We start from the raw sequence: 57,671 nt of genomic DNA, 5'->3' as shown, positions 1-57,671 counted from the left end.
TGTGTTTGGTTTCGTCCTCAAGCACTCACAGTTGAAGAATCCTGCAGACCCGAAACCCAGTGTAATGACGAATGTCCGCATATTGGCAATGAGCGGTCTTGCCTGGTTTCTAATCAGCGGACACGCCTTCAGCACTTTGAAACGCTTTGTTCCATTTTGAACGGAAAAGCATGAGGAGGAATACGCCTGTCGGAAAGCAACGCCGACCTGTTAGGCGCTTTAGCAGGCCGGTGAATGTCGCTAGAAGTCCAATCCCCGTTCAGCGCCTCCCGACAAGTAGAAAGCGGGCAGTGGCTGTATCATGTGCCAATCACAGATTTCTCGACCCGCAGTCTAGCGGGTTGCCCGCACCTCGTTATAAGTTTTCGCGAGACGGAACGCACCGTCTTGGGGCGTTAGAACCCCTGAACACAGTGGCTGATGTCGGCCGAAACGACATCGGATCCTCTGGCTTTTTGCCGGGGGCCTGCGATGTATGTCCAGGCGCTCCGGTGCTAAAGGTCGCAGGGCCCGACTGTGTTCGGTGTTCTAAACCCCGGGCTGGGGTCAAAGGATTATTGCCAGCGGCGTTAGCGGGCCGCGGCTCTTTTTTGAAAGTACAGCAGGATGGATGATGATCATTTGCCGTTTGACGGAGAGGTGGAACTGAGGCCAGTCATTGGTCTGACGAGGGTGTTGGGAATGGAAGACCTCGAATCGCTTACGGTCGACGCGCTTGTCGAACATCGGAAACTGGCTGCAAAGGCTGAAGCGCTCTTCGGCGATCTGCCGGAAGAACAACGGAACGGCAGTTCCCCGGACGGCCCCGCCTATCTCGGATACGTCAAGGCGATGATTGCCATGCACGCACAAATGACTGCGCTTTCGAGCCTGCTTGGTGTCCTGGGCTATGTTCCAGCCGTCCCCGAACCTTGAGCGGTCCTATTCTTATATGAGGCGGCGACGTACCGCCAGGGCAGTCAATTGAGCGATATTATAGACACCAAACCTCTTTTTCGCTTTCTCCAGACTTATCCGCACCGTATTGTATTTCACGCCCTCGATTGCAGCGATCTCGGGCATAGTTTTCCCCGCTTCAATCCATCGAAGATAGCGCGCCTCTTTGGGAGTGAATGTTGTCGATCCCTCTGCGGTCGGCTGCGTATTTGTAAACACTATTCGAGCGTGGAGCTGCCCCACCGCGGCGGCGGCTGCAACCGCATCTATATCGATGTCGACCGAAACGCGAGGTTTGTCGCAAGCCAACGTGAACATCGACATTGAGCCGTTTGGCGTGCGCACTGGTACCGAAATTCCGGAACGGATTCCAAAATCAGATGATGCGGCGTACATTTGGGACTGCGCTTTCGTGAGTGATGCCCGATCATCCTCCCAAGACCAGGTGAATGCACGCCGTAGCGATTTAGCTTTGTGAACGACAGGATCAATCGTTTTGTAATTGTTATCGAAGTAGGTTCGCTGCCACTGGATATCATAATTTGAAAGAGCGTAGGTATGTCCAGCACCTGCGTGAAAGAATGCGAACAGGCCATACCCAAATTCCTCCGAAAGCGCCTCCAGTACTTCGGTCAGGCTGCTTTTGGTTAACCCGATAGCGGTAATATCTGTCAGTTTATCCAGCCAGTAATTCATTTGCCCTCTCCCCATCGCAAGTCACAGCCTGTTAATTTCAGGCCTCCAGCTACTGCCTCCCTCGGCTTGAACCGCGCCAGATTGCCAAAGCTGGAAAATATCCCGCCGATGGACGTACAAGCAAGCACTTTTGAAGACTAACGACGATGGAAAAGAGTCTAATCGCCCGAGAAACCCAATAGTGTTTCCAGGCGATATGATAGTGCAAGCAAGGATTCGGCAGAGGTGTCAGTTCCGGTATAGCGCTGTTCTTCCTCCCGGTTCGCGCTATCTTTACGTTCTCTGCTTCTCCTTGTTAGCGATACACTCCGGGAAAGATAATATCCTGATCGACCAGAACATTGAACTTGTAGCCCGGGCGGATTGCAAGAGTCGGCTGCACATCCATATTGCGCTGGATTGTCCGGTCGGCCAGCCGACCGAACGTTTCAGCGAAGCTTCTTCGCGCTGCATCCTCGGCGCTGCTGGCCGATCCGAAGGCATTGCGATCATGCGGAATTGCCATATCGGTTCCGGCCCCAATGACTGCTGTCAGGATCGCGGAGCCGAAGATCTGAAGCCACTTGCGGTCAATCTTGTCGTTGAAGCCGCTATAGCCTTCCGCGTCGGTCCCGGCCATGCCCCCAATTTGCAACGTGGATCCATTCGGAAAAATGAGATCGGTCCACACGACGAGGACGCGGGACTGGCCAAAAGAGACCTTACTGTCATATCGGCCGAGCAGCCGGGTTCCCTGCGGGATGAGCAGGTGATGACCGGTCGCGCTGTCGAAGACGTGCTGGCTGACCTGTGCGGTGATGCGGCCGGGAAGGTCCGAGTTAATACCGGTGATCAGTGTGGCGGGAATGACCGAGCCGCGTTTCAGCTCGTAGGGCGATTGCGGAGGAACCACGCCGTTCGGCAGATAGCCGAGCTTCCTGATGTCGGAATTGAAGAACTCCTCCTTCGCCATCTGGGCATTCGGATCGGCGTTTTGGCTACTGAGCCCCGCGCGAAGGGCGGCCGCATAAAGTTCAGACGTCGCGCCTGTCGATGAGCTGACCGTGTTCAAGCCTTCTCCCTTTCGGAACGGGTCACCGCTTTCCCCTGCCCGCGATTCCAGTTTACTTCGATCAATGGCCAAAGGCGCATCGCGAGCTGCATTGTCTGCCTGCAGGCGTGCCATCTGCTGGCGATGACGTTCCCGAATATATTGTTCCCGATACTCGCGTTCAAGGCGGGCTCGCCAGACTTCTTCCGACTCTGGATCCGACTGCACCTCCTGGTAAGGTATGGGCTGCGGCGTGAACGGATTGGCGACCGTCTCCTCCTTCATTTCGATCGGGGACGGCTGGGAGGTCTGCGTTTGCTGCGGCTCACCGATGATCCCGTCCGAAACGCCACGCTTGATCTGGTCGGCGAAGGTCGAGGCGGAGTTGCCGGGGCTGGAGTCCGGTACGGGATCGCTCAGGAACAGCGCCCTCCGGCTCATCAACCCGAAGAATACGATAGCAAGCACAATGACCGCACCTACGATCGCAGCGATGATTGGCAGACGGTTGATCCGCCTGATGCCGGAGCCCGCTTCCCCGTTTACGGCTCCGCCGAGCTTGAGCGATTGCACCATTGCCTGCGTCCTCTCCTAGCTGCGCTGCATGACGGACAGGGCGCTTGCCGGCTGCGCCCCGGACGCGGTCACGATAAATGCGCGCCCGAGTTCAAAACGGTTTGTTTAAAGCCGAGCGAGCACTTGTCCCTCGAACGCGATCACCGCATAGGCCAGTTGCACGATGGCCGCTTCGTCCGTCTTCTGGTCAGTTACGACTGCATAACCCTTGCCCTTGAGCGCGTCCTCGAGCGCCTGGCCGAAAGGCGAAATGTCCTGCTTCAGGGAAACGGTCGCCGTTCCGGGACCGATCTGCTCGGCAAGGCGGCTTACCAGGTCGCCGGCGATAGCGCTCGCGGCCTGCTCCGGGATTCCCGACGGCGCTTTGCTCGTGGCAAGCCCCTCGTTACTCACCGTCTGGCATCCGGAAAGCACGAAGGCGACGGCCGACGATACGGCCAGGCCTTGTAGGGAGCGAAAGGGAAAGCCTCGCATCACCGTCCTCCCCTTTTGATCGTCACCTTCTCCTGCTTCCAGCCGACGCCCGAGACGAGCACCGCGCGATCAATCTGATAGTCGACTACCATCATGTCGCCCTTCGTACGATAGTTGACGATCCGGTTTTGCCCGCCGGAGGTGATGAAGAGCACCGGCGCATCCTGTCCGGAAACCGAGCGCGGAAACTGGATGTAGGTTTTCAGTCCGTCGGAATATACCCGTGTCGGCCGCCAGCCGGCTCTGCCTGACACCGAATAGGAAAAGTCCAATTGCTCGGCTGGCACCCCGGCTCCGGGGATGGCGCTTGCCTCGAGCCGGGCATTGATGTCAGCGAGTCTGGCCGACACGTCCTCCGGATAATCGAATCCCACGCGAGCCATATATTGGCTTGCGTGGGACTTGAGCTGTATATGATAGGTGCGCCGCGATGTGGTCACCACCATCGAGGTTACCAGGCCCGGCTCCGACGGCTTGACGATCAGGTGGATCGCCTGGCCACCGGCCGCCCCCGATGTCGCCGGCTCCACCTTCCACCGGACTGTGTCACCGACGAGCACGTCACGAACGACCTCGCCTCCCTGAAGCTCAATGTCGCAGACCTGCAGAGGTGAGCAGACGACCGACGGCTGCACCTCGCCAAAAAGAAAGTTCACCTTGCCGTCGGCTCCCTTGGTCACGAGACCACGCGATCCGCGCCACTGGCCGGAGATGCCCATGCCCTTTGCCTCATTGGCGGTGACGCCGTCGGCCGCAACGGCATCGAGGGGTGCAAGGACGAAGAACGCCAGCGCCGCTGATATGATGGCACCGGCAGTCAGCATGGCCGAATAATACTCAAGTCGGATATTCATGTTCGGGCCATGCCTTTCAAAGCTGCGCTGTCCAGTCGAAATCGCGGAGATAAAGACCGATGGGATTGAGACGGATGACACCCTCGTCCTGCGGCGGCGTGAGGGTTACGGTGGCGATGCCGCGGAAACGGCGGACGGCGGTCTCCTTGCCGCGGCGGTCGCGCTCGAATTCGGTCCAGTCGACCTGATAGGACTGGTTCGACAGAGCAACGATGTTGTTGACCTCGACGGCAACCGTTGCAGTCTTCGCCTTCTCGAAGGGAGAATTGGAACGGAACCAAGCGTTGACCTTCTCGGTCGCGGGATCCGCGGTCCTGAGCAGGCCGTAGGTCCGGTCGATATATTGCTTCTGGACGACGGCGTCCGGCGTCACGCTTCGGAAATTCGAGACGAAGCTGGCGATCGTGGCGCGCACCACACGCGGGTCCGCATATTCGATCTGTTGTGGGAAGCCGGCACTGGAGGCCGTGCCGAGCTTGTCGACCTCGACGATATAAGGAACGAGCTTCACCTGCGTGCTTTGATAAAGCGCATAGCCGAAGCCGATTACCGCCATGACCATGCCGGTGACGCCGACGATGCGCCAGGCTGCGGCGGCTTTCACATAAGAGCCATAGCGCTCGTTCCACTCGTTGCGCGCCGCGAGATAGGGATTGACGACAGGGGGACCATCCGGCGAGTTGCGTCCGGCCATGGGCGATCATCCTCCAGCTATTTGTTTTCGTTGATGGGCGGTGGTGGCTGTGGCGGCGCCGGTCGGTCCGGCTGACGCTTCTGGTCGAGCTTGGCATTGGCAAGTCCGAGCAGCGATCCGGCGTAAGCTCCGGGGGAGGCGATCGCCTTCTCCTTTGCCGCCGATCCGGCAGCCCACCCTGCACTACCAATCCCCGATGCCATGCCTCGCAAAGCGGCTCCGGCCATGGAGGATCCCCCTGCCCTTGCCGAGCTTGCCGTCTGGGCGCCTTTCATCGCGGCACCCGCACCGAGGAAAGCGCCGCCGGTCGCGAATGTTGCTGCCTGGTCGCCATGACGGATCGCTTCCATACCTCCGGCAATCGAAGCGCCCTGTACCACCCCTTGGAGGATCGGTGGAACATACATGGCTATCACGAAGATCACGACCGAAACGCCGGCGATTGCGAGGGTGGTTATGAACTGCTCGCGGGTGGCCGTAGGCGCCTCCGCCAGGCCTAACAGGATGTCTGAGCCTATCCTGGCAATCATCACCAGCGCCATCAGCTTCATGCCGACGGAGAAGGCATAGACCAGATATCTGATCGCGAAATCCTTGGTGAAAGACGAGCCGCCAAGACCGAGCATGATCATCCCGGCGAGCAGGCCAACATACATCTCCACCATAACGGCGACGAAAATCGCGGCAACCAGCGAAAAGGAGATGACGACCACGACCATTGCGAAGACCGCGGCGATCGCCAGTGAATTGTCTTCCCACAGTCCGAACTTCGCCTGTTCGGACATCGTGGCCGCGACGCGAATGCCGGCGTCGAAGATGTTGGCGGGCGATGCCGAACCGTCGCCAGCTCCGATCCGATAGAGGCTGTCGACCACGGCCCTGGCGAAGGACGGTCCCTGGTCGAGGATGAAGGCGAAGAGGCCGATGAACATGATGCGCCGGACAAGTTCGGCGAACCAGCTATCGAGCGAGGCGGCGTTGATCGCCAGCCACACGGCGGCAATCCCGATTTCGATACCGGCAAGAATCCAGAACAGCGACCGCGCCGCATTCATCACCGTTGTCTCCCAGCCTTTTGCAGCCGTGACGACGGAGTTTTCCAGTGTGGTCAAGACTGAACCCTGTTGGGCAAGTGCCGGTGCTGTTGCCAACAAGATGAGGGCGATAGAAATGAACGCGAGCTCCAGCTTCCGGGAGGGACGGACGACTACCATCGCGGTTTCATCTCCTGCCCGCCACGGATGTCGCGGTCCGGATCGCCACTGAAAAACTTTTCGCGGTAATCGCGCACTTCGGTTTCGGAAGCGGGCCGCCTGGCGGCCACGCCTGAACCAGCCACGGAGCCCGGACCCGAGTGAACCACGTTCGAGGTGGCGATGCCGGCACTGAGCGCCACCATCCCTGCAAACACGAGCACGATAATCAGATGAGGACTCACCAGCGGGGCTCCATGGTCTGGCCGCCGCGAATGTCACGCTCAGTTGCACTGAAGAACTGTTCGCGTCGCGCCTGTGCGAGATCCTTTTGCGCCTGCTCGGACTGGAACCACGTGCCCATCATGGTCATCTGCTGCGAGACGAGACCCCGCAGTTTCTGCATTTGAGCGACTTGCTGGGCGGCGATCTGATGCCCAACCTGCAGCGCCTTCATTTGTCCGTCGGCGGATTCCGACATCGAGCGCAGCGACGCCATCGTGCTCTCCTCGCTGGAGAACTGGTCAGCGGTTAGGTTTGCGGCTTTCAGCGTGCCGGCGATCGTGTCGCGATTGGTATCCGACCAGGTTTGATATGTCGTGGAAAAACTGGTTCCATCAGGCAGATTGCTCTTCATTTCGGAAAAGCTCTGGAAGCGTTGCCTGAGCACGTCATCGACATTGCCCATCGAGAAGGCAACGCCCTGTCCCTGCGCGACCACGTTCTGAAGGATCTTCAGGTCGTTTTCGACCTGGCCCCAGATATGACCGGGCAACCGTGCTGTGTTCTGCAGCATGTTCTTGTAGATATTCAATTGGTTCTGGATCTGCTCGGCCAGCTGGGATATCTGGGTGATCTGGTTGTTCACCTGCTCCGCGGATTTGCCAACCAGTGAGATGAGCTCGGCATTGTTGGCAAGCTGCGTCCACTCGGTTGCCTGGCCGGTAACGCCGCCGGCATTGGCAGGAACCGATAGTTTGGCAGAGAGCATAGCGGCCATGATAACGGTGGCTCGCGCCACCTTAACTGGCCGGGAAAAGCTTTTCGGCATGGGCGATCCCCCTTTGTTGCAACCAGTGTAGGGGCCAGGCGCCCCCATGTTCGGAATACAGGGCGCGAATGCGCTTCAAATCTTCCTTGCCGGACGCCCCGACGAAGGAGAGCGCGACGGGACCGAGCGCCATGTCGAAGAGTCTTCGACCCATCGCCGACACAACGTAGTAGTCTCGTTTGGGCATTGCGGTCGCGACGATCTCGATCTGCCGCTCATTGAAGCCTATGCGCTCATAGAACTCCCTCGTTCCCGGCTCCCGCGCAGCACCATTGGGCAGGCAGATTTTCGTCGGGCAGGATTCCTTCAGCACATCGATGATGCCTGAGCGTTCGGCGTCCGAGATCGACTGGGTAGCAAGCACAACGGCGCAATTGGCCTTACGCAACACCTTCAGCCATTCGCGGATCTTGTCGCGAAATACCGGGTGGCCGAGCATCAGCCAGGCCTCGTCGAGAATGATCAGGCTGGGTGCGCCGGTCAGGCGCTTTTCGATGCGACGGAAGAGGTAGGTGAGGACGGGCACGAGATTGCGCTCGCCCATGTTCATCAGTTCCTCGATCTCGAAGCACTGAAAGGCGCTGAGCGCTAGACCGTCCTCCTCGGCATCGAGCAGTTGCCCCATTGGACCGTCGACGGTGTAGTGGTGCAGCGCATCCTTGATCTCGCGCATCTGCACACCTGAGACAAAGTCTGAAAGCGAGCGGCCGCGCGAGGCACCCAACAGTGCGATCTGGCGGGAAATGGCGTTGCGGTGATCGGGTGTGACCGTGACGCCTTGCAGAACCATCAGCATCTCGATCCATTCCGATGCCCATGCCCGGTCGCCCTCGCTGGCAAGCTCCGCCAGCGGGCAGAAGGCGAGCCACCTTCCCTTTTCTGCTTCAGACCCGTCGCCTCCGATTTCGTAATGGTCCCCGCCAATGGCAAGCGTCAGCGGTTGCATCGAGCGCCCTTTGTCAAAGGCGAATACCTGTGCCTTCGCATAGCGTCTGAATTGTGCGGCGATCAGTGCAAGCAGCGTCGACTTGCCTGAACCGGTCGGGCCGAAGACGAGTGTGTGACCAACATCGTCGACATGAAGGTTCAAGCGAAATGGCGTCGAACCGCTCGCCACTTGCATCAGCGGTGGCGATCCGGCGGGATAGAATGGACAGGGTGCCACCGCATTTCCCGACCAGACCGAGTTGAGCGGAATGAGATCCGCGAGATTGCGCGTATTGATAAGTGGCTCACGGATATTGGCATAGGAGACGCCCGGCAGACTGCCGAGGAAGGCGTCGGTCGCATTCAGCGTCTCGATGCGCGCGCCAAACCCCTCCGCCTGGATTATCCGGCGCACCGCCTCGCATTTTTCCCGAAGGCGAGCCTGCTGCGCGTCGAAAATCACGATGACAGGCGTGTAGTAGCCATAGGCAACGAGTTGCGACGACGCTTCTGCGATCGCGTCCTCGGTCTCGGCAACCATCATCATGGCGTCCTGGTCGACTGAGCGGCTTTGCGTCTGGAAGAGCTGATCGAAGAAGGGCCTGACTTTCTGCTGCCATTTCTTGCGGGTGCGTTCCAGCTTTGCCCTCGCCTCCTCGGCATCGAGGAAGACGAAACGCGATGACCAGCGATAGGTGAGCGGCATGAGGTCGAGCGCGTTTAGGATCCCTGGCCAGCTTTCCGCCGGCAGGCCGTCGATCGCCACGACGCCCAGGAAGCGGTTCTCGACCAGCGGCGTCAACCCGTGCTGTAGCTCGGCCGTCACCAGCCAGTCGAGATACATCGGGATATCGGGAAGACGGACCGGGTGGTTTTCGCCGGTGATGCAGAAGCGGATGAACTGGAACAGTTCGTCATAGCGGGCGATGCGGAAGCCGCCGCGCTCTTGCGCCTCGCGTGTCATCATCCGGCGGATCGACACAACGTTCGCGAGATATTGCTCGACCTCGCGGACCGAGGTCAGGAAGCTTTCGAGCGCCTTGTCGGCGTAAGTGGCCGAACGACTGGCCGTGTCCGAATAGAGATAGCGGGTCAGTCCCGAGCGCCGCGGCTCCGGCGGCCGCCATGTCAGGATCAGTGCGTGCCGGCTCTCGAAATGGCCCTTCTCCTCCTGGAAATGCGCTCGCCGTTCGGCATCGATCGCTCGTGTGACTGCATCGGGGAAGTGGCAATCGTTCTCGGCTGGATAATCGCCGGTCGGAATCCGGACGGCCTCGACCTGGATCATCCAGCCCGTGCCGAGCCGGGACAGGATCGCGTTGATCTGCCGCGACACCTCGTTGCGCTCGGCGTCGGTCGAGCTCTCGCTGTCCGGTCCAGCGAAATACCAGCCGGCCATCAGCGAGCCGTCCTTGAGCAGGACCACGCCGTTATCGACCAGGCCAGCATAGGGCACCAGATCGGCAAACGACGGTCCTGAATGGCGGAAAGATTTGAGGGCGACCATCCCGAACGCTCAGAACCTGCGCCAAGGCGACGATGTCGCCCGATAGAATGTCTTGTAAGAGATGTGCCGGATATAGACCCGGCGCATGAAAGGATCGGCCTTTGCCATCATGCGCAATGCTCCGACCGCGATCAGCCAGATCGCGATACCGAAGAGTGCCGCGTACCAGGTCAGCACTACGAAGATGAGGATTACGGCGGCAAGCGCGGTCAACAAAACGAGCTCGCGGTCGGCGCCCATCAGCAGGTTCGGCCGGGACAGAGCCCTATGGACGCGCGAACGGGACAACCTTGAATCGGCTTCAGCCATGATGCCCCTCCTGTTTCGTATGAAGCGGCGCCGTTGGCTCAAAAATATCAGGAGCCGATTGCAATTCCGGTTCGCCGATGCTGGCGCCAGTCGCACCGAAGAGGGCGACGATCTGCGTGGCACCGAGCAAAACCCCACCGACGAGCGCGACGTAACAAAGCCTTCTTGCGAAATCATTGAGCTCGCCGCCGAAGATCAGCATGGCGCCGGCAATTGCGACGGCTGCCAGCGCGATGAACCCAGCCACTGGACCGGTAATGGATTGCTGGATTTGCTGAAGTGGGGTTTCCCACGGCAGTCCCCCACCTCCGGACGAAGCAAATGTGGGTTCTGCAAGGGCAATCGTAAAAAGAAGGGTCAGGGCGCTGGCAGTCAGAACCGGGTATCGTTCAATGGGCATGGTTTTCCCCCTCGTGTTGCGCGCAATGTTGCGTCTGGTAGTGAGAACCGTTGTGTCCTTCCACGTGTATGATTTCACGGACGCGTCTTCCGCGGTTGGTCCGTTCTATCGACACAACAAGATCCACTGACTCACCGATGACCTCTCGCATGGGCTGTTGACTGACCTCTCCAACAAGCTGCTCTAACCGACGTAGCGCTGATTTGGCGGTGTTTGAATGAACCGTTGTTACACCGCCCGGATGGCCGGTGTTCCAGCTCTTCAGGAGCGTCAGCGCGGCCCCGTCGCGTACCTCGCCGACGATAATCCGGTCGGGGCGCAAACGCATGGTGCTCTTGAGCAGGCGAGCCATATCCACGTTGTCGCTCGTACGAAGGAAAAGCGCGTTTTCGGCAGCGCATTGAATCTCGGCTGTGTCCTCAAGGACCACAATCCGATCACGTGGAGCGGTCTCGATAATCTCGGCGATAACAGCGTTGGCAAGAGTTGTCTTGCCCGATCCGGTTCCCCCCGAGACAACGATGTTGAGTCTATCACGGGCCGCATTCCTCAAGAGACCGGCTTGTGTCGACGTCATTACATTCGTTCGAACGTAGTCCTCGAGCCTGATAAGTCGCGATGCACGACGCCGGACCGTAAAGGCTGGCGCAACGACAACCGGCGGCAACAATCCCTCGAAACGATGTCCGCCAATCGGTAGTTCGCCCGATATGATAGGCCTATCCCTATCGGCTTCAGACCGCAGGGCATGGGCAACGCTTCCGATAATGATCTCTGCCGAAAGGGCGGACATTGTGCCCGCTGGCGCGACGCCATGTCCGAGACGTTCGATGAATAACCGGCCGTCCGGATTACACATAATCTCGACAACGGCAGGATCATCCAATGCAGCGCAAATTGTGTGGCCCAAAGCCTCCTGCAGCTTGCGGATCAGCCGGACCTGAGAATGCAGCTGGCTCATTAGCGATATCCGAAGACAGAGGTTTTCCCAGGGCATACAAGTCTCGTCGCACAATGGATGGTGACAGCTATGGTCGGCGTTGCGGCTTCACAATTCATGGATAGTTTTCCTCCCCGGATAATCCTGAAGTAGAAAGCGCAGTGCCGTGTCTGGCTAGGTGCAGATTTGCACCTGTCTTGATATCAAGTTGAATCTAGCCTCCTCCTGGCGTCGAAAGCAGAAATGGCTTTCCAGGAAACGTGACGATAAACGTCGACGTGAGGGGCCCGGCTGATTTTCAGCTCTCGGGGCTTGCTATAAGAGCAAGGGCAAATAGCGCTTCAAAGCGTATGCAAGTCTGGTTGAGCCGGGGTCAATTCCATCGCTTCCCGCCCTTTCGAAATTGAAGAGCAGAGCCAGCGGTCGATTCATAATATGGAAAATGTGGCCATGAAGGGCCATTGGTTGTTGCGGGTCGAAAGCCCTTATTGGACTGTCGCTTTTGGCAGTTTCTGCAATCTGGAATGTTGCCGGGCATTATTTATCGAGGCGCGGTGCTTGGAACCGCGTTGCGAAATAATTCCTTTCGATCCGGACCAACTGATATGCTTGGCTGTTCCGGGATTCCCTCGAGCCAGATTGGCGCAGACGGGCCAAACGGTAATCTCAGTTTCCTGAATCCTCCTGTTTGGCACTCAGCCTGTCGTGGAGAAGAAGCTTTAGTCGAGTATTTTCTGCTTCCAACTCGGCGAGTTCCTCGGGGGTCACCTGTTCCTCCACAGTTTGTTGCTTTCTGCGAGGAGAGCGCTTGTGAGGGGATGCCGGAAGAACGGAGATTGCAGCATTTTCGTCCATTGCTCCCGGTTTGCGGAAACTGACCATGAGTGGATGGTTCCTGAAAAGCTGTGGTTTCCGGAACCGCAACCGGCGGCGGTGAATTTTTGCGACCGGTCGGGACAAGAGCCTTGTTACCGGTTCTACGAGAACTCTTCGTCAAAACCTTACCGGTAACTCGTTTTTTCAGCTCTTGGTCGGCTCGGCCGATGCCGCTTCTTGCAAGGCCTTCTCCGTTAGAAGTTTCATCAACCCGGGCTCGCGCCTGTTCTGCCGGTTTCCTGGCTTTCGTCGGTTGGCCCGCGGTTTTTGATATTCTCGCTCTGGATTGCTTTGGAAGTTTTGGGAACGTGGATGTTAAGGTCGAAGGCTCATTGATCTCCTGATCGGTCTGTTCCTCTCGACCTGACGACGTCTCAAGCGTTTTCGGTTCGTCGCTGTGGTCCGCCTTTTGCACATCTGCATATTGCGGATTTCCCCTGGAGGCTTTTTCATTAAAGCCTGTCGACCTGACTTCGATCGATTCTGTTGGCACTTGATCGGGCTGCTCTGCGTGCCCGGAATCCGGTATTGCATCTGGCACCGCATCTTCCTTGCGTGTTCGCCAGTTCTTCAATCCCGCGACGAGACGCACACCCCATGATTTCATCGTCTGTCCTCCTCTCCCTACCGAGTCCAACAGGACCTAAAACTGGATCGCGTTGTCGAGGATAAACTGATCATGCCTGTGTGGCCAGAATGCAAGACTATCCTCGGTGAGTGGTCATGGAAGCAGGCATCCAGATGGATGCTGGCCTCGCTAAAGCCGATTCAACCTTTACTTAAAATCGAGCGCTGCTCGGCCCGTTTGAGCATCGCATTCAGATTTTCGTTCTCAGCGCGGAGTTTTGCCATCAGTTCGCGCTTGAGAGAAACGTTTTCGTGTTCAAGGATCGATAGTTCAGCAATAATATCCGTTGTCTCAATGAGACGTGTTGCCGTTTTCCCATTCTGCGGCATACGCTTTTTCACGCCCCGCCGATTAGTAGTAATTTTCTGCCCGACGACAGATTCTTCGGTGATTTTCGACTTTGGTGTCGGATCAGGTTTGATCATTACCCGTTCTGCGTCCAAAGCATTGATGGCAAAATCCCTCGGGCGTCCTTCAGCGCCTCTTTTGTCACAATTTGCGGTACAATTTGTGGCTCTTCGAGCGCAACCTTATTGTCATCTGGTCCAGGCAGACCAGCGTCAGCTCGCATATGCACGGGAGTTTGCATTGCACCTGCTTCGACTTCCCGCGCAATAGACTTCAAATCAAGGTTGCCCCACAGGGAGACACTCCCCTTGCGGGCACGTTTGTTTCTATATTCAACGACGACGTTGCGGATTGGGTTCTTCATCCGAGAATAACTATCTCTGGAAAATGACAAAAGGACGTGCAGTAAATCTATACCGCTACGTATAGATTTCGCTTCGGGATTTCAACGTCCGGCACAGCGGATTATTGTTACAACGTTTTCCAGAGATGCCTTTCATCGCTCAAATGAAGTTCCGGATCTTATTTCCACATTAAACAATGATCTATATAGTCTGCGGCCGAGCCAATCCCGATTAGCAAAACAGGAGAAACTCCACGTGGCTGATGAACTAAATACAGAAACAAATCCAGCTGTAGCGGAAACCAAAGCGGCTGAACCTGTCAGCGAAAAACCAAAGACGCGCGCACCGCGAAAGAAAGGGGCGGAAAAATCAAAAAGAACCGAGACGGCCTCTGCTTCAATGGAAACCAAATCTGGTACGAGATCCACCAGGACTGCGAAGACTGCAGCAAAGGCTGAACCGGTTTCAGTTTCACCGGCAGCACGCAAGCGAACCACGTACACGCCGGCTCAACGCGCATCGATCTTCGCTTCCATCGAAAAAGCAACAAAAGGCGGTAAGACCACTCTCAAGGCAGCATTGCAGCAGGCTGGGGTGAGCGAGCAGACCTACTACAACTGGAAGAACTCTGCGGCAAAAACAGATTCCGGATCATCCCCACTGTCATCCGGCGATGATCTCGCCACCCTCGTCGCGCTTGAAGCAGAGAACCTCAAACTGCGCCAGGAACTTGCCGTAATGCTGCGTGCAGAGAACGAAGAACTGCGTAGACGTCTCGGACTAGCCTGAGACCAGGAATGCGTAGCAACTACGCCAGGCTTCCGCCAACAGGTGACATTCCCGGCGAAGGTCTCCTGTTGGCCTTTTCATCCAGATCCGGAGCTTCTCTCGCTCCAGATCTTACGCCTCGAACTTCACGCCGATATATGTCATATGTCGGAACAGACGGTACCTTGAGCGATAAAGCATACCTTTGGTCGGCCAATGCTCAACTTACTTAAATAGCCAGTGAGTCGAGGTTCCCAGGCTGGGTGTCGTTTATCAATTTATAATACTGCCAGGAGAGACGCGCGTTATGAAGCGGACAATATCTTAGCATTTGATCGCGGAGGATTCCGTGACGCAAACCAGCGCTATATATTTCCTGAATTACGCGATCACATCAGGCACCGCTAAGTTCCCGTTTCAACATGCACTGCCTTGGTTAGGCGGCGCTTTTGTACTCTTCCAGTGCCCGTTTTTAGCGTGGTGCCGAAGGCACTTAAGTCTACGGATTTTATCTCCACAACTTAAAAAAACTTGGGCCGAAAACATGCGTCATTATACTTTTTCTTGAGCATGTCCCACTTTTAGTTACTGGATTTCACACTTACTTTTCAGTCACCGATGGACCCGGTTCGCCGTTGGGCAAATTCTCCGACATTTTGTGGTACATCCAGAATGTTCCCCTCAGAGTTGGCTCGGTTTGTTTGAACAGTTTCGGGCGTCTCGTTAAGTGGATTTCCGCCTCGATTATGCCGCCACCATCATCGGTGCCGGCGCGTTGAAGTAAGCCTGATCCGGCGTCTGCCGGTCAAGAGATGAATGTGGACGTCGAGTATTGTAAAAGTTCAGATAACGACCGATCCCCGCGCGGGCCTCGGACACGGTCTTGTAGGCGTGGAGGTAGACCTCTTCGTATTTGATCGACCACCAAAGCCGTTCGACGAAGACATTGTCCCGCCACGCGCCCTTGCCGTCCATCGAGATCGCAATCTCAGCTTTCTTCAGCACCGCCGTGAAGTCGATGGATGTGAACTGCGATCCCTGGTCGGTGTTGAATATGTCCGGCTTTCCATAGCGAGCCAGCGCTTCCTCGACCGCTTCGATACAGAAGTCCGCCTCCATCGTGATCGATAATCGCCACGACAGAACGCGACGGCTGAACCAGTCCACGACGGCGCAGAGATAGACAAATCCGCGAGCCATCGGAAGTGGAGGGCACCGCCGTCGGGTGCGGCGGAAGTTGCCACCATTCTTGGCAAGCCCGTTTACACCGCCTGACCTTGCCCCGTTGAAGTAATCCATTTTGAAGTAAGCTCTGGCCCATTGAGAGGACCAGAGAATGAAGCGCAACCGTTTTACGGACGAACAGATTATCGGCATTCTGAAGGAGCACGAGGCGGGCACGCCGGTGTCGGAGCTTTGCCGCAAGCACGGCGTCAGTGATGCCAGCATCTATAAATGGAAAGCGAAGTTTGGCGGCATGGACGTGTCGGAAGCCAAGCGGCTGAAGACGCTGGAGGACGAGAACACGAAGCTGAAACGGCTCCTGGCAGACGCCATGCTCGACAACGCCGCTTTGAAAGACCTTTTGGGAAAGAAGTGGTGACGCCCGCAGCAAGGCGGAAGGCTGTTGCTCATCTGATGGATCGCCACCAGATGAGCGAACGGCGGGCGTGTAAAGCCATCGGCTTTTGCCGGATGACGATCCGTTACGAAACCAGGCGCTTCGACGACCATGACCTTCGCGAGCGGATGAAGGCGCTGGCGCATGAACGCCGCCGTTTCGGATATCGACGCCTTCATGTGCTGCTCAGGCGTGAGGGTCACCTTGTGAACCACAAGCGGCTCTTCCGGCTTTATCGGGAAGAGAAGCTGACGGTGCGCAATCGCGGCGGTCGGAAACGAGCAATCGGCACACGCGCACCGATGTTGATCCCGCTTGCCGCCAATGATCGCTGGTCACTGGACTTCGTGTCGGATCAGCTCACTGATGGTCGCAGGTTCCGGGTGCTGACCATGGTCGACGATTGCACCAGGGAATGCCTGGGCCTCGTCGCTGATACGTCACTTTCCGGCCTGCGGGTTGCGCGTGAGCTGGATCGGATCATCGAGGAGCGCGGCAAGCCGAAGATGATCGTCAGCGACAATGGCAGCGAATTCACCAGCAATGCGATCCTGCAGTGGACGGACCGGGCTAAGGTGGACTGGCACTACATCGCGCCGGGTAAGCCGATCCAGAACGCCTTCATCGAAAGCTTCAATGGGCGGCTGCGAGACGAGTTTCTGAATGAAACGCTCTTCTCATCACTGACCCACACTCGATCAGCACTTTCAAACTGGCGCAGCGATTACAACGATCATCGACCGCATTCCGGCCTCGGCTGGCTGACACCTGCCGAGTTCGCTCAGACAATCAACCCGCGACGTGATGCGGTGCTGCGCAGCCGGGATGGCTCCGCACCGCAACCCGCCGCTACCGCCTCGAATACAGCAACCCAAAACCGCTGGAGCGAACTCAAAACTGGATAAAACTTGGGGGCAAGGTCACGACGACAACATGCCGGCGGTTGCTGCCAGCGAATTCCCCATCGCTTTTGGCGACTTCAGCCGCTCCTACCTGATCGTCGACCGCATCGGCATCCGGTTGCTGCGTGATCCGTTCACCTCCAAGCCCAACGTCCTGTTCTACACGACCAAGCGTGTCGGCGGTGGCATCGTGAACTTCGAAGCCCTGAAGCTGCTGAAGATCAGCACCTGATTATCGGCGTGATCCAGCGGCAGGCGGCCATCACACTGTCAAAGGACGGTCACCCGCTTCTAATCCCATTCATCGAAAGGACTTTTGTCATGAAGGACGGTATCTCCGGCCTCGGCCTCGTTGCATCTCTGGTTCCCGCCGTGGTCACGGCCACCACCAAGGGCAGCCATGCCGATCTGCAGGGCGTCAACTCCGCTACCCTGATCATCAATACCGGCGCGATTGCCGGCGATGGCCTCTTCGTCGTCGCCATCCAGGAGAGCAACACGACCACGGATGGCGATTTTGTCGATGTGGCAGCCGGCGATCTGCTTGGAACCCTGCCGGCAGAGCTTGCGGCCAACACGGTCTACAAGCAGGGCTACAAGGGCACGAAGCGCTATATCCGCGCCGTCATCACCAAGACCTCCGGCACGTCGATTGCCGCCGGTGCGGTTTTTGCGCTCGGCCATCCCCACGACGCGCCAATCGCCTGACATCATTGAAGCGATCAGCCCATCACTCGCCCGAACGGCTGGTCGCTTTTCTTTATTATATGGATCGCAAAACGTGCCCGCACCCGTTCGCACAGTCGCCCCGGTCAACATGCCGGTGTCGCTGGCCGAGGCTAAAGCCCATCTGCGTGTCGAACACGACGACCAGGACGACCTGATCACTGCCCAGATCAGGGCCGCGACCGCATGCCTCGACGGTTATGCCGGCATTCTCGGCCGGGCGCTGGTGACGCAAACCTGGCGGCAGGATTTTGTCGGCTTTGCCGATCACCTGGCTTTGCCAATATCGCCGGTAATTGCCATTGCCAGCATCAGCTATTTCGATGTCGGCAATGTGCAGCAGACGCTGGATGCCGGCGTCTACGATCTGCTTGCTGACGCGCGCGGCGCTTATATCACCCTGCGGCCGGGACAATCCTGGCCGGCCACCTTCCGTCGCGCTGACGCTGTCTCCGTCACCTTTACCGCCGGTTATGACGCGGCGGCCGATGTGCCCGAGCCCATCCGCCAGGCCATCCTGCTGATCGTCCAGCGCCTGTTCGATGGCGCTGACACCGAGATCGACGTCTCCATCGAGCGCACCGTTCATGCCTTGATCGCGCCCTACCGAAAAATTCCGCTCTGATGGCCAGGATCACCGCCAATGCCCTGCGCGACCGCGTCAGCCTCGAAAAGCGCGAGGAAGTCGATGACGGCTACGGCAACACCTACGGCCGTGGGTCCCACAGTTCGAGCGCGATGCCTGCATCCTTCCATCGAAAGGCGGCGAGACCGTCATCGCCTCGCGCCTGCAAAGCGTCCAGCCAGCCCTGATCATCGTGCGCTACGATGCCGAAACCGCAACCATCAACGCCGCCTGGCGGCTGATCGAGACACGTTCAGGCACCGTCTACAACATTCGCACCGCCGCCGACATGGAGCGGCGCGGCCGCTTCATCACCATGCTGTGCGAATCCGGCGTGGCGACCTGACGCGCGCATTGTGTCATCGCTCGGCAATCTCGCGAAAGGATCATCATCATGACCACCAACGTGCTCTCCGGCGCGGCGATCCCGGCTGCACCAGACAAGTATCATGTCTATCGTCCGTTGCTCGATCTGATCGGCTTTGCCGAGGGCACGGACAGGAAGCGTGGCTATAACGAGACGCTGGCCTACGGTGCCTTCACTGGCGGCGACGTCAATCTCGTCAACATGACACTACAAGAAATTGATGCTCTGCAAACCCGCATGCTGAACATCCCAAGAACCGCTTCAACTCGTCAGCCCTCGGTCGCTATCAGATGGTGCGCACCATCCGCAAGACGCTTGGTCTACCAACGTCCGCCCTGTTCGACGCCGCCATGCAGGATCGATGCGCCTGCTATCTGCTCGGCCTGCGTGGTATCGACAAGTATCTCGCAGGGCGACTTTCCCAAGATACACTCATCAACAATCTCGCACGCGAGTGGGCCTCGCTCCCGACCACCTCCGGCAAAGGTGCTTATGCCGGCCAGAACGCCGCTGTGAACCCAGACCGGGTGCGCCAGATCTTGGCTCAGGTAAAGAAGCGCCACCATGATACCCAGCCTGTCCGTGAAATCCTGGTGGAACGGGAAATCGACAAGCCGGTCGTGCCGATCACCGTCGAAGCTGAAATCCGCAAGCGCACCGATCAGTGGAGTTGGATCACCACCATCTTTGGCTCGGGTGGTGCAGGCCTTGCAGCTCTCACCGGCATGGACTGGCAGACCGTCGTCGCGATCAGTGCACTTGCCCTTGGAGGGCTCACCATCGCGCTGCTGTTGCGGCGCCAGATCGTGTGTGCCGTGAAAGATGTACGCAGGGTGATTGAGGGGGTGACTTAACACTCTACGAAGCTAATTTCGTTTTTCTATTTACTCACTTGAATCTAAATGCCGAAGAGCTTCAGCGAGAGGGGTTGTTTTCAGGTTAGCTCTCTGACCCTGTGCCTGGAGTCATGCGATTTTATAAAGTCAGCATGATATCAAAACAGCCGGCTTTTTATAGCTTATGCGCACAGTTAACGAGTGAACCATGTGTAATTGACGACTCAGACAGCGTTGGGTAATCTGAGATTTCCACCAGGGGTGTCCCGTCAAGGGGCTGAGATTCTGCTGGGCCGCAAGGCAGCGCAGTGACCCTATGAACCTGATCCAGTTCATGCTGGCGTAGGGACGGTGCTGATGCCTTCTCGGCCGCATACGGGAATCGGGCATGCATTTCCTCTCGTCAGCGCTGGTCTCCATAACCACGACACGAGGAACCTCGAAATGACGTCCAAACAAATCCCGACAGTTACGACCGGACCGCTGCCTGCTTCGTCTAAGGTCTTCAAGCCCGGTGTGCTGTATCCAGATATACGCGTGCCCATGCGCGAGATTGCCCTGCATCCCAGCGCCGGCGAACCACCGGTGACAGTATATGACTCCTCCGGTCCTTATACCGATCCCGGTGTCGAGATCGCTATTGAGCGTGGCCTGCCGCGTTTGCGTGAAAGCTGGATCATGGCGCGAGGCGATGTTGAAACTTACGACGGGAGACAGGTCAAGCCCGAGGATAACGGCTTTGTTTCCGGCGACCGGCTGGCACCTGAATTCCCTACCCGGCACCGGCCCTTGCGGGCATCTGGTGGCAAGGCCGTCACTCAGCTTGCCTATGCCAGGGCAGGCATCGTTACACCCGAGATGGAGTTTATCGCTATCCGTGAAAATCTTGGCCGCAAGGCTGAGCGGGAAGCACTGGCGCGAGACGGTCAGGATTTTGGTGCATCTATTCCCGATTTCGTCACGCCAGAATTCGTGCGCGATGAAGTGGCACGTGGACGGGCGGTCATCCCATCCAACATCAATCATCCCGAGGCCGAACCAATGATTATCGGCCGCAATTTTCTGGTCAAGATCAACGCCAATATCGGCAATTCGGCGGTAACATCTTCGATGGCTGATGAGGTCGAGAAGATGGTTTGGGCGACACGCTGGGGTGCGGATACGGTGATGGACCTGTCTACGGGGCGAAATATCCATAATATCCGCGAATGGATCATCCGTAATTCGCCCGTTCCGATTGGCACCGTCCCGATCTACCAGGCACTGGAGAAGGTCGGTGGTATCGCCGAGAACTTGTCCTGGGAGGTGTTTCGCGACACGCTGATCGAGCAGGCCGAACAGGGGGTGGACTATTTCACGATCCATGCCGGGGTGCGACTGCATATGATCCCGTTGACGATTGAACGCGTGACCGGCATCGTGTCACGTGGCGGCTCGATCATGGCAAAATGGTGCCTCCATCACCACCGGGAAAGCTTCCTTTATGAACACTTCGAGGACATTTGTGACATCATGCGCGCCTATGATGTCAGCTTCAGCCTTGGTGACGGCTTGCGTCCCGGCTCGATTGCCGATGCGAATGACGCTGCACAATTTGCTGAACTGGAGACACTGGGTGAGCTAACTAAAATCGCCTTGGCGAAGGATTGTCAGGTCATCATCGAAGGGCCAGGTCATGTGCCGATGCACAAGATCAAGGAGAATATGGACAGGCAGCTTGCCGTTTGCGGCGAGGCGCCGTTTTATACGCTTGGGCCGCTGACAACCGATATTGCACCAGGCTATGATCACATCACCAGCGGCATCGGGGCTGCAATGATCGGCTGGTTTGGCACGGCGATGCTTTGCTATGTTACACCCAAGGAGCATCTGGGCCTGCCTGATCGCGACGATGTGAAAACTGGGGTTATCACCTACAAGATTGCAGCTCATGCCGCAGATCTGGCCAAAGGGCATCCGGCCGCGAAAATTCGTGACGATGCCCTTTCTCGGGCCAGATTCGAGTTCCGCTGGGAAGACCAGTTCAATTTGTCTCTTGATCCTGAAACAGCGCAAGCTTTTCACGACGAGACCTTGCCAAAAGAGGCACATAAAGTCGCACATTTCTGCTCAATGTGCGGGCCGAAATTCTGCTCGATGCGAATTTCGCATGACATCCGTGCTGAAGCACAGAAAGAGGGCATGGCTGCAATGGCGCAGAAATACCGGGAGGGCGGTGACCTCTACATGCCGGTAGGCTGATCAGCCCAGACTGTTATACGGCCTCATCTCCTGATGAGGCCGTAATGACGTTTGATAGCCTCGCCATCTCTTGCGCGATTGCATGGAGGCCTTCGATCAGGGGTTTGCGGTCTGCCCGGTAGTCCAGGATCTTTGCCGCAACGGCGCTGTAGAAAGATGTCCAGCAGAAACGCTACTCGCCGTCCGCGTCGCCGAACCGCTCCCGCCAGAACGGTTCATTCCGGAACCGGTCGAGGTCCTGCTGCTGGCCGTCGAATGTGAAGGCGAGGAGGCCATCCTCCATCCAGCCGCCCGGCGCGACCCGCCAAACCGTGGCGCGGTTTGTGTAGAAGTACCATTCACGGGGCGGCGATACGGGCGTCCAGTTGACCTGAACACGCTTGCCATCGTCTAGATTGGCAGTGATCGTGCCGACCGCCTTTATGGCCATCACTGAGACAGTGGCGCTGCGGTTGTCGAACGGCAGTTCTCGCTTGCGAGTATAGGACGACTTGATCGCGATCCTGTCGCCCGGTCGCATCGAGCACACGAGATCGCCGTACTTCCCGTCCTCGTAGCCGTTTTCCCAGATACCCTCGGCGAGAAATCGAGGCGTCTGGTCCTCGGTGCGATTGTACGCGGCACCGACAAACCAGCTAGGTCTCACGCTTGAAATTGCCGACATCGCAAAAACTCCATCTATGCCGCCATTCGATTTATTATTGAGGCGACATAGGTGTCTTTTTGATCCTCCATGAACAGCACATGCATATCCTCTAATTCATGGATCGTCTTGCCCCAGTTCAGATTGCCGAACCGTGTCGGTGTGACGATAAAGCTGTTCAGTATAACGTTCTCACTGGCGAGCCTTGCCTGGATGCCCTTGATGACCTGATGGAACTCGATCTTCTTGTGGCCAGGGCCTTCATGCTGGAGGCCATGAGGCTCGACGAAAGCCAAGTGCTGTCTGCCGTCCTTCACAAGCCATAGAAGGAAGTCGGGATAGAAATTGCCTGCCTCAAAGAAGCCCACTCCGCGCCCGCGGCTCTCATTGCGAAGCAAGAATAGTTCAATTCCTTCCGCCGCCAGCCGTGCTTGATCCTTTTCGATGAAGAGGCGCAGATCATCCAGGAACTGGAATTCGCTCTCATTCAATGAAACCGGCGCAATCTGGATTTTGCTTCCCTTGGCCGCATGAAGCACGGGCTCGTAGAGATGCGTGCCAAACAGGCAGCCTTTCAAGTCGCCAGCACGCAACACCCCGGCTTTTCGAGCGGATATCTCGCTGGTGAGGTTCTGGATGTCATTAATGAGCGCTGTTTCGCTGGCATCGACGATTAGCTGGTATTCGTCCGCTTCAGGCAGGCTTCCGTCGCCGGCCTCGATCTCACGGAGCTCAAGGCGTGGCTCGATAAAGGCCGCCTTGCAGTAGTTGTAGTATTCTTCCGAGAATCTCTGCAGGAGTTCCGCCGCCATCTCCTGCCAAAGCGCAACGTTTCCAAAATCCGAGAACTCCATCTTCCCCGAAGGCACGACGACCTTGTACCAGGTCCGGTCAGTGAGCAGCGTCCTGATCATGGACTTGGAAATGTTGAGATTGTGCCAGGTGCGCTCACGCTTGAATTTCTCAAGCCGGAAGAAAAGGTCATCGTAGTCCAGGAAGTCCAGGTGACCATCCTCGAAAACGGTCTCCTCCTTGGTGCCCAGCTTGGTGCCCTTCTTGGACTCGAGAGACTGGATCCGAGGATACCAGTCTATCGCGACGCCCTTTTGGCGTATCTTTTCTGGGATCAACGTCAGGGCCGGCACAGCGCCGTCCCTCTTGAAATCGTACTCGCGACCGTCACCGCGCTTCTTTCGGGGGCGCAGCACCTTGAGGCGTTGCCCGAAGTCGTATGTGACCGTCAGCGGAACTGTGAAGACCTGCTTCTGATCGTTGCGGGGCAGCTCTTCCTCTTCAAGGAACTTTCGGAATCGCTCCATGAAGTCGGCCTCGATCCCGAAGACATTCAGGGTCTCGACGTACTGTATGAGTTCCGGTTGATGAGTGGGGGTGGCGAAGCCGCTGCGCTGGAGCGACCAGTCATGCCCCTTTAGCCGGACGCCGCGCCCGAAAAGCTGGATAATCTGCGCGCCTTCGCTCTTGCCGACATGCATGAGACCAAGGGTGCTGACGCGCCAGCAATCCCAGCCCTCGACAAAGCGTTTGGAACCGATGAGCAGGTTGACCGGGGAACTGGAGAGGTTGATTTGCCCGAACATCGTCTCGGCAAACTCGGATTCCAGGACCGCGACGTTGTCGAACTCCTGCTCAGCAATATGGGTCGCCAAGCCAGATGCGTCGCCGACGTTGATGAGCCCGAACGGCTTCTCGGCCTGTCCGACGCGTAGCATGATCTCGTTCTCGTCGCCCTTGATCCGGGCAATCGACAACTCACCACCGGCCCGGTTCTGAAAGAGCTTTTCGAGGATGTCGCGGAACAGGTCGCCGGGCTTCCAGCCCTCCCGAAGCATGAGCTGTTGAAGGTAGACGACCCCCCCGGCGAAGATGTCGCCGCCGTTCTCGTCGAGGAGACCGGTCTCCTGAGCGTTGCCGGTAAGGATCCGCTCAATCTCGGCGGCCGACGCACCCTCGCTCTTCAGGAACTTCGCGATGAAGGCGAGGATCTTGCCTACGTCAGAAACCGTGGCCTTCTCGGCCTTGGAGCCGGTGGCCTTGGTCACGCTGGAACCGACGAAAACCCAGAGCGGTTTCTCGATGTTGTAGGGCGCATAAACGCCGTGCTTGTCCTCGTAGAGCTTCAACTGCTGGTAGAAGCTCAGAAGGCACGCAGTCAGGTACGAGAACTCAAGCTGGGAGAAGGTCCGCGGAAGGTTGAAGATGCGGTAGTCCTTGCCGTAGCCGTCCTCGTAAAAGTACCGGTACGAATAGTCGAACAGGATCGTCTTCGCGTAGGATGCCTCGATTTCCGGGCGCTTCGCTGCCGTAACGGCCTCTTTCAACGTCGCCGAGTACTCGAAGACGAAACCCTTCTCCGACAGGCGGGCGCGGCTTCGGAACCAGCCGCGCTCTTCTTGGCTTCCCATCCCGCGATGGGCCTCGTCGACGAGCAGCAGGTTCTGGTCGCCGAGATTGCGTGTCGCGATGACGTTGGGCCCGTCGGTGTCTCCGAGCTTGGTCACCTCGGTGAAGTCTACCTGGCGCAGCCCGTTCTTGCCCGAGGACAGCAGGTCGCCGCTATCCGTCAGCAGGCGCGACGCGACGATGTTGCTGCCCTTCATCTCGCGCGCGTGCTGGAGAGAGAGCTGCTCGTTCGGCGTGATCAGCACAGTCCGCGTCAGGTCGTGCTTAAGTGGCGATTTCGAGGCGTAGTGCCGGAATTGCAGGAAGTTGACGTGCATCAGCAACGTCTTCCCCGAGCCGGTGGCGTTCTGCAGGCAGAGCTTGTTCAGGTCATCGAGCTCGTAGGGCGTGATCCCCGTCTCGTAGCCCTCATCGCTCCAGTACTTGTCGAATGCATCGACATAGGCGTTCAGCGCGTCCAGCAGCGCGGCGCGGTCTGCGAAGAACCGGTCGAGATAGATCTCGGCAAACAGCAGCGAGAGCCACTGGTAGTACTTCCAGACGATCGGCCGGTCGCGCTTCTCGTTGATCGCGAGCGTGTGGCTGACGATGTTGTGCTCGTAGCGCAGCAGGTCGGCCCGCGTGATTTCGGCGCCCGCCTGCAGATGGACGTCCAGCGCCTTGTAGAAGTGGTGCAGGTTCTCGGACGTCATGCCCTCGGGCGCGTCCTTCACCGTCTTGGCCAGCGGCTGCACCGGCCGCAGGGTGCGCTTGCCGTCCTTGTGGTCCTTCAGCGGATCGAAGCCGAACAGGCTGACGATCCACTGGTTGAGCACTAGCTTGTGGCCAAAGGGGAGCGGCTTGATCTTGGATTTGGGCTTTCTCGCCATCGCTCAGCCCTCCACGTCCCACATCGCCTGGTGGAAGGCTTCCTCGATCAGGCGCACCTTCCAGGTCTCCTCGTCCTTGCGGAGGTTGGGCAGGTTGTTGGACCCGTTCACGTAGATCACGTCGAACTCGGTGTCTTGCGCGGAGAGGCGGTACTTCCGGAACCACTCGTCCAGCATCAGGTTGTCCTGCTCGAGATCGCCGGTCAGCTTGCGCCAGACGACCAGCGCCTTTTCGCGGTCGTTGTGATCGCCGGGGGTGCGCAGGGTGTAACCCTCGACCTTGCGGAAGCGCCAGGTGCCGTCGTCCGTCTCCTTCAGCGCGCCGTCCAGCATCAGCCGGGTGTTCGTGTCGTCCGGCAGCTCGGGATCGACCTCGCGCTTGAAGGCGGCGTCATAACCGCGCCAGCGGTCCAGATGCTCAACATGCAGGCCGATCAGCCAGTTGAACGTCTCGACCAGGTCAACGGCCTTCTCAACATACTCGTCCGTACCGGGCTTCTTGATTTTCAGCTTGTAGGCGGTCGGATCGTCGAACCATTCGATGTTCAGGAGCGACGGGCTGCCCTTGGTCTCGAAGTCGAGCCAGTAGCGGAGCATGTAGTCGCGCGCGAAAAAGCGATCCGCTGCCGCCATTTCTTGCGGAGCTTTTAGGGACAGATTGTTGAGAGCATCTTCATAGGTCTCAAGACGGAGATATCTGAACGCATGGCTCGTGCTGTCTCGTTCTACCGGGCCGCCGTTCTTCCATGTCGATGAGTAAGCGGCCTTTCGGATTCGGGGCACGACAACCTCTTTAGCGTGGCGACCCATCTCCATAAGCAAGTAGCGCCTCTTGCTGCCATACTTCCGATTCAGGTTGATAACCGAGTGCGCGGTTGTGCCCGATCCCGCAAAATAGTCGACGACGAGCCCCTGATCCGGGCTGCCCATATAGACCAGATCCTCGACGGCATAGATGCTTTTGGGATAGTCGAACGCGTTTCCCGGCAACATGTCTTTCAGAAGATTCGTTCCTTTCGTGGAAGCATCGTACCGGGTGTCGAACCACAGTGATTTCGGCAGATAGGTGTCGTCTACATAGTCCTTCGCATAGACCGTCGGGTCGTCCTTCCCCCGAAGAAAGAAAGTTCCGAGCCCGCATTCGGTCTTCGACTTCTCGAAGCCCCAGCGCCACCGACCCAAGCTTCCATCCTCCCTGATGGGCAGGATGAAAATGAAGCCAAGCGCCTCGTATTTCCGCCTGAGCGCCTCGACAAATTCATCGTCAAATCTACGCTTGCTATATATTTTCGTGTATTCTTCTTCTTCGATTAATTTGAACTCCATGTTATTCTTGTTGTACAGGAACGGATAATACATGAAGGGCCTGTCTTCACGAAACGGCGCGGAGCCCCTTCGCCTCAGCGGCAGCTCACGATAGCGTCCCCTTTCGTCTTCTTTCGGGTACTTTGCGACGATCTCCTCAGCCTCGAGCTTCAACCTGTTTACGGTTGCGAGGCGGCGGTTCTTTGCGAACATCAATGTGTATTCATGTGCGGCCGCGATGAAGGCCTGGTCTCTGCCTTTGGGGTTATGCAGGATGGCGATATTCGCAAGATGGTTTTCTTCTCCGAAGATATCCTGGCAGCACAATTCGAGCCGGGCGGCTTCGTTGTCGTCGATCGCGGCAAAGAAAACACCGCTCTCGCCAAGCAATCCTTTCGACAGCGAAACACGGGACGCAAGAAAGGAAAGCCACGAGGAATGCTTGTAAGAGTTCTTGTATATTATCTCCGATGCGGCGCTGTTGTATGGAGGGTCGATATAGATACAGGACGCGTGATTGCGGAATCGCCTGAGGGCCAATCCGATGCCCGCCATATTGTCGGCATCAATGACGTCGCCGGAGAGCGCTTCTCCAAGATCGGGAATACTAGATATTAGGCGGTCCGAAAAATCCTGGCTGAACTTGCCAGTGTCGATTGAGAGGTGCCGGTTTGACTTCAGGAACTCCGTCGTGAGTGGCGACGAATATCCATCGACCTCCCCGATAGCAAAGAGATCTACCCACTCCTGCCGCTGCGCCTCGTTGGCTGCGATCTCCGGGTAGAATTCCTCGGGGATGCGATCGAGCGTGATGCAGTACTGGGTGTCTACGACGAACTTCTTCTTCAGCCACAGCTTCTTCTGGAAGTCCTCCAGCTGGGCGAGGAAATCAATCAGGTGATTTGCGACACGGCGCAGCACCTTGATCTTGGCCAGATAGGCTTCCACCCGCGGCGCATCGGCGGACTCGATGTCGTCCAGCCGCATGACTTCGTTCTTGATGTAGAAGTCGAGCTCTCGCCGCAGGAACCCGCCCAGATCCTTGTGGATGAAGTAGTCCATCGTGTTCCGGCCCGTGTACTGGGCCAGATACTTCTCCAGCAGCGTCCGGTCCTTCTCGGCCTCAGTCGGCGCCGGGGTCATCAGCGCGGTCACATAGTCGCCTGCGCCCTCCAAACCGGGCAGCAGCGCCTTCACCTTGTCCGCCGCCTCGGCAAGCCGCTTCTTGCGCCACGTTCCCTCCTGGCCTGTCTTCTCGGGATCCGGGCGGTACTGGAACTGGATCACCAGCTCCGGCTCGCCGGTGTCGCCCGACTCGATCTTCACCGGCTCGGGCTCGTGGATGATGAAATAGCGTTCGGTCTGCTCGGACGCCTTGACGTTGTTGTGCTCGCCCTCGGACGCCGAGACAATCCGGCAGTGGACCTTGAGCGGCTTCTGCTCGAACAGCGCGCCGTGCTTGCCCCTGAACTCCTTCGCCTGCGTCGGATCGAAGGTGAAGTTGGTCAGATACTCGGATGTCTTGATGTAGTACTGGTCGCGGTTGGCCCAGTGCAGGTAGACCTCACGCCCGTCATAGGGAACGGCGTAGGGGGCCGCCTTGCCATCCGTCTCGCGCGCGAAGTAGCGGCGGCTCATGAAATCGCCGTTGTCGTAGTAGCGCACAAAGAAGCGGTAGAGGTGGTCGTAGACGTCGCCCTCGTTGCTGCCGCTGTCCTTGGCCGCATCCCAAGCCGCCTTGGCCTTCTTGACGGGCTCAGTCACGTCTGGATCGGGGGCGCCGTACTCGATCGCCTGCTGGCGGGCAGCCTCATACGCGGCCTTCGCCTGCTCGACCCGGGCGCCATCCGCCTCGCCGAATGCGTCCCGGATGATGCCCAGCAGGTCTTCCTCGAGAAACTTGGTCACTTGACCGGCTTTCGCATGCATGATGCGGTAGAAGCCAAAGTCCAGGTCCGGCTGGTCGAGCTGGAACAGCTCCTTCAGCAGGCTGATCAGACGTTCTCGTTGTTTCTCGACGCTCGGCATGTGACGGGTTTCTCCTGCGTTCTGTTGGCTCACGCGACCGCCCAGCGGACGGCGAAGAGCTCTTGTTTGCTGATATCCTGTTGAAGGCGGGCTTCCAGGTCGGCGATCATCTGATCTCGTTCCTCGATGATCTCGTCCTCCACCTCAAAGATTCGCTGGCGCAGCCGGCGCTTGGACTTTTCCAGCTCCTGGATCTGCGTCTGGATGCGATGCTGCTGTTCGGGAGATTCGGCCGTTCGCGCCTCGCGCTTGAGCTCAAGGATCCGTGCCTTTGCGTCCTGCAATTCCTTTTCGGCGGCAAATACCTTGTCCTCGGCCCATTTTTCCAGCTTCCGACTTTCCTCGGAAAACCACTGGGCGTTCTGCCGCTTCAGCGCCTCGATGACGTCCTGTTCGCGTTGCGCCAGTATGGGATCCAGCCGCGCCCGATCATGCCCGATCTCGCCATCGGCTTGTCGGCATGGCATCTCGAACAGGCGTCGAACAATGTCAGGGTCGATATCGCGCCCATCATCCGTCTTGGCCGCGAGCAGGATGTGGTCCTGCTCGTCAAATCCGGAGAAGCTGAGCCATCGTGCGGCGAGGATACCTGACTGCCCCACTAACGGCTCGATGTTGACCGCCTTGGCTGGCCATCCGGAATAATCGAACACGAGGGCTGCACCGTTCAGATTGCGCTCGCGTGCCCTGGCAATCACGTGCTGTGCGAGCGGGTGCCCCAAGCGATATCTGTGCTCGCTAAGGCCATTCTTGGCGATCCCGTAGCCCCCGGTCGGGATGTCCAAGCCGTCGGGCGCGCGCTTCAAGGTGAAGGTGAGGTGTTCATTATCGAAGTTGGCGTGCTGCCGCAGCTCATGCTGGGTAACGGCCCACAACATTCTCTCATAGCGCCCGATATACTCTCTGCTCTTGTCCAGATTGAACTTGAGGCGGTCATGGACCTCAGCGTCGAAGTTCTCCAGCAACTTCCGACGCGTATCCTCCATGGCAGCATTGATGTTCTCGTCCATCTCTGCGCGTAGACGCTCGAACTCCGTCTCGATCTCATCCGTGGATCGACAATTTTGGTAGATGGTGACGATGCGCTTCTCGAATTCGACGCCAGACTCAACGGCTCCGAGCACCTCATCCGAAGCGCCGAACACGCCGGAGAACAGCTGAAACTTCTCGGCCAAAAGCTCGTAGACGCGCTGATCGGCCGCGTTGTTCTTGTTGAGGAAGTTAATCACGACCACGTCGTAAAGCTGGCCATACCGATGGCAGCGCCCGATCCGTTGCTCAATTCGCTGAGGGTTCCACGGCAGGTCGTAGTTCACAACGATGGAGCAAAATTGCAGGTTGATGCCTTCGGCCGCGGCTTCGGTTGCGATCATGATTGACGCGTGTTCGCGGAAATGCTCCACCAGTGCGGCGCGAATGTCGGCAGTGCGGGAGCCAGTGACGCGATCAGACCCCTTGTGCTTCTGCAGCCATTTTTCGTAGATAGCTTTCGACTGAGGATCGCTGTTGGAGCCGTTGAAAAGCACAAGCTTGTCGGCGTACCCGTTCTCCGAAAGCAGCCGTACCAGATACTCCTGCGTCCGGCGCGACTCGGTGAAAATGATGGCCTTCTGCGCTGCACCAAGCTCTTGCGTCTTGGCGAAGCCGGCTCTCAACGCGCTTAACAACGCCTGACCTTTGGCGTTCTCGGAGATTGAGACAGCAAGGTCCCGGAACTCGCGAAGGTCTGCGATCTCCTGCTGGATGACCCCAATATCTTCAGCCGTAAGAAGCTCTGGCTCGTCGTCATTGTCCGACCATTCGTCGGCGACCTCTTCATATTCCTCGTAGTCCTCGGACAGCTCTTCTTCGAGCTTCTCCCGAAGGTTCGTGTCATCCTTGAGCTGGCGTTCCAGCTTCCGGGCTAGGGAGTCGAGGGCGCCGGCAATGGCGAACGTGGAAGAAGCCAACAGCTTGCGCATGATTAGCGTCATCAGCGTCCGCTGGCTAGACGGCAGTGCCTGCAGAGACGGTCGCCGAAGGTATCCCGACACCATGTCGTAGAGCGACTGCTCCGCCTCGCTTGGAACGAACTCTTGGGTGATGGGTATCCGGTTGGTGTAGCGGATGTATTCCAACACCTGTCGGCGCAGAGTACGGTGGCAAACCGGCTGAAGGCGATGCTTCAACTCTTCAAACTGGCCGTCACCGGTCAAACGCGCATATTGCGCTCGAAAGCTCTTCACATCGCCGAATGTGTAGTCATCGATCAGGCTGACTAGACCGTACAACTCCATCAGTGAGTTCTGAAGCGGGGTCGCCGTCAGGAGTACCTTCGGAACATTTGCAAGCGCGCCCTTCAGTGCTCGGCCGATCCGGTTGTCGGGCCTATAGACGTTTCTAAGCCGGTGAGCTTCGTCGATGACTACCAGGTCCCACGGGATGACCATCAGCTCGTCGGCATGTCGCGCGGCGAATTGGAACGAGCAGATAACGAGCCTCTTCTGTTCGAATGGGCGCCGCGCACCATCTTTGGCCAATTTATTGTAGTTCTTTGCCTCTAAGATCAGGGTTGGCAGAAAGAACTTTTCTTCGATTTCCTGCGACCACTGCTTACGCAGATTTGCCGGAGTAATGACGAGGATACGGCGCCTGCCCTCTGTCCATTTCTGCGCCAAGACCAGCCCGGCTTCGATGGTTTTTCCAAGGCCAACCTCGTCGGCCAGAATAGCTCCCTTCGACAGCGGCGACTTGAACGCGAACAAGGCGGCCTCGACCTGATGCGGGTTCAGGTCCACTTGCGCGTCCAAGAGAGCGCCAGCGAGCTTTTCGGCATCGGCAACCGAGTGCCGCTTGCTGAGCTCGAGTGCAAATAGCTTTGCGTGGTATTCAGTAATCAATTGATCGCGCCCCCCGGCTGGAACTCTAGGGTTCTAACCATGGTCAGAACCCGACGCGGGCAGGAGGCGCATTTGGCCGATCGCGCTTCTGTTTAAGAGTACGATCTGCTGGTCTTGCGGCCGGCGGGCAGATGGGTCGGTGTCGAGACCTAGCCGCTTCAGCGCGTAGTAGAGAAGCGCCTTGCGAACCGGGATCGTGGCCCTTCCGCTGCGCAATCCGTAATCGAGCGCGATGACCTTTTGCTGCGTCTCAGACAGTTCAGGATGCGGTCCGATCTCCAAAGTGACATGCTCGTTCCAGTCGGCATCCCCCTCAGCGCTGATCTCGCTCGGCTTGGTGTTACGGGTCTCGATGATCCGCGAGAGAAGGAAGTCCTTGAAGCTCTGGTCCGTGAGACAGAAAGCCCGTGTATGCCAGCGGAAACCGTCGAACCCGATCGCGTGTGGCGCAATCCAGCGCCAGCGCGGCTCCGGCCGGGACAGGGACTGGTATTTGACCTCGATGGCGTCTGATCGGCGAATTGCGGCGACCACCGAACGTAGCGTTTTGGCGTTGACGCCCCGCACTGGCGTCGGCGCGGAGTCGTAGGATGGAAACTGGCCGATCCAGACGTCAGAACGGTCGAGGATGCCGTCGGCGACGGAACGAAGCTGAGAGAGATAACGGCTGGCGTCGGGCATCAGAAACAGGGGGGCGAACTTGCTGCCTCGGATGTAGGTTCGAGCACTTTTGTCGTAGACCATGTTGTCCGGAGCCATGCCGATGTAACGGTTCAGGTCGGTGGATGCCTGATTCACCGACACGCCGAACGCTTCCATCAGATCGCCCCGATTCACATGCTCCTCCCAAAACAGGCGGAACTCGATGAATTCGAGCCGTCGCTCGACGCCCCACCGAAGATCAGCCTTCTCTGTTCCCACCACGCACTCCCAGCGACATGATCCGTCCCAAAACTAGGCGGGCCCAGTTTCTGTATTTTCGATCAAGCTATCTGAGAAGCGGTGTGGGTTCAATCGAAATTGGTAGCGTCTGCAAGCAAGGGAGAGGGCGGGCATGGCGGCTGGTTGCCCCTCGGCCAACCGCCATCCTGGAGCTATGGTCACGCGCCCGCTTGCTGAGCCTGTCCAGGGTCGGATGTGCTGGATCGGATAATCGACTGCTCGTATTCCTCGACGTCGGACAGGCGATAGACCACCCGGCCGCCGAGTTTCACGAACTTCGGCCCCTCGCCGGTCCAGCGCCACCGTTCAAGCGTACGATGGCTAATCCCCCACCGCGCTGCCAATTGGATTTGGTTTATGCATGTCGCCTTCATTTCCGTTTCCTTTCGCTCAGGCCAGTTTGACTGCGACACAACGAAGGCGTGGAGGGAAAATACTATCAAGGTAATACTGGCCGAAGCACCGAGCACCAGGTGAAGTGGCGTCTGTTCATGTAGCGAATTTCTGCGGTGGCGAAGATTCACTTAAGAATACGAAGGCGTGCTGGCGGGATGTGGGGCATACTTCGAGCGAGTTTGTCGAAGAGTCCTTTCCCTCCATGTTGCAAGCTTGTGCTGCATTTCGCTGATTATCATAGGTCTTCACCTCGTTCGGTCAGGTAATTTGCACTTCAAGCAGTTTGAACTGTTCCCCTTCGCCATGTGGCAGGCTTTCCCTGCCGCGGACTACTACGGGAACTCCGCCAACATGATGGACATCAGGGTCAACTCCCTTGCGACGCAGAACATCGGCATTCCATCATGCCTTCCCTCGTTCATATGCTGGACGTCTTCGTATTGGTGAGGCTGCCGGTCGCAGTCTTTTCCCTTGCTTTCCGCAAGTCGATGCCGATGCCATGGTCTGGCTGCATTCTCCCCATGGCTCCCACGAACAGCCTACGTATTCGTCCGTGTTGGGATGACGCTGGCATACATCTCAGGCGCCATCATCAGCATTTCGCCTGTTAAGCCGTGTAGGCGAAGGCGACCTTTCAGCCCTCAGATGCGGGTTAACCAGTTCGTGTTCCTCAACCTTCCAATACTTCAGCCTCGGGAACCATCTTGGCGTAACGGCTTCGCCTCAATCCCCTTTACCTGCGGGCTACGTCACCCTGCCAGTTGACGGCAGGTCACCGCCGCTTGGGCTCATGCCCCCTTACAGCAGAGGGCAGGCAGTTCTTCGCATCCTCCTTTCTCTCTGCATTCCAGTCATATGCCTCCCCGATTGGGGCGAGGCGCACCATAGGTCAGGTCCATCGCCCATACCTGATTGGGTCTGGTAACCGCCAGCTTGCGCAGGAGGTAGGGATAGATTTTGTGACCTGGCGCTGGTTTTGACGTGTTCGGGCGACGATAGATCGCCTCGATACCCATCTTCTTCATCAGCGTGGCGACGTGCAGCCGCCCAGTTTCCATGCCTTCTCCCTTCAAAAGCCCTTGCAACATCCGACTTCCCGCGAACGGATATTCGAGATGCAGCTCGTCGATCCGGCGCATCAGGGCAAGATCGCCATCAGATACTGGACGCGGCGAATAGTAGACGCTGCCACTGCTGAAGCCGAGGAGCCTGGCCTGCCTCACGACCGACAGCTTGTGCTCGCGGTCGATCATTTCTTTCCGCCCAGCAATCCCGCCTTGCCGAGCGCACTGGAAAAAAATCGTTCTCCAAGGTCAGTTCGCCGATCTTGGCGTGAAGCGTTTTAACATCGATGCTCGGTCCGGACGGATCCGCCTTCGCTTCATCGCCGAAAACGCCTGTCGCCCCATCAAGGAGCTGGTCTTTCCACTGCTTGATCTGATTGGCATGCACGTCGAACTGCTGAGATAATTCCACCAGTGTCTGCTCACCTCGGATCGCAGCAAGCGCCACTTTTGCCTTGAAAGCCGGGCTATGGTTCCGGCGCGGTCGTCTCGTCATGGTATCTCCTGTTCCTGGCATCTAAGCCAAACTCAGGCAGAAATTCCACTTATCCGAGCTGTGCAGATTTCCCGAGCCACCTCTGACTGACGCAAGGGTAACGGAGAATCCCGCCGCATACAGTGGAACGATGCGGAACAGGCGACCCACAATAAATTGCAGTCGCGATGCTTTTTCCAATGAGTAAGGAATTACGAAGCCGCTTACCAGGAAGAATAATGCCATGCCTAATGGGCCCCAATCGAAAAACCGATGCGGGTGCAACCAAAGCAGATAAGTTGGCATGCTCAGCCCGTCGATTACGGGTGCGCGAGTGAGTTCTGATACCGCCGATTGCTTATCCCAATAAACACCGAAATAATGTGATATCAGTACACAGATCGCAGCATACCCTCGCAGGGTGGTAGCAAATTCCGTGCTCTTCAAGAGTAGGTCCTTTAATCAAAAATCGCCGAAACAAACTCCAGGTGATAAGAGATTAGAAGCGCAATCGGTTACTTTTTGTCACTCGCACGGTCAGCTCAAACCAGGATTTCATTCAAAAACTTCCCGGAACCTGGCTGCTCATTACCTTTTTTCTAATTCGACCAGATCTGCTCGCGTCAGAGGGAAAAGCCTCAGACCGATGAGACGGATGGCTCAATGAACTGCCCACTATTGGCGCGGCCTTGTACCGGAGGAGTATGCTGCCAGGAAATCCCACACCGGTTGGTTATGTCGGTCCTGCACAATTCAGCTTGACCTTGATTTTGCGATCGCCCGCCAGCCTCGCCTCACTAGCAATTATGAGCGTCTTCACGGCATCCTCGTCTATCAGAAGAACGCCCTGCTGCAGCACTTCTTGAACACCGTCTATATCGATGCTGCTTGTATAGGTGGCCCGCGCCGAAAAGCATCCGCAGTTACCGATCGACTTGTGGATTTGAAAGCGGGTTATCACAGTAATGGCATTCGCATTTGAAACAGGAGGCTCGTTCTTGACCGTCACGCAACTGGCCAGCTTGTTTTCGAAGGCGATGCCGCCAGCATCTGCAGCTCCGGCAAGTCCGCAAATTGATGCCATTAAAGCTGCGCAGTAGATTAACTTGAACATGAACGGTCCTTGTTTATTTGTCTATTGCGTTGGCAACTGTGTGATGTAGCTCAGGATATCCCTATTGCAGACAGGAACGTCGGAGCGTGTTTCTGGCTCATCCAGCCAACGGCGGTACGCGCTACGTATCTCCACGTCCTTGTAACTGTAGGTCATCGCCTTCTTGCTGATACGACTGGCTGCAAGCGCCTTAGCCGTTACAGCCATATGGGAAGCAAGTTCATTGAACTGCCAGACGTTCCAGTCTTTTTGCCGCTCGATGACGCGGACGTGATAGTAAGGATCATCAGGGCGTACCGGTTGAGCTTTGTAGACCTCGGCCCACCGAACCATCGTGGGTGAGACGGACAAGATCACAGTTTCCTGATGCTCCTGGGCTGACGCGGGCACAGCTGCCAAAACGCCGAATGCTGTCAGGAAGCAGATAGAGGTTCGCGGTTTCGACATTCACTCACTCTCACGAATGTTCTCGCTCCTATCAAGTTCGAAATCTGGGTGACACGGACTATGACCATATGCCGTATACTCCACAATTTCGATTGTGCCGCGGGTTCACGGTTCGGCGTGGACCAGATTTCCGACTGCTTTCATGCCTGAAAACAGTAACTGGCTGATTGAAAAGGTCCCTCCCCTCGCCTTCTGCGTCAAAGTTCGCAGATATCCGCCGGGCGAATTGATAGAGGCAAGTTTCTGGAGAATCCACGCCACAACGGTTGAAGCGGCCTCTGCTCCCATGAAATGAACAGCCTCACGAAACGCCGAGTGGCTAATGCCAAGAAATCCCGAAACAATCCGGGACGCATCGAGAAGTTCGCGCCACGTGCTAATGCCGCTCTTTCCGTACTCGCGAATATCGGGACATATTCGGAGAACCTGATCAAGTGACAGCATTGAAGTAACCCTGATGGGGCTCTCTCTTTCAAATTTTGCCAAATCGTTTGCTTGAGAAGAATGCGGGTTCAAATCAATCTTTTTGATATTTTGATTTTTATAAAGGGATTCTGACAGGGATTCATTATAGCGCCGCTCAAATTGAGCATCGCTGCCGCCCATTTCCGGAGCAATGTCCTTTGTTTTCAACGAGATAGCAAGTTGATCTCTGATGGCGGCGAGTTGGTCCCTGGTTACGGACAATTCGGCCGGAGACGCGCGACGGGGTATTGCGTCGACGATTTCTCGAAAGCGGACAAACTCCTGTTCCAGATCTTGGGAAACCTTGCCGGTTGTCTCGGTCGTTCCGGCAAAAACTGATGCGATATCCCTTCGTAAGACCGATACTTCGTCGCGAAGACGTTTTAGGACGGCCTGGTCTGCAAGGGTTTTGTCGGCCATTGACGCTATTTCGGGCGCTCGAGCAAGCAAGGGTGCAAAGGAGAAGCCGAAGGCAAGCTCGATGTGTCCTTCCCTGTCCTTATGAGCATAGCGTTTACGCGTCGGACTATCCTTGCGTGCAATGATACCGGCTTCGACAAGGGAAGCCAGATGGCGGCGCAGAGTTGATTCCGGCATGCCGTGCGCCCGGAGTGAAAGTTGGCGATTTGACGGAAAAACGACGAGGCCATTTTTCTCGTGCAGCTCGTCTACGGGAAGGAACGATAAAAGTGAACTGAGCACGGCAAGGCAACGATCATTGAGACCGAATGCTGATTTGGTCAAACAGAGCTGCTTATAGATTTCCCAACGGTTTACCGGTCTGTCGTGTTTGCTCTCTTGCCCAGAATTTTGGGTAAACGTTCTCATTCGTCCACAAAGCGTGGACGTTACAGTCTCCAGAATTTGCATTTCCTCTCACCTTTCGAAAGGCAAAAGAAAACCACCCGCCAAAATGACGTTTAAGACTCTTGACACTGATTCATGGAAATGCGATTCTCAGACTTGCTACAGATTGAGAGAGGCTTCCATGCGGTGACGTTTTGGGGGCCTTTTTCTTTCGCGCGCTACTCTCCGTTATTGCTGGTCGTTGAATGGCTGAATTCGTCGTACAGCGTGTCCATTCTACCTGCGAGCCATTCAGCAAAACCGTTTGCATTTCTATTCGAAAGCTCGATAGCGACCTTTTTGGTATTGCGATTCATAACGAGATTCAATGAACCATCATTTGAGGTCCAGCGATTGGTGCTGATGCCGTTGTTAGATTTCTTTGAGCGCGAAGGTTCGGGCACGGCCAGATAATCGAAAGCTTTCTGGAAACGCTCATTACTTTCCAGTGATCTGATGTTGTCCGCGGACAACTCCTGAACGAGGCGATCAAAATTTACAGACGAAACCAGATCGCCAAACTCCATCCAACGTCGCCTACCGATGTCCGGGGCAGCACCAATCAACTCGATAAGCTCGACCGAAATCTGCTTTACGACGGATAACATTTTCGATACGGCGGCCTTGTCGACCGCAAGCGCCGACATTATGACGTCTCTCGTGAACCCCCTCGCCTCCAGACGTTGAGCGAACAGGGCTCGCTCAATATAGGAGAGATTTGTACGGGCGTTATTTTCCTGGCCTTGATTGATGACGAGTTGCTCATCTGTCAAATCGCGAACAATCGCACGGACTTTTGTGCCGATGATTCTCGCTGCCGCGAGACGGCGATGGCCAAATGCGACCTGATAGCGCTCGTGGTTTTCCGGATTATGCCTGACGAGTATCGGAACGAGCTGTCCGCTTTCGCGAATTTGCGCTACGAGTTCGGACAGTTCTGCGGGATCAATCCCCAGCCGATCCGAGACAAAAGATCCGTCAATCAAGCTGGGATCTAGCTCTACGACTACTTGTCCTTCCGAGAGTTGTCTCTCAAGCTCATCGACGCGCTCAACCTTTTGCGTGATATTTGTCAAAGATTTTGTAATTCCACCGACTGGAGCGCTTCGTGCAGAAGGTACAAAACCCGCCAGCGGTCTTGTCCTCGTGATATCAGAATCGGGAGCCTGGGGGGAAAGCGAACCGGTATCCAACGACACCCCGATGAGGTTTTTTCTAGCCATCAATTATTTCCTTCCCCACGTGGCTTTTAGCAGAGACTCGATCTCCCCGTTGACGGCGTTAAGCGAATCCATAGCGCGATCATACGTGCCGCGAATGAATTGCGACCGTTCAACCTCGTAAAGTGTCTGCTTGGTAACGCCAGCGTCCGAAATCGCTGTGGACTTCAGCATCGCATTTTGAAGCATCCGATTGCCGAAAATGGCCCGCATAAATCCTGTCATCTGACTCTGGGGCCCGTCATTGGGCTCGTAACGGGTTACGAGATAACGCATCCAATCGTAACTTGTTCGGCCGCCTGCACGTTCAACGACCGCCATGAGCTCGCTCGTCATCGCCAGAAACTGGCTCATTGACATGACGTCGAGCATTTGTGGATGTACGGTGATCAACACACCGGTGGCAGCACACAGGGCTGACATTGTCAGAAAGCCCAACTGGGGAGGGCAATCAATAACGACTACATCGTACAGGCTTTCTATATCAGCAATGACTTCACCGATCCGGGCAAAGAACATGCTTTCCGCGCGCGCCGTCGTAATCGCCTTTGGTGTCTCATGTTCAAACTCCATAAGTTCCAGGTTGCCTGGAATAACGTGGAGGTTCGGCGTATACGTAGCGCGCACGATCTCGGTAATGTTGCGCGGGGCTTCGTAACGAATGGCGCCATATAGCGTCTCGCTCTCACCAACGTCGAGTTCGGGCTGATGTCCGAAAAGTGCGGAAAGTGATGCCTGCGGGTCCAGATCTATTGCTAGTACGCGATAACCACGTAACGCGAGAAACTGGGCGAGATGGGCCGATGTTGTGGTCTTGGCTGACCCGCCCTTGAAATTCATTATCGCCAGGACCTGGAGCTTCTCGTTTGCTCTTCGCACCGGGACATATTTAGGCGTCCCGTTTTTTTCATCTAAAGATTTGCGAATGCGGTCCATGTCGTCCGGTGTGTACATACGCCGCCCGTTAGGCATTGGTTCTGGGCCATGGCCGTCGGATGCAACTTGTCTCAGGTAACCTTCACCGATACCAATGTATGCAGCTGCCTCGGAAGGCGAAAACTGACGAATTGTTTTTTGAGATGTTGGAGGGAAAATCTTCTGCTGGTGGAGCTGGAGTTGCCGCGACAATTCAAGGGAATCTGCCGACAGGAGTGTCGGAAGATGTTCTTGCTGGTCTGCCGGGTTATGACTTGTTAACATATTAGGCCCTTCAACTTCGCAAATGATTTAAAATCATCGATAACTGCGAAGTTCACAGTAAGCCCGATTCGTAAACATTTTACAAATGATTAACTAAGGCGCTGATGTTGTCCGCGGACAACTCCGAGGTGTCGGCGCTTGGCTCTTAGCCGAAGGAAAAGCCGCGGCTAACGGATTGCCACAATTCGAGTTGTCCGCGGACAACATTTGCTTGATTCAAGTGATCACCAAGCTTGTGGGACGGCGGGGCAGGCATGAGGCAAAAGTAGGCGCTCGCCTACAGATGTCGCGACGCAGTTGAGGGGGGCGTTTAAGATGCCTCATTTTCCCTGCTACTGTTGCGGCGCTCTTGGGTTCGTTACTCCCCGACGATCATTGTCCACCTATATGCTTCGCAGGTGTCCCGGTAGGGCGGAAGGCGCATTTCCCAGTCTTGTCCGGTGGCGAATTTCATGACGGCAACTTGGAAGAGCCGGCTTTTATGAAAACCGAAGTACGCTTTCTAAAGCACTGTCCCGAGCTTTTCCAGGATATCGTCCGTGATGCGGGGGCGCTGGGACCAGTTCAATAGGTTCACCGTGAGCGATCGCCCGGAACACCAGCTGACTACATTTTTCAAGCCGCGGGGATACTGCGGACATATCCGGGGGCTGGTTAGGATTAACCCGTCACTTTCCGAAATTGTGTCATTTCCCCGGTCTCCTCGGAGACCTCGACGTCGGGCTAAAGGACTGGCAAAACTATGAGTCCATTCAACACGTCGATAACGACATTCTTGAAGAAATGGGTAGCATTCCCCTCGTTATGCGGTGTTGGGTGGGGTTCGGAGCGCTGCCTGAAATTGCGAGTTGGTTTATAATCGAAAATGTCAGAACCGTGCGTTTGTCGAATTTCGTCTCAGTTGGCTTATTGAGGATCAGGCAAAGGGCAAATCCGGACTGGATGGAATGTCTTTGACGATAATCCCCTATAGCGGAATCCAATATTATGCTGACAAGCAGGTTCCTGCAGGATGACGTGTTAAAGGAGGTCATGCATGCAAAAATCCGGTGTACTTATCGCCTTGGCAGCCATACTGGTGGTGAATATCAGCGTTGCTGAAGAGTTGGGCCACAAGTCGATCGCAACTGGTTCGGCTCAATGGGTTTCTAGTAGCGGGGACAAATCATCGACCGATGCGATGGTAGACATCGGTACCATGCGCCCAATAGGAGACGCGCTCGAGGTTATTATTCGCTGGCCTTACCTGCCGTCGTCCTATGGCCCTGAAGTGGTCGAAAAGATGCATATCATCTGTCGGGCAAATGGAGCGCTGTCATTCAGTGTGGAGGAAGGCCACGTTTCGCCGGAGGGCCATTTCCAGTTCCAGAATGTCTACGATCCGGCAACCCAGCGCGCCGACGCTGAAAAGCGGGCCATGCAAATGGCGAAAATCAGCAACGGAATCTCGTCCTACGGGTCAGATCCGCGCAGCCTTGCCTGTTGGGCAGCTGCTCGCAAATGCGCCAACGAAGTTTTCACCTGGCCGCCGCCGCCGAACAAAACACCGCTCGAATACACCGAAGAAGCTCGCAAAATGAACGGCGATTATAATAAGTCGTTCGTTCCAACGTGCAAACTGGAGTAATCGCTTCCGGAGTGGCCAAAACCGATAATGTCGATTTTACTTGTAGCCGTTTGTCAGACTAAGGAGATTTGATGCGAAACGAAAACCTACACGGCACGCAAGGCATAGACGGAAAGCGAAAAATGCGGAAGTTAGCGGTTATCTTCAGTGCCGTAATGTTGGTGTATTCGATCACCGCGAAGGCTGATCGACTTGTTTGTTCTGAAGCCGAGCATCTACGTTATATGAAAATGGCAGGCAAGGTTGGCGAGATGGGGATTGACCTTAACCCTGTGGGCGAGGATCGCGTAGCCTTCGAGAGGCTAATAGCTGCGTATGAGACACTCAACCCAAAAGGATCGAAGACCTCACTTTACGTTGCGTATATCCCCACCGGTCAGATTTATAGTCACGTATGTGCGCAAGAGCGCTGTACGATGGAAGAAATGGCAACACCGGAGCAGGCATGTCTGATTAATCATATGAACCAATGTACCTATGTTGCACTTCGCTTCCGGGGCGAAGAGTTTTGCCTACTCCGTTCGCCGCAAGATTCGGGCCTTTGATTTCGGCATTTCGTGGATCTCTCAGGAGTGGTCACCGAGTTCCGTTCGGTATGCGGTTAATCTGTCTCGGAAATCATCAATTTAGCATCAGCGAGTGCTGACTCTGCATTCTCGGCGGAAATTTCAGTCGGATAGTCTGGAAGCGCTACATCATTAACTGGTCGTCACTTCGAGAAGAGGGGCGGGTGCGTGCGATGCGGGACTTTGCATTGAACTGGTGTGCTGTCTAAAAGACAGCGATAGAAGTCAGTCTTCGAACGTCCGCCGGCGGGGGCAAAAATCAATGGTGCGGGTATTCCAGTGACTACTGATTGATCAAGCCTGAGCGAGCAATATTCTAACGAGAGCGTCTGGCTCTAATCTGGCTATGTTGTGGCCACAATTGAGAGAAAAGGTTGACCATTCCGGCTCCTCGCTCAAGCGTTGGTAAAGGTCGAGAAAGGGGCTTCCTTCCCATCCATGTGCGCCAACGAAAACCTTACGAGGCACTTCACGCCAGCGTCCGGTTAAATTGATTGACTGAAGAAATGTCCCGATTGGCTGCGGGCGGCACCGTGGATCCAGGTTGGCGGGCGCGGCACAATTCAGACCGTCTCCTTTTGCACCTGCAATGAACAAGTCTCTAAAACGCGGTGTTGTCAGCGACCAGACCGAGTCGCCAGCATCTGGAACATAAGCATCGACATAGACCAATGACCGGATGCGCGCCGGAGCGGCATCTGCTACGCCGCTTACGATCATCCCTCCGTAGGATTTTCCGACGAGGATTAATTCGTCGCTATGCGACTTCACGACATCGATCACCTCACCTATATGGGTTTCAAGGTTGCCCGATGGGGCAGGCGTCTCACCGAGCCCCGAAAGAGTGATTGGCACAACCATGTGCCCGTGCAATGTGATGATATCTGTTACTTTCTGGTAGACCCAACCGCCCTGCCAGCCTCCAGCTATCAGAATGAAAGTTGCCATAATAATCGTTCCTGTCGTTGGTTCGGCATCGCTTCGAAAGACGGACCGCTTTTGTCTGTTGTCGTGTTGAAATGGCCGATGGCTTTGCGACCAATGTCAGGCGTTTTATTGGGCGTTCATCAAAGTTCAACTTTATCGTACTTGAAAAGCGAACAGTCGGCGCGGCATTGAGCTCTTGTGAGAACAGAGGAATCCGAATAACAATTGCCGCTATTCAATTGACCCGAAATTCGGCTATTTCGAACTGGGCCTCGCGGCAGCTCAGGCATAAGAGCTACCAGTGCGGATCAGGCCATTCCGCGTTGGCCCACAATGCCAATTCTCCAGGAGAAACCATATCCTCCTCTCCTCGCTGCTGACGGAGCGTATAGTAGCTATCGTACAGTGGATGAAAACTCGTCAGAAGTTGGAGAAATTTGCGCTTTCGTTCAGCTTTCGTCCATGAGCAGAAGATCGCCCCTCTGCTTTGAAGCATGCTGAAGATTTCAGGATGCGCTGCGTCAACACGTCGCCATCCTGTGACAACGTCATTTCCCTGCGCCTGAAAATCCTTAAGGAGAGCTTCTTCGATTATTGCTTCGAGAGCGTAGGTGATAGCTTGCGTTTTAGCTGCATGGTCGAAATAGGCGAGCGAACACCGCAGCATTCGTTGTTGAAGCAGCAAAACCGGCCATAGGATCTTTACGCCATAACGGATGCCGATCTCCTCGTCGTGTTCAGGCGGCTTGAGAACCTCACGTTGTCGCTGGTATGCCTTGCGCACATCGTACGCCAGGCCAAGAAACGCGCCTTCCTTGTCTCGAACGAGAGGTGATCGTTCATTGATGTCGTGGACGACCTCATGCAGCCAGCGTTGAGAAGTGTAATCGCCGATTATCATGACGCCAGCATGGTTGTTCAGCAATCGATGAGAAAGCACTGCGATCTTCCCCCTGTATATTCGCCATACCGATCCCCCGTAAACCGATTTACGGCATCCACGGATTGTAGAGATCGATTCCGAAGCCGTCGAAATCCTTTATGTTGCGCGTCGCAAGGGTGAGGCTTTGCGCGATGGCGGTGGCGCCGATCAAGCCATCCATTGATGACAAGCCGCGGCCGGAGCGTTTTGCAAGACCCATCAAGTCTCCCCAAGCCAAAGCGACAGCCTCGTCCACCGGCAGGACCCGCTGCTCGAAGCGTTGCGGCAAATCACGCGCCAGCCATTCGGTCAAGGAATTGCGGCGTCGGCCCTCATCCATAAGGGCTACGCCGCGTCGGATTTCAGCGATCGACACTACGCTGATGAATGTTCGGTCCTCATCGAGCCTGTCCAACCATCCCAGGACATGTGTGTCCGGAGAGGGCCTTGTTACCTCAGACAACACGTTGGTATCGAGCAGGAGCCTCATAACGACAAATCACGCGGTTCGTCGCGCAGGCGGTCGACGTCCAGATCAAAATCACGCAGGGGCGAAACCAGCAGGAACTCCGCTAACGTGCCTTTGCGGACCGTCTTGCGTTCCCATTCCTCAGCCGAGACCACTACGACGGTTGGCTTGCCATTGCGAGTGATGGTTTGGGGGGAGGTCTGCGCGCGGTCGATTACTTCGGAAAACCGAGCTTTCGCGTTCGCAACGGTCCATTTAACATCCTCTTTAGGTGCGGATAACATATTTATCTCCATGACTATATTGACTAGTATGACTATATTAGAACGGCAAAGCGGTGACAACAGGGGAGAGGCGTCGGCCCTGTCGAAATCGAGGCGATAGCCTTGGCGACGATTGGCTGTGTGCAACCGGTCACCTGCGGAGCGATATCAAAAGATTTTTGGCAAGGGCGTTAGTCGCGAGCCATCAGCAATTTCCGGGGCGGCGCACGATGAAACTCGGTAACGTCAAAACAGGGCAAGGCGCTTTCTCGGCCGGATGATCCGTGAGGCGCTTAGCGACGAATGAGGCCAAAACGATGGGCTTCATCCAATAGATGACGAACGGACGAAGGCTGCCATTTGCGTCCACCACGCGCCGGCCGCTCTCCCATCTGATCGAGTTGGGCTGCAATATCGCGAAGCGACAATCCGGGATCGGCGATCGCTATTGCGGCGACAAGTTTCATCAGGTGATCAGAAGGGATGCGGCGAGGAGAACGGGCCAGAAGCTTCTTGTCGGCGATTTTTTCGCGAACCAGACGATGTACGGCGCGGCGCAGACGCTCGACAGTCCAGTCATGACCGCGCCGATTGAGCACCTGTACGATATTCTCCCAGCTGTGGACCGGGCGCATTTGTTGCACGAGTGGCAGCCAGGTCTGCGCCGAGGTGATCAGTTCATCGAGATAGCGTTTGTTGCGCGCTTGAGATACTGCCCGGATTGCCTCCGGCTTGCGCTCTCTCAAGCCGGGATTTCCCGGAAGCTTGCCGCGCGCCTTTGCAGCTTTGATCCCCGCTTTGGTCCGTTCAGCGATCAGCGCGCGTTCGAGCTGTGCAACGGCGCCCAGCACCTGCAGAGAAAACACGCCCTGCGGCGTCGACGTATCGATGGGATCTCGGATCGATCGAAAGTGGATGCCACGCTGTTCGAGATCCTCGATAACCTGCAGAATATGACTGACGGAGCGGGCAAGGCGGTCAAGCCGCACTACGACGAGGACATCACCGGCCGCGAGTTCTGAAAGCAGTCGGGTCAGGACAGGGCGGGCGCGTGAAGCCCCGGAACTATGTTCCTGAAAGATGCGATCACAGCCAGCGGCCTGTAACTCGTCCATCTGCCCATCATGCGCCTGTTCGTCGGTCGAGATGCGCGCGTAACCGATGAGGCGAACGGGACAGGACAATGAATTGGTTGCCTGATGTTTAGACAAGGCTGTTTCTCACGCTATTCGAGACGGCGGTGTACAGATAAGGAATGCATTAGAAAATGAACTGTTGCAAGCGTGTTTTTATGAACTAAATGCAAGCCCGCCAGACTGGAAATCCAATGTCGAGCAGTGGTCGACTGCCAGCAGTGTGAAAAGCGTTCTGATGGCCGTCTACGGCGGAAATTGTTAGAGCACGGCGTTCAGGAGAGGGGATGTGTTAATCTCCATGGGAGCGGTCTGCATGATGGCCAAAACATAGGGCGCCAAATCGGAAACACCGGATCGCCATCAAATGGCTAATGCCATCATAATGGGTATCTCAATTTGAGCTATTTGGGGGTCCACAGGAAGGAGCACTCAATGGTGACCCCGCAACGATCTGTCCGAAGCTCCAAAGCGCGCGACCTTGCCCATAAGCTCGCGCGCTGAGAAAATCGCACGACTGCCGACATCGTCGAACGCGCGCTCGAAGCCTAGGAGGCTCGAGAGGGGGGGACGTGAACTCGCTGCGAAGTTCTTTAGTCATCTCCCGTCGCAGTCGGGTACGGATATCGATTTCGACAGTATCATTGATGAAAACAGAAGCGCTCACAAAGGCGTCGAACTTTGATTTTTCTCGACACGAATGTGATATCGGAGACTTTGAACGAAGCTCCCGGTTCTGCCGTCATAGCATGGCCGGTTCGCCACGACGCCGAATTGGCATTGCCGGCGGTTGCGGTTGCTGAGATCGCTTTTGGTATTCAAAAGATCAGACCGGATCAGCACGCAGATCGTCTGGAAGAGGGACTTGTGAGCTGGCGTCGCCAGTTCTCCGACGAGATGTTTGCCTTCACGGAAGAAGCGGCATTGGCCTATTGAGATATCATGGGAGACGCTGCGCGGCAGGGGAGGGGCATGTCAGCTCCGGAAGGTATGATCGCGGCGATAGCGCGGATCAATGGTGGCCGGTTGGCGACCCGAAACCTCAAAGATTTCGAGACAACAGGGCTCGAATTGATCTCGCTTGGCAATTATGACAGTGATATCCCATCCTACAACAATCGGGCCGCTCGGCCGCTTCTCCGTGTAGCGCTGTTATAATAGCTGGATGCTTGCTGCACGGATCGGTGACGTGATTGTTCCATTGCTTCGGGCAGCGGAATGCCACGATTGGCCGCTTCGGTGAGATAGCCAGAGCGCAGGCCGTGCGCGGAGAATTCCTTCGCGTCGAGACCAGCCATTTGCGCGCGATGCTTGACGATCCGGTTGACCGCGCTCGGTTCCAGAGCCCGCGCGGAAACGTTGCCCCAGCGATCGACTTTTCGAAACACGCTGCCCTTGTCGATTTTTGCTGCTTCCAGCCAGCGGGCGAGGGCTTCGATGGGACTGCCAGTCAGATAGACGATTTCATCGTGATCGGTGCCACTGGTTTTGGTGCGACCAAGATGAATGCCGAGGGAGGGGAGGGGAGAACCATCCTCGTCAGTGACAGGCAGCTGTTTGACAAGCTGTTCTACGCGCAAGCCCGCAATTTCACTGCGCCTGCGCCCGCCCGAGGCAAAGGCTACCATCAGGATAGCCCGATCCCGCAATGCGGTTAGGTCCTCGCCTGAACAGGTTGCCAGCAGTTTGCCCAGAATATCGCCGGTAATCGCATTGGCACTCTTGCGGCTGCGTGGCCGGTTCAGCGCGCGCACTGCAAGCCGGATGGCCGATTTGACAGCAGGTGACGAAAACGCACCCTCCAGACCGCGCCAGCGGGTCAGCGTCGACCAGTTGGCGAGACGCCGGCGCACCGTTGCTGGCGCATGCGGCCCGGACACGCGCAAAAAGCCTTGCGCTCGCAATTGGTCTTCCACGCCGGCCGGCATGCCGTGGTCAGGGTCGATCTCGCGCTGTTGTGGCCGCCACAAATGATGGGCGACGAATTTCAGGAGCAGGGCTTCCGGCGCCGGAAAGGGGAGAGGATTGCCGGTCGCAGCCATCGACCAGGCTTCGAGATATGCCAGATCCGAGGTCAACGCGCGCAGCGTGTTTTCGCCCATGCCTTCATTGACCAGATGGCGCAGAGTCTCGACATCCTCATCGGTCAAAATGCCTGCCAGCATGTCGCGGCGGTTCATCGGCAGGACGGCCGCAATCGTATCGAGCGTTTCGGCGCGCAATAGTGTTCTTGGGGCTCCGTGGGAATCTCTGCAATAATACCCGCTAAGAGATTTTCGTGTGACGGAAAACAGATGATTTCCGCCTAGCGGCTCCGCGGGTTGAAATCGATGGGGCAGACCGGCGATTTTTTACGCGACAAACCCTGTCGGAATGTGAGACTGTGCGGCAATTCCTGATTTGAGGTTTGTCGTACATGTTGATTGGTTACATGCGGGTATCGAGCAGTGATGAGCGTCAGTCGGTTGACTTGCAGCGCGACGCCCTGCTCGCGGCCGGGGTCGATCAGCGCCACCTGCATCAGGATCGCGCTTCGGGCGCGCGCGACGATCGGCCGGGACTGAAGGCTTGCCTTGCAGAATTGTGCGAAGGTGACGTGCTGGTCGTTTGGAAGCTCGACCGTCTGGGCCGGTCACTCTCCCACCTGATCCGGATCGTTGAGGATCTGAAGATACGCGGGGTCGCCTTCCGCTCTTTGACGGAAGCGATCGACACGACGAATTCGCACGGCGCATTCCTGTTCAACCTGTTTGGCACGCTTGCCGAATACGAGAGAGTGCTGATCACGGAGCGGGTCAACGCTGGTCTGGCGGCGGCACGCCGGCGCGGTCGCAAGGGCGGCAGGCCGCCGACGATCGACACCGAAAAGGTTGAGCAGATTCTGGCGGCCCTGGAAGCCGGGGCCAGCAAGGCGTCGGTGTGTCGGACATTCAAGGTGCCGCGCTCGACGCTCATCGATACATTGCGGCGAAGCGGATGGACCGGACCGGGCAAAGAAGATGAGCCTGCTCCCCCAGTTTGAGAGCGGGTGTGACCGATGGCTTTCCTCGACGCGCAGTCGCGTACCGTTCTGTTCGCCCCACCCGACGTTTATGAAGAGGCGCTTGCACGCTATGCGCTGTCCGCTGAGGATGTCGCTTTCGCCAGAGCGCATCGCCGATCGCATAATCGTCTGGGCTTTGCCATCCAGCTCGCTCTGGTGCGTGATCTCGGTCGGCCGCTCCGCGCTGGGGAAGTTCCGCCTCAGGCGGTCGTCTCCGTGGTCGCCGATCAGCTGGGCATCGACCCCGCGGTGTTCGCGCTCTATGCCCAGCGGGAGGAAACCCGTCGAGAACATACGCGGGAGATTGTCGTCGCACTGGATCTCCAGCCCGTCCGGACGAGCGATTATCGCACCCTGATCACCGCGGCGGCACGCGAGGCCGCTGCGACCGAACAAGGCGAGCCGATTACCAAGGCCGTGATCGAAGCCCTCAAGGACAAGAAGCTGCTCGTTCCCGTGCCGGAACTGCTGATACGTCTGGCGATGGCGGGCCGGGCGGCGGCGCGACGACAGGCGTATCGCGGCTTGATCCGGGGCCTGGAGCAACCGTCAATCGAGGCGCTTGATCAGCTTCTCATCGATCGGTCCGGCGATCGGAGCCATCTCGGCTGGATTGCGGAAGCGCCGGAGGGGGCCAAACTGAAGAACCTCAAAGGTCTGATCGCCCGTCTTGAGATTCTGCGTTCGGTGGCCATTTCCGATGAGCGGCGTAAAACGATCCATGCCAACCGCTATGGGATCATCGCCCGGGACGCCCGCATTCTGCATGCCCGTGAGATACGACGCCTGACATCCGAGCGCCGTTATGCCACGCTCACGGCGTTCGCCATCGAGAGGCAGGCGGCAATCACCGACCTTGCGATCGACATGTTCTGCAAATTGATCGGCAGCACCCGTCGTAAGGCTGAGATCAGCCGAAAGGAACGCCGCCTGAAGGATGCGGAGGTTCTCGATGGGGTTGCGCTCGCTCATCTCAAGCTTGGCGAGGCGCTTCTGGCCGCCCGGGAGAGCAATGCCGATTTCGCATCCGCAATTGCTACGTCACTCGGTTGGGACGGATTGACCGCCAGCATGGCGGCAGCCAGTTCCGTCGTGCGCCCCGATCGCAGCGACGAATTCGATGAGCTCATCGAGCGGCACAAATCGCTTCGAAAGCTGGGCCGACTTGTGTTCGGCGCGTTCTCTTTCCGGTCGTTTCGTCCCGATGATCCGGTATTGAGGGCAGTGGATCATCTACGTGCGCTCTACAGCGGCAGGAAACTACCTGCGCAGGTGCCGATCGCGTTCATGACCCGCAAGTGGCGGCGGCGTGTGCGCTCGGACGGCGGCACCATCGACCTACGCGCCTGGGAAGTGGCGGTGCTCGTTCACCTGCGGGAGCGCCTGCGGGCCGGCGACATATGGGTTGATGGCAGCCGGGCATGGCGCAGTTTCGAGGATTACCTTCTGCCTCGACCGATCTTCGCTCTGATGCGCGCCGAAGGGCGGCTCGGGCTTGCCATCCCTGACAGCTTTGCCGAATGGCGAGCCGAACGCACCGCCACACTCGACGCGAAACTCAAAGAGCTGGCAAGGGCAGCGGCGGCCAACGCCATTCCAGATGCGGCCATTTCCGACAAGGGTTTGTCGGTCTCCCCGATCCGCGAGGAGGAGCGTGACCGGGTCGTGGCGCTCAGCCGGCGCCTCTATATTCTCGTCCCACGGATCAGGATCACCAGCCTGCTTGCTGAGGTCCACAACTGGACCAGGTTCCTTGACAGCTTCACACACTATCGCACCGGCGAGACGGCGAACGATGAGGCAGCACTGATGGCCGCCATCCTTGCCGACGCCACCAATGCCGGTGCTGAACGCATGGCGGAAAGCTCACGCGGCGTCACGATCCATCAGATGATGCTAATGGTGGATCGGCATCTACGATCAGAAACCTACGCTACTGCGACCGCCGTGCTGGTCGATGCGCAGCAAGCCCATCCCTTCGCCGAGGTCTGGGGCGACGGTCATATCTCCTCCTCGGACGGGCAGTTCTTTCCGGCCGGCGGGCGCGGCGAAGCCAGCCTTGAATACAATGCAAAATACGGCAAAAGACCGGGTGCCTCGGTCTATGGCTTCCTGTCCAACCGTTTCGCCTCCTTCTTCTCCCGCATGATCCAGGCGTCCGAGAGCGAAGCGCCCTACGTGCTCGATGGCCTCCTTCACAACGAAAGCTCCGTCGAAATCCATGAGCATGCAACCGATACCGCCGGCGCAACCGAAACGACATTCTCCATGTTCCATGGCTTCGGCTATAGGCTCATTCCTCGTATCCGCAATCTCGGCAATCGCAGGCTCTTCGTCATCGATCCCGACCCGACTTACGAGCCGCTCGGCGCGCTGATCGCAGGAACCGTCAACATGGATGTCATCGAACAGCACTGGGATGAGGTCTTGCGGCTGAAGGCCTCGATCGGCGCGGGCCTGGTGTCGCCGTCCGTCATCCTCAAGAAGCTTGCCGCATCACCCCGGCAAAACCGGCTCAATCAGGCGCTGCGCGAAATGGGCCGGATTGAACGCTCGATCTTCATCTGCGACTGGTTGCTCGACATCAAGCTCCGACGCCGATCGCATGCCATCCTCAACAAGGGTGAGAGCCGTCACGCTCTTGCCCGTGCGGTCTTCCTCCACCAGCTTGGCGAGCTGCGCAATCGCGTGGCGGAAACCATGGCCTACCGCGCCTCCGGCCTCAACCTCGTCGTCAACGCCATTATCCTGTGGAACACCGTCTATCTCAGCCGCGCCGTCGATTATGTCCGCAGCCAGGGCATCGATATTCCCGCCGAGTTGCTCTCCCAGGTAGCACCGCTTCCCTGGGCTCATATCGCACTCACCGGAGACTATCTCTGGAACGAAATTGACCGACCCCTCGAACGCTTCAGGCCGATCCGCGCTAACCGCTTCAATCCAAACAACTTCGATTTCCCTTAGCGGGTATTATTGCAGAAATGCCCACGGAGCCCCAAGACAGCAGCTATCGTGTCGAGTGTTTCGGCGCGCCGTTCGACGGCGGAAACGGGCGCTGATGGCACGGGCAAACTCCTTGATTGGCCTGAAAGCGGCTTTCTGCGGCGCGGCTTTGGCCCTGACTTTCGCTGATTTGCGGCGTCAAATCAATAAGCTTCGATAACCTATACTTATCGAAGGTTAGAAGCCAACATGGTTAATGTCGCAGTAACCATACTGAGTAGGCATTTGAGTTCAGTATGATGTCTTTTCGTATGTTTTTTCAATTGTTAAACGGTTCCCAGTTCAGCGCGTAACGCGTAAACCTCAACTGGCCGCTGCGCGTCAGAGCGCCCTTGTCGACCAGGTCCTGCAGATCGCGGGTGGCGGTGGCGCGTGACGTTTTGGTGATGGAGAGATAATTGTCGGCACTTAAGCCCCCGACAAAGCCATCGGGGCCGGCTTCAAACAACCGTGCCACAACCTTTTCCTGCCGTGGATTGAGTGCACCCCGGAACCGGTCATAGAAATGCGCTTTGGCAATATAAAAGCGCACCCGCTTGAGCGTCAGTTGTTGTGCAGCCAGCACGGTCTGTCCAAACCACACCAGCCATTCTGTCACATCAAGGGTGCGCTGATGCTGTTCCAGCTGCGCATAATAGGTTTTGCGGTGCTGCTCGATGGCAAAGCTCAGCAGGATCAAGCTGGGCTGACCCAGCGACTGGGCGAGGGCTTTTTCCGCCAGGGCCCGGCCCAGACGCCCATTGCCGTCTTCAAACGGATGGATGCTTTCAAACCAGACATGGCTGAGCGCTGCCCGGGTCAGCGCGGCGAGGGGAGACGCTCCACCGGGCGCTGTCACATTGAACCAGGCATTGAAGCGCTGCATTTCGGCTGGCACCTGTACCGAAGGCGGCGCTTCAAAATGGATCGTCGGGCGGTCCAGCTGTCCGGAAACGATCTGCATGGCATCCGTATGTGTCCGGTAAGCGCCGATGGTTTCGACATGCCGGTTGCCAGCCAACAGCATCTGATGCCAGCGAAACAGGGTCGCGTCGTCAAGTGGCGACGCGTAACTACCATACACATCGATCATCATCTCGGCGATGCCATATTCACGCGGCTGCAGCGCCCGCCGATCCGTTGCCAGGCCCAACTGTTTTCGTAGCGATGACTGAACACTAAGCCGGTCCAGCGTCTCACCTTCAATCGCACTGGTTTTGATTGCTTCATCGCTCAAGAGTTCGATGCGTAACAGATCGCGTTCCTTTGGATGGATATGGCGCACGGCACCAATCACCTCGCCAGAGGATAGCAGGAATTGCTGCTCCAGACTGTGCAGTGCTGCAGCATCGTAGCGGAAATTTGGCCAGTCCGGCTGCGTCCAGTTCCACGGCATGAGCGATGAGCTCCCTTTCTATAAATCATAGTATCAAATCTATTGATCAATAGAAAGGCCATCTATCACACAAGCTGTCCGACTAGAATATAATCGTAATGACCGCTTTGCGCCAATACCGGGCATCGCGCAAATTCACCGGATGCCTATTTCAGTGAAAACGGCTTACGTCCTCCGAGCGGAAATGCTTAATATCGGGGATGACAAAACCTACACCCGAACAAATCGAAAAGCTTGCTATCGCCTTTGAGCGATTTACCCGCCGTTTTAAGGTCGCGGAGGCAGCGGCAGTCCTGCACAACTCGCTCAACGCCCTCGACATTCAGGCGCTTCTTTTTATCGATGACCATCCCGAGTGTAACTTGGGGGATGTTGCGCGGCACCTTCAAGTCGCTCTTACGACGATGTCGTCTTCGGCAGACCGATTGGTGCGTCGGAACATGATTGCACGACAGCGGCCAGAGACAAACCGCAGGTCGGTGGCACTGACAATCACGAACAAGGGGCAGCAGGCGGTCTCAGGCTATGTCGATGGATATCGAGCCTCCTGCAAGGCGATGCTTGAGGCTCTCGATCCCGTTGACCAAACCGAATTCCTGCGACTTACCCAGCAGATCGCAAAATACGATTATTGAATAATACGAAAATCGTAGTATGTCTCTGCCATCGAAACGATCAGGGACGCCATCATGATAAACGCATCGCCCATCGCGCTCATCACCGGAGCAAACAAGGGCATCGGCCTCGCCATTGCGCGGCAGCTTGGCGTAGCCGGACACAGGGTCTGGCTGGGATGCCGCGACATTTCACGGGGTGAGATGGCGACTCACGAGCTGCGAGGCATCGGGGTCGACGCTCGTGCTGTGCAACTCGATGTCACAGACGGTGCGAGCGTGTCCAGCGCCGCGCAAATCGTCGAAAGCGAAATGGGGCGTCTCGACGTGCTGGTGAACAACGCCGGGCTCATGTTCGATCGCCCCCCCTCGCTCGCCGAGGAGTCAATCGACGAGATGCAGCGGATGTTCGACACCAACGTGTTCGGTGTAATGCGCGTCACGCAAGCCTTCCTGCCATTGTTGCGGAAATCGGAGGCTGCTCGGATCGTAATGATGAGCAGCGGCCTAAGTTCATTGACTGATGCCCTGGACATGCGAAGCGAGACATGGACGGTCGGCTTCGGCGGATACTGCGCCTCCAAGACAGCGCTGAACATGTTGACCGTCAAGCTCGCAAAGGAGCTGGATCGGGACGGCATCAAAGTGAACGCGGTAGACCCTGGCCTGACATCGACCGACATGACAGGTAACGGACCCGGTCATACGCCTGAAGACGGTGCTCGCCCTGCGGTCGCTCTGGCAACGACACACGCATACGGGCCCACGGCAGGGTTCTACGCTCGCACTCCCTTTGGCGAACTTGTGCAAAAAAGTTGGTGATACGCATTCTGGAACTATCAGATGCGGAGCGGACCAGTTCCGCATTTCAATGTCCGCTTGGCGCTTTATTGCAGACATTACCGTACAATTCACAGGCACTCCAAAGCGGTCATTCCGCTTTTTCTTGCTACTAACGACCATTATTAGGTGGATTCCTGCGGCGACCGCTTTTAGTCGCTGAAGTTGGGGAAGCGGCCTTTCAAGGGGCCACACTGCTTCGACTGTAACACGGTGCAATCGCCGACCTTCACTTTCCCCTTACCAAGAGGCAGACGTTTTGGATCGTATTTGGTAATCCTTACGGCGCGGCTTCATTATACGGGTTCAGAGCGGCTTCGACTAAATCCACCGCACGTGATCATGTGATCGCTCATGAGTTGCCCTCCAAATGGATTCTCGGTGGACCGTAGCATTCACGGGTTCTGGCATCTTGGAGGCTGCTGGCGGTTTTCAAACCCTCCATGGGGCGCTCGCGATAGAGTTCCAAAAAAATACTCGGCCATCGCGCCATGCATCTGCAGGGCGAAGCGGCCATGGGCAGTCTCGCTGTCGAATTGCTCGGTGAGGCTCTGAATTTTACGCCGTCCCGGCGACGCTCATCGAGCGTGCGCATCATTTCTACCAAGGAGCGGCCCAGACAATCAAGCTTCCAGACAACCAGAAATGCCTCCGGTCGGAGATAGGCGAGGGCGGGACGGTTTGTGCCGGCCTTGCCGGATTTCTTCTCCTCAAAAGTCTTCTCGCAACCGGCACGCTGCACGCGTCCCGCTGAAGGTCGAGGTTCTGATCCAGGGTCGAGACCCGCGCATATCCGATGAGCATGTCCGGATAGTAGTAAGTTACCGAATCCCGGAGAATAGATATCCTTACATAGTTTCCTCACATAAAACTGCAGCTGCAGAACGGGAGGGGCAATTTCGCATGTAAGGAAAAAGGTCGTTTTATTGACACCCAAACGATCGCGTGCAAGTTGTTGCGAAGCGCATTATGTTCTACAAGAGAAAAATGATGGAATCCCGGGGGGGGCAAATCTGGGCACACTAACAAAAGCAAAGCAGGGTATCGCTCCGGGCGAACCTCTCGCAGTTCCGACTCCGTGGCCGAACGCAAACGCGCGGCTATTGGGTTTGGGTGTCGGCTTGCCGGTAAAGCCATTGGATCGCCTGGCCCAATTTAGCCCTTTGGACTTTGAACGCTTTACGCTGGAATGGGCTTCGGACTACCTAGCCAACCAAGATGACGTGATCGAAGTCCAGCAACGAGGTGGTGCGGGAGACAAAGGTCGTGACGTCATCGTATGGCTTGATCCTTCGAGCATTTCGCCCCGCCGATGGCGCTTATACCAATGCAAACACTATGGGGCGCGCTTGGGCACCAGCGCGGCAATAGCCGAGATTGGTAAAGTCCTATTCTATACCCTGATGGGGGATTATTCGGTCCCAGAAGAATACTGGTTTGTCACCCATCAGGGTGTTGTGGGCCCTCTCCAGGACCTACTTGATGATCCGGAGAAAATGCGCGCCCACGTCCTGGCTAATTGGGATTCGCAATGTGCGGAGGCTATTGGGAAAGTGCCCATTCCCATGTCATCGCAGCTGTCCAGTCACATTCTTACCTTCCCATTCCAGATATTTCGGTCCAAGCAACCCCTTGAGATAATAAACGAACACGCAAAGACGCGCTTTCACCTTCCGGTCTTTGGCCTTCCCCTGATTGAGCGCGCCAAACCTCCAGCACCTCCATCGACCGTGACGGCCGGGGAAATGGGATATGTCGCGCAGCTATTCGAAGTGATAGGCGAAAATCTGGGGACACCAGTTTCCCAGCTTTCGGATTTTGTCGATAGTGACCCTCACCGTCGTCTATTTGAACGATCCCGCATTACTTTCTATTGCGCGGAAAATCTCAAGGAACTAGCCCGGGATCAGATGGCAGATACAGCGTACTTCGAAACGTTGGTCGATGAATTTGCTGATGGGCTTTATCATATCTGCAACGACCCCGCTGACTCAGGCCTAAAGAAGCTTAAGAGTACCATTCAGGCGGCCCAAAATCTGCAGCTTGGCGGGCATGCGCTGGCTCCTCACATTGTTGCAAACGACCGTGAAGGCATTTGCCATCACATGGCAAATGACGATCGCGTACGCTGGTGCGAGCCATGACCGCCACACAAAGGTTGGGTCTCCATCGACCCTTCAACTCGCCCATGGAATGCGGTCTGCGCATGCTTTTTGTATTGGCAGCGCAACCGGGTAAATCGACTGATCTCCAGCGCCTGGTGTCTTACGATTATCTACTGGTGCACTCCAGCGACGTAGCAGAAGGACCAGCCAGCCTTCATCCTGACGTACCGTTTCGGGGAAGTGAGCTTCTGGTTAAACGCGACATCGTGCACGATGGTTTGAACCAGATGTTCTCCCGAGAGCTGTTGCAGAAAAGCTTTACAATGTATGGCATCACCTATTGCTCGAACGAGTTAACGATCGCATTCACAGGCCTACTTGTGTCTGACTACGCCCAGGCCCTCCGAGAACGGTCACAGTGGTTAATCAGTCACTTCGGCGAAATGAGCGACAGCGATCTCGCGAATTTTATGAATGCCAATGTTGGCCGATGGGGCGCAGAATTTGAACGGTTCACTGCGACACGCGATTTGGAACTATGATGATGCAGGTGCGGAAAATAGTCTTAACTGGAGCGGGCGTTCCGAACGCTGCGATAGAT

General features: G+C 56.7%; 53 protein-coding genes, 6 pseudogenes and 1 riboswitch (1 of these 60 running past the window's edge). Of the genes and pseudogenes, 22 read left to right on the top strand and 37 right to left on the bottom strand.

Annotated elements, in window-relative coordinates:
- Positions 1-160, top strand: partial view of a hypothetical protein gene (locus MKS82_RS01070; protein WP_240578255.1) — the final stretch only. The gene continues 251 nt to the left of window position 1, outside the view; only the last 160 of its 411 coding nucleotides appear in the window; the start codon falls outside the window, past its left edge; it ends in the stop codon at positions 158-160.
- Between the two features lie 446 nt (positions 161-606).
- A complete protein-coding gene (locus MKS82_RS01065; protein WP_196108463.1) occupies positions 607-915 on the top strand; it encodes a transcriptional repressor TraM in 309 nt (102 codons plus the stop codon).
- 12 nt (positions 916-927) lie between these two features.
- Here MKS82_RS01065 and traR read toward each other — a convergent pair whose 3' ends face one another.
- The 15 genes and pseudogenes from traR to MKS82_RS00990 all read right to left on the bottom strand — a co-directional run bounded on the left by traR (position 928) and on the right by MKS82_RS00990 (position 13,803).
- Positions 928-1,632, bottom strand: coding sequence for an autoinducer-binding transcriptional regulator TraR (gene traR, locus MKS82_RS01060; protein ID WP_021586754.1), 705 nt, complete (start codon positions 1,630-1,632; stop codon positions 928-930).
- Positions 1,633-1,927: 295 nt separating this feature from the next.
- Positions 1,928-3,238: an IncP-type conjugal transfer protein TrbI gene (trbI, locus tag MKS82_RS01055; protein WP_021586753.1), complete on the bottom strand. Its 1,311-nt coding sequence runs from the start codon at positions 3,236-3,238 to the stop codon at positions 1,928-1,930.
- Positions 3,239-3,253: 15 nt separating this feature from the next.
- Positions 3,254-3,712, bottom strand: a pseudogene (gene trbH / locus MKS82_RS01050) (conjugal transfer protein TrbH).
- On the bottom strand, positions 3,712-4,566 hold the full coding sequence (gene trbG / locus MKS82_RS01045; protein ID WP_112672682.1) for a P-type conjugative transfer protein TrbG: 855 nt from the start codon (positions 4,564-4,566) through the stop codon (positions 3,712-3,714). The pseudogene trbH and the gene trbG overlap by 1 nt, the downstream one beginning before the upstream one ends.
- Positions 4,567-4,582: 16 nt before the next feature.
- Entirely contained in the window at positions 4,583-5,260 is a 678-nt protein-coding gene (locus MKS82_RS01040) for a conjugal transfer protein TrbF (protein WP_021586750.1), read from the bottom strand.
- Between the two features lie 17 nt (positions 5,261-5,277).
- Entirely contained in the window at positions 5,278-6,474 is a 1,197-nt protein-coding gene (gene trbL, locus MKS82_RS01035) for a P-type conjugative transfer protein TrbL (protein WP_196108464.1), read from the bottom strand.
- On the bottom strand, positions 6,468-6,698 hold the full coding sequence (gene trbK, locus MKS82_RS01030; protein WP_021586748.1) for an entry exclusion protein TrbK: 231 nt from the start codon (positions 6,696-6,698) through the stop codon (positions 6,468-6,470). Before trbK ends, trbL begins: the two co-directional genes overlap by 7 nt.
- Complete coding sequence (trbJ, locus tag MKS82_RS01025) at positions 6,695-7,504, bottom strand: P-type conjugative transfer protein TrbJ (RefSeq protein WP_031346730.1); 810 nt, start codon at positions 7,502-7,504, stop codon at positions 6,695-6,697. The genes trbK and trbJ overlap by 4 nt, the downstream gene beginning before the upstream one ends.
- Positions 7,476-9,938, bottom strand: a complete 2,463-nt coding sequence (locus MKS82_RS01020; protein WP_112672686.1) for a conjugal transfer protein TrbE — start codon at positions 9,936-9,938, stop codon at positions 7,476-7,478. Before MKS82_RS01020 ends, trbJ begins: the two co-directional genes overlap by 29 nt.
- Before the next feature lie 9 nt (positions 9,939-9,947).
- Positions 9,948-10,247, bottom strand: coding sequence for a conjugal transfer protein TrbD (locus tag MKS82_RS01015; RefSeq protein ID WP_021586745.1), 300 nt, complete (start codon positions 10,245-10,247; stop codon positions 9,948-9,950).
- On the bottom strand, positions 10,240-10,647 hold the full coding sequence (gene trbC / locus MKS82_RS01010; protein WP_196108465.1) for a conjugal transfer pilin TrbC: 408 nt from the start codon (positions 10,645-10,647) through the stop codon (positions 10,240-10,242). The genes MKS82_RS01015 and trbC overlap by 8 nt, the downstream gene beginning before the upstream one ends.
- Complete coding sequence (gene trbB / locus MKS82_RS01005; RefSeq protein WP_196108466.1) at positions 10,637-11,608, bottom strand: P-type conjugative transfer ATPase TrbB; 972 nt, start codon at positions 11,606-11,608, stop codon at positions 10,637-10,639. The genes trbC and trbB overlap by 11 nt, the downstream gene beginning before the upstream one ends.
- 520 nt (positions 11,609-12,128) lie before the next feature.
- Complete coding sequence (locus MKS82_RS01000) at positions 12,129-13,070, bottom strand: hypothetical protein (RefSeq protein ID WP_196108467.1); 942 nt, start codon at positions 13,068-13,070, stop codon at positions 12,129-12,131.
- Positions 13,071-13,231: 161 nt separating this feature from the next.
- The gene (locus MKS82_RS00995; RefSeq protein WP_196108468.1) at positions 13,232-13,516 is read right to left on the bottom strand and encodes a hypothetical protein; all 285 of its coding nucleotides are present in this window, start codon (positions 13,514-13,516) and stop codon (positions 13,232-13,234) included.
- Positions 13,516-13,803, bottom strand: a complete 288-nt coding sequence (locus tag MKS82_RS00990) for a hypothetical protein (RefSeq protein ID WP_196108498.1) — start codon at positions 13,801-13,803, stop codon at positions 13,516-13,518. The genes MKS82_RS00995 and MKS82_RS00990 overlap by 1 nt, the downstream gene beginning before the upstream one ends.
- 379 nt (positions 13,804-14,182) lie before the next feature.
- On the opposite strand from MKS82_RS00990, the gene MKS82_RS00985 reads away from it, so the two are divergent.
- Entirely contained in the window at positions 14,183-14,572 is a 390-nt protein-coding gene (locus MKS82_RS00985) for a transposase (RefSeq protein ID WP_240578253.1), read from the top strand.
- A 723-nt stretch (positions 14,573-15,295) separates the two neighbouring features.
- Here MKS82_RS00985 and MKS82_RS00980 read toward each other — a convergent pair.
- Positions 15,296-15,757: pseudogene (locus tag MKS82_RS00980) on the bottom strand (transposase); the annotation flags it as partial.
- A gap of 130 nt (positions 15,758-15,887) precedes the next feature.
- Between MKS82_RS00980 and MKS82_RS00975 the strand changes: the two are divergent.
- The 9 genes and pseudogenes from MKS82_RS00975 to thiC all read left to right on the top strand — a co-directional run.
- A pseudogene (locus MKS82_RS00975) lies at positions 15,888-16,040 on the top strand (transposase); the annotation flags it as partial.
- A complete protein-coding gene (locus MKS82_RS00970) occupies positions 16,007-17,077 on the top strand; it encodes an IS3 family transposase (protein WP_240578252.1) in 1,071 nt (356 codons plus the stop codon). The pseudogene MKS82_RS00975 and the gene MKS82_RS00970, both read left to right, overlap by 34 nt.
- Before the next feature lie 28 nt (positions 17,078-17,105).
- Positions 17,106-17,306 (top strand): phage major capsid protein, encoded by a 201-nt coding sequence (locus MKS82_RS00965; RefSeq protein WP_445558049.1) that lies wholly within the window; start codon positions 17,106-17,108, stop codon positions 17,304-17,306.
- A gap of 89 nt (positions 17,307-17,395) precedes the next feature.
- Positions 17,396-17,782: a hypothetical protein gene (locus MKS82_RS00960; protein WP_196108471.1), complete on the top strand. Its 387-nt coding sequence runs from the start codon at positions 17,396-17,398 to the stop codon at positions 17,780-17,782.
- Between the two features lie 73 nt (positions 17,783-17,855).
- A complete protein-coding gene (locus tag MKS82_RS00955) occupies positions 17,856-18,425 on the top strand; it encodes a head-tail connector protein (RefSeq protein WP_240578251.1) in 570 nt (189 codons plus the stop codon).
- Positions 18,425-18,613 carry a hypothetical protein gene (locus MKS82_RS00950; RefSeq protein ID WP_240578250.1) on the top strand — a complete coding sequence of 63 codons (189 nt, stop codon included), beginning with the start codon at positions 18,425-18,427 and terminating at the stop codon, positions 18,611-18,613. Before MKS82_RS00955 ends, MKS82_RS00950 begins: the two co-directional genes overlap by 1 nt.
- A complete protein-coding gene (locus MKS82_RS00945) occupies positions 18,547-18,771 on the top strand; it encodes a phage head closure protein (protein ID WP_240578281.1) in 225 nt (74 codons plus the stop codon). The genes MKS82_RS00950 and MKS82_RS00945 overlap by 67 nt, the downstream gene beginning before the upstream one ends.
- 371 nt (positions 18,772-19,142) lie before the next feature.
- Positions 19,143-19,646, top strand: a complete 504-nt coding sequence (locus MKS82_RS00940) for a hypothetical protein (RefSeq protein ID WP_240578249.1) — start codon at positions 19,143-19,145, stop codon at positions 19,644-19,646.
- Positions 19,647-19,875: 229 nt separating this feature from the next.
- Positions 19,876-19,995, top strand: a riboswitch (TPP riboswitch).
- A gap of 77 nt (positions 19,996-20,072) precedes the next feature.
- Positions 20,073-21,869, top strand: a complete 1,797-nt coding sequence (thiC, locus tag MKS82_RS00935) for a phosphomethylpyrimidine synthase ThiC (RefSeq protein WP_196108474.1) — start codon at positions 20,073-20,075, stop codon at positions 21,867-21,869.
- Between the two features lie 172 nt (positions 21,870-22,041).
- Here the strand turns inward: thiC and MKS82_RS00930 are convergent, their stop codons facing one another.
- The 13 genes and pseudogenes from MKS82_RS00930 to repA all read right to left on the bottom strand — a co-directional run bounded on the left by MKS82_RS00930 (position 22,042) and on the right by repA (position 40,183).
- Positions 22,042-22,515, bottom strand: coding sequence for a hypothetical protein (locus tag MKS82_RS00930; RefSeq protein WP_196108475.1), 474 nt, complete (start codon positions 22,513-22,515; stop codon positions 22,042-22,044).
- Between the two features lie 32 nt (positions 22,516-22,547).
- Positions 22,548-25,802, bottom strand: a complete 3,255-nt coding sequence (locus tag MKS82_RS00925) for a DEAD/DEAH box helicase family protein (protein ID WP_196108476.1) — start codon at positions 25,800-25,802, stop codon at positions 22,548-22,550.
- Positions 25,803-25,805: 3 nt separating this feature from the next.
- A complete protein-coding gene (locus MKS82_RS00920; RefSeq protein WP_196108477.1) occupies positions 25,806-29,135 on the bottom strand; it encodes a site-specific DNA-methyltransferase in 3,330 nt (1,109 codons plus the stop codon).
- A 29-nt stretch (positions 29,136-29,164) separates the two neighbouring features.
- On the bottom strand, positions 29,165-32,014 hold the full coding sequence (locus MKS82_RS00915) for an SNF2-related protein (RefSeq protein ID WP_196108478.1): 2,850 nt from the start codon (positions 32,012-32,014) through the stop codon (positions 29,165-29,167).
- 33 nt (positions 32,015-32,047) lie between these two features.
- Positions 32,048-32,935, bottom strand: a complete 888-nt coding sequence (locus MKS82_RS00910; protein ID WP_196108479.1) for a WYL domain-containing protein — start codon at positions 32,933-32,935, stop codon at positions 32,048-32,050.
- A 179-nt stretch (positions 32,936-33,114) separates the two neighbouring features.
- On the bottom strand, positions 33,115-33,330 hold the full coding sequence (locus MKS82_RS00905) for a helix-turn-helix domain-containing protein (protein WP_196108480.1): 216 nt from the start codon (positions 33,328-33,330) through the stop codon (positions 33,115-33,117).
- Positions 33,331-34,236: 906 nt separating this feature from the next.
- Positions 34,237-34,912: pseudogene (locus tag MKS82_RS00900) on the bottom strand (IS3 family transposase); the annotation flags it as partial.
- A 21-nt stretch (positions 34,913-34,933) separates the two neighbouring features.
- Entirely contained in the window at positions 34,934-35,338 is a 405-nt protein-coding gene (locus tag MKS82_RS00895; RefSeq protein WP_196108481.1) for an acyltransferase family protein, read from the bottom strand.
- 286 nt (positions 35,339-35,624) lie between these two features.
- Complete coding sequence (locus MKS82_RS00890; RefSeq protein WP_196108482.1) at positions 35,625-36,005, bottom strand: DUF2195 family protein; 381 nt, start codon at positions 36,003-36,005, stop codon at positions 35,625-35,627.
- Positions 36,006-36,026: 21 nt separating this feature from the next.
- Positions 36,027-36,452 carry a DUF5086 family protein gene (locus MKS82_RS00885; protein ID WP_196108483.1) on the bottom strand — a complete coding sequence of 142 codons (426 nt, stop codon included), beginning with the start codon at positions 36,450-36,452 and terminating at the stop codon, positions 36,027-36,029.
- A gap of 105 nt (positions 36,453-36,557) precedes the next feature.
- Entirely contained in the window at positions 36,558-37,787 is a 1,230-nt protein-coding gene (gene repC, locus MKS82_RS00880; RefSeq protein WP_196108484.1) for a plasmid replication protein RepC, read from the bottom strand.
- A 155-nt stretch (positions 37,788-37,942) separates the two neighbouring features.
- Entirely contained in the window at positions 37,943-38,986 is a 1,044-nt protein-coding gene (repB, locus tag MKS82_RS00875; protein ID WP_196108485.1) for a plasmid partitioning protein RepB, read from the bottom strand.
- Positions 38,987-38,989: 3 nt separating this feature from the next.
- Positions 38,990-40,183 carry a plasmid partitioning protein RepA gene (gene repA / locus MKS82_RS00870; RefSeq protein WP_196108486.1) on the bottom strand — a complete coding sequence of 398 codons (1,194 nt, stop codon included), beginning with the start codon at positions 40,181-40,183 and terminating at the stop codon, positions 38,990-38,992.
- A 1,036-nt stretch (positions 40,184-41,219) separates the two neighbouring features.
- Between repA and MKS82_RS00865 the strand changes: the two genes are divergently transcribed.
- Positions 41,220-41,810, top strand: a complete 591-nt coding sequence (locus MKS82_RS00865; protein WP_196108487.1) for a hypothetical protein — start codon at positions 41,220-41,222, stop codon at positions 41,808-41,810.
- A 71-nt stretch (positions 41,811-41,881) separates the two neighbouring features.
- A complete protein-coding gene (locus tag MKS82_RS00860; protein ID WP_196108488.1) occupies positions 41,882-42,355 on the top strand; it encodes a hypothetical protein in 474 nt (157 codons plus the stop codon).
- 315 nt (positions 42,356-42,670) lie between these two features.
- Here MKS82_RS00860 and MKS82_RS00855 read toward each other — a convergent pair whose 3' ends face one another.
- The 5 genes from MKS82_RS00855 to MKS82_RS00835 form a co-directional block, all read right to left on the bottom strand.
- Positions 42,671-43,324 carry an alpha/beta fold hydrolase gene (locus MKS82_RS00855; RefSeq protein ID WP_196108489.1) on the bottom strand — a complete coding sequence of 218 codons (654 nt, stop codon included), beginning with the start codon at positions 43,322-43,324 and terminating at the stop codon, positions 42,671-42,673.
- 274 nt (positions 43,325-43,598) lie between these two features.
- Positions 43,599-44,243 carry a DUF6904 family protein gene (locus MKS82_RS00850; protein WP_196108490.1) on the bottom strand — a complete coding sequence of 215 codons (645 nt, stop codon included), beginning with the start codon at positions 44,241-44,243 and terminating at the stop codon, positions 43,599-43,601.
- A gap of 49 nt (positions 44,244-44,292) precedes the next feature.
- On the bottom strand, positions 44,293-44,715 hold the full coding sequence (locus tag MKS82_RS00845; protein ID WP_196108491.1) for a type II toxin-antitoxin system VapC family toxin: 423 nt from the start codon (positions 44,713-44,715) through the stop codon (positions 44,293-44,295).
- Positions 44,712-44,978 carry a type II toxin-antitoxin system Phd/YefM family antitoxin gene (locus tag MKS82_RS00840; protein WP_196108492.1) on the bottom strand — a complete coding sequence of 89 codons (267 nt, stop codon included), beginning with the start codon at positions 44,976-44,978 and terminating at the stop codon, positions 44,712-44,714. Before MKS82_RS00840 ends, MKS82_RS00845 begins: the two co-directional genes overlap by 4 nt.
- A 272-nt stretch (positions 44,979-45,250) precedes the next feature.
- The gene (locus MKS82_RS00835) at positions 45,251-46,168 is read right to left on the bottom strand and encodes a recombinase family protein (RefSeq protein ID WP_196108493.1); all 918 of its coding nucleotides are present in this window, start codon (positions 46,166-46,168) and stop codon (positions 45,251-45,253) included.
- Positions 46,169-46,525: 357 nt separating this feature from the next.
- Here MKS82_RS00835 and MKS82_RS00830 point away from each other — a divergent pair.
- Positions 46,526-46,775, top strand: a pseudogene (locus tag MKS82_RS00830) (plasmid stabilization protein).
- Positions 46,772-47,170: pseudogene (locus tag MKS82_RS00825) on the top strand (PIN domain-containing protein); the annotation flags it as partial. The pseudogenes MKS82_RS00830 and MKS82_RS00825, both read left to right, overlap by 4 nt.
- Before the next feature lie 29 nt (positions 47,171-47,199).
- On the opposite strand, the gene MKS82_RS00820 reads toward MKS82_RS00825, so the two are convergent.
- Positions 47,200-48,270, bottom strand: coding sequence for a site-specific integrase (locus MKS82_RS00820; protein WP_240578279.1), 1,071 nt, complete (start codon positions 48,268-48,270; stop codon positions 47,200-47,202).
- Positions 48,271-48,506: 236 nt separating this feature from the next.
- Here MKS82_RS00820 and MKS82_RS00815 point away from each other — a divergent pair, with 236 nt between their 5' ends.
- Together MKS82_RS00815 and MKS82_RS00810 are read left to right on the top strand one after the other, a co-directional pair.
- Positions 48,507-49,112: a recombinase family protein gene (locus MKS82_RS00815; protein ID WP_112828978.1), complete on the top strand. Its 606-nt coding sequence runs from the start codon at positions 48,507-48,509 to the stop codon at positions 49,110-49,112.
- Positions 49,113-49,127: 15 nt separating this feature from the next.
- Entirely contained in the window at positions 49,128-52,097 is a 2,970-nt protein-coding gene (locus tag MKS82_RS00810; RefSeq protein WP_112828977.1) for a Tn3 family transposase, read from the top strand.
- 298 nt (positions 52,098-52,395) lie between these two features.
- Here the strand turns inward: MKS82_RS00810 and MKS82_RS00805 are convergent, their stop codons facing one another.
- Complete coding sequence (locus MKS82_RS00805) at positions 52,396-53,511, bottom strand: Fic family protein (RefSeq protein WP_240578248.1); 1,116 nt, start codon at positions 53,509-53,511, stop codon at positions 52,396-52,398.
- Between the two features lie 200 nt (positions 53,512-53,711).
- Between MKS82_RS00805 and MKS82_RS00800 the strand changes: the two genes are divergently transcribed.
- Positions 53,712-54,146, top strand: coding sequence for a MarR family winged helix-turn-helix transcriptional regulator (locus MKS82_RS00800; RefSeq protein WP_240578247.1), 435 nt, complete (start codon positions 53,712-53,714; stop codon positions 54,144-54,146).
- Between the two features lie 54 nt (positions 54,147-54,200).
- Entirely contained in the window at positions 54,201-54,947 is a 747-nt protein-coding gene (locus MKS82_RS00795) for an SDR family oxidoreductase (RefSeq protein WP_240578246.1), read from the top strand.
- A gap of 370 nt (positions 54,948-55,317) precedes the next feature.
- On the opposite strand, the gene MKS82_RS00790 is transcribed toward MKS82_RS00795, so the two are convergent.
- A complete protein-coding gene (locus MKS82_RS00790; protein ID WP_445558048.1) occupies positions 55,318-55,707 on the bottom strand; it encodes a recombinase family protein in 390 nt (129 codons plus the stop codon).
- A gap of 184 nt (positions 55,708-55,891) precedes the next feature.
- Between MKS82_RS00790 and MKS82_RS00785 the strand changes: the two genes are divergently transcribed.
- Complete coding sequence (locus MKS82_RS00785; protein WP_240578245.1) at positions 55,892-57,109, top strand: ABC-three component system protein; 1,218 nt, start codon at positions 55,892-55,894, stop codon at positions 57,107-57,109.
- On the top strand, positions 57,106-57,612 hold the full coding sequence (locus MKS82_RS00780; protein ID WP_240578244.1) for an ABC-three component system middle component 2: 507 nt from the start codon (positions 57,106-57,108) through the stop codon (positions 57,610-57,612). Before MKS82_RS00785 ends, MKS82_RS00780 begins: the two co-directional genes overlap by 4 nt.
- Positions 57,613-57,671 lie beyond the last annotated feature (59 nt).

Source organism: Ochrobactrum sp. A-1 (genome assembly GCF_022488005.1).
In the GTDB taxonomy this organism is placed as follows: domain Bacteria; phylum Pseudomonadota; class Alphaproteobacteria; order Rhizobiales; family Rhizobiaceae; genus Brucella.
The sequence above is the reverse complement of the archived record's forward strand: the minus strand, read 5'-3'. Positions and strand labels throughout refer to the sequence as shown.

Bases quoted from the DNA above. Each gene is read 5' to 3' on its own strand.
- MKS82_RS01065 (WP_196108463.1), top strand. From the start codon at position 607: ATGGATGATGATCATTTGCCGTTTGACGGAGAGGTGGAACTGAGGCCA.
- traR (WP_021586754.1), bottom strand. From the start codon at position 1,632: ATGAATTACTGGCTGGATAAACTGACAGATATTACCGCTATCGGGTTA.
- trbI (WP_021586753.1), bottom strand. From the start codon at position 3,238: ATGGTGCAATCGCTCAAGCTCGGCGGAGCCGTAAACGGGGAAGCGGGC.
- trbG (WP_112672682.1), bottom strand. From the start codon at position 4,566: ATGAATATCCGACTTGAGTATTATTCGGCCATGCTGACTGCCGGTGCC.
- MKS82_RS01040 (WP_021586750.1), bottom strand. From the start codon at position 5,260: ATGGCCGGACGCAACTCGCCGGATGGTCCCCCTGTCGTCAATCCCTAT.
- trbL (WP_196108464.1), bottom strand. From the start codon at position 6,474: ATGGTAGTCGTCCGTCCCTCCCGGAAGCTGGAGCTCGCGTTCATTTCT.
- trbJ (WP_031346730.1), bottom strand. From the start codon at position 7,504: ATGCCGAAAAGCTTTTCCCGGCCAGTTAAGGTGGCGCGAGCCACCGTT.
- MKS82_RS01020 (WP_112672686.1), bottom strand. From the start codon at position 9,938: ATGGTCGCCCTCAAATCTTTCCGCCATTCAGGACCGTCGTTTGCCGAT.
- MKS82_RS01015 (WP_021586745.1), bottom strand. From the start codon at position 10,247: ATGGCTGAAGCCGATTCAAGGTTGTCCCGTTCGCGCGTCCATAGGGCT.
- trbC (WP_196108465.1), bottom strand. From the start codon at position 10,647: ATGCCCATTGAACGATACCCGGTTCTGACTGCCAGCGCCCTGACCCTT.
- trbB (WP_196108466.1), bottom strand. From the start codon at position 11,608: ATGAGCCAGCTGCATTCTCAGGTCCGGCTGATCCGCAAGCTGCAGGAG.
- MKS82_RS01000 (WP_196108467.1), bottom strand. From the start codon at position 13,070: ATGAAATCATGGGGTGTGCGTCTCGTCGCGGGATTGAAGAACTGGCGA.
- MKS82_RS00995 (WP_196108468.1), bottom strand. From the start codon at position 13,516: ATGATCAAACCTGATCCGACACCAAAGTCGAAAATCACCGAAGAATCT.
- MKS82_RS00990 (WP_196108498.1), bottom strand. From the start codon at position 13,803: ATGAAGAACCCAATCCGCAACGTCGTCGTTGAATATAGAAACAAACGT.
- MKS82_RS00985 (WP_240578253.1), top strand. From the start codon at position 14,183: ATGGAAACCAAATCTGGTACGAGATCCACCAGGACTGCGAAGACTGCA.
- MKS82_RS00970 (WP_240578252.1), top strand. From the start codon at position 16,007: ATGGAAAGCGAAGTTTGGCGGCATGGACGTGTCGGAAGCCAAGCGGCT.
- MKS82_RS00965 (WP_445558049.1), top strand. From the start codon at position 17,106: ATGCCGGCGGTTGCTGCCAGCGAATTCCCCATCGCTTTTGGCGACTTC.
- MKS82_RS00960 (WP_196108471.1), top strand. From the start codon at position 17,396: ATGAAGGACGGTATCTCCGGCCTCGGCCTCGTTGCATCTCTGGTTCCC.
- MKS82_RS00950 (WP_240578250.1), top strand. From the start codon at position 18,425: ATGGCCAGGATCACCGCCAATGCCCTGCGCGACCGCGTCAGCCTCGAA.
- MKS82_RS00940 (WP_240578249.1), top strand. From the start codon at position 19,143: ATGCAGGATCGATGCGCCTGCTATCTGCTCGGCCTGCGTGGTATCGAC.
- thiC (WP_196108474.1), top strand. From the start codon at position 20,073: ATGACGTCCAAACAAATCCCGACAGTTACGACCGGACCGCTGCCTGCT.
- MKS82_RS00925 (WP_196108476.1), bottom strand. From the start codon at position 25,802: ATGGCGAGAAAGCCCAAATCCAAGATCAAGCCGCTCCCCTTTGGCCAC.
- MKS82_RS00920 (WP_196108477.1), bottom strand. From the start codon at position 29,135: ATGCCGAGCGTCGAGAAACAACGAGAACGTCTGATCAGCCTGCTGAAG.
- MKS82_RS00905 (WP_196108480.1), bottom strand. From the start codon at position 33,330: ATGAAGGCGACATGCATAAACCAAATCCAATTGGCAGCGCGGTGGGGG.
- MKS82_RS00890 (WP_196108482.1), bottom strand. From the start codon at position 36,005: ATGTTCAAGTTAATCTACTGCGCAGCTTTAATGGCATCAATTTGCGGA.
- MKS82_RS00885 (WP_196108483.1), bottom strand. From the start codon at position 36,452: ATGTCGAAACCGCGAACCTCTATCTGCTTCCTGACAGCATTCGGCGTT.
- repC (WP_196108484.1), bottom strand. From the start codon at position 37,787: ATGCAAATTCTGGAGACTGTAACGTCCACGCTTTGTGGACGAATGAGA.
- repB (WP_196108485.1), bottom strand. From the start codon at position 38,986: ATGGCTAGAAAAAACCTCATCGGGGTGTCGTTGGATACCGGTTCGCTT.
- repA (WP_196108486.1), bottom strand. From the start codon at position 40,183: ATGTTAACAAGTCATAACCCGGCAGACCAGCAAGAACATCTTCCGACA.
- MKS82_RS00865 (WP_196108487.1), top strand. From the start codon at position 41,220: ATGCAAAAATCCGGTGTACTTATCGCCTTGGCAGCCATACTGGTGGTG.
- MKS82_RS00860 (WP_196108488.1), top strand. From the start codon at position 41,882: ATGCGAAACGAAAACCTACACGGCACGCAAGGCATAGACGGAAAGCGA.
- MKS82_RS00855 (WP_196108489.1), bottom strand. From the start codon at position 43,324: ATGGCAACTTTCATTCTGATAGCTGGAGGCTGGCAGGGCGGTTGGGTC.
- MKS82_RS00845 (WP_196108491.1), bottom strand. From the start codon at position 44,715: ATGAGGCTCCTGCTCGATACCAACGTGTTGTCTGAGGTAACAAGGCCC.
- MKS82_RS00840 (WP_196108492.1), bottom strand. From the start codon at position 44,978: ATGTTATCCGCACCTAAAGAGGATGTTAAATGGACCGTTGCGAACGCG.
- MKS82_RS00820 (WP_240578279.1), bottom strand. From the start codon at position 48,270: ATGAACCGCCGCGACATGCTGGCAGGCATTTTGACCGATGAGGATGTC.
- MKS82_RS00815 (WP_112828978.1), top strand. From the start codon at position 48,507: ATGTTGATTGGTTACATGCGGGTATCGAGCAGTGATGAGCGTCAGTCG.
- MKS82_RS00810 (WP_112828977.1), top strand. From the start codon at position 49,128: ATGGCTTTCCTCGACGCGCAGTCGCGTACCGTTCTGTTCGCCCCACCC.
- MKS82_RS00805 (WP_240578248.1), bottom strand. From the start codon at position 53,511: ATGCCGTGGAACTGGACGCAGCCGGACTGGCCAAATTTCCGCTACGAT.
- MKS82_RS00800 (WP_240578247.1), top strand. From the start codon at position 53,712: ATGACAAAACCTACACCCGAACAAATCGAAAAGCTTGCTATCGCCTTT.
- MKS82_RS00795 (WP_240578246.1), top strand. From the start codon at position 54,201: ATGATAAACGCATCGCCCATCGCGCTCATCACCGGAGCAAACAAGGGC.
- MKS82_RS00780 (WP_240578244.1), top strand. From the start codon at position 57,106: ATGACCGCCACACAAAGGTTGGGTCTCCATCGACCCTTCAACTCGCCC.